General features: G+C 71.4%; 40 protein-coding genes and 1 pseudogene (1 of these 41 cut by a window edge). 17 read left to right on the top strand and 24 right to left on the bottom strand.

What is annotated here, in order from left to right:
* Positions 1 to 89 precede the first annotated feature (89 nt).
* The 14 genes from ACIBK6_RS36225 to ACIBK6_RS36160 all read right to left on the bottom strand — a co-directional run bounded on the left by ACIBK6_RS36225 (position 90) and on the right by ACIBK6_RS36160 (position 13,567).
* The gene (locus ACIBK6_RS36225) at positions 90 to 1,190 is read right to left on the bottom strand and encodes a lytic murein transglycosylase (protein ID WP_399056742.1); all 1,101 of its coding nucleotides are present in this window, start codon (positions 1,188 to 1,190) and stop codon (positions 90 to 92) included.
* Positions 1,191 to 1,294: 104 nt separating this feature from the next.
* Positions 1,295 to 2,032, bottom strand: a complete 738-nt coding sequence (locus tag ACIBK6_RS36220) for a hypothetical protein (RefSeq protein WP_399056726.1) — start codon at positions 2,030 to 2,032, stop codon at positions 1,295 to 1,297.
* A gap of 72 nt (positions 2,033 to 2,104) precedes the next feature.
* On the bottom strand, positions 2,105 to 2,632 hold the full coding sequence (locus ACIBK6_RS36215; protein WP_399056724.1) for a nuclear transport factor 2 family protein: 528 nt from the start codon (positions 2,630 to 2,632) through the stop codon (positions 2,105 to 2,107).
* A gap of 60 nt (positions 2,633 to 2,692) precedes the next feature.
* Positions 2,693 to 3,508, bottom strand: a complete 816-nt coding sequence (locus ACIBK6_RS36210) for a hypothetical protein (protein ID WP_399056723.1) — start codon at positions 3,506 to 3,508, stop codon at positions 2,693 to 2,695.
* Positions 3,509 to 3,533: 25 nt separating this feature from the next.
* Entirely contained in the window at positions 3,534 to 3,998 is a 465-nt protein-coding gene (locus ACIBK6_RS36205) for a hypothetical protein (protein ID WP_399056740.1), read from the bottom strand.
* A gap of 38 nt (positions 3,999 to 4,036) precedes the next feature.
* On the bottom strand, positions 4,037 to 5,317 hold the full coding sequence (locus ACIBK6_RS36200) for an MCE family protein (protein ID WP_399056721.1): 1,281 nt from the start codon (positions 5,315 to 5,317) through the stop codon (positions 4,037 to 4,039).
* Positions 5,317 to 6,477 carry an MCE family protein gene (locus ACIBK6_RS36195; RefSeq protein WP_399056719.1) on the bottom strand — a complete coding sequence of 387 codons (1,161 nt, stop codon included), beginning with the start codon at positions 6,475 to 6,477 and terminating at the stop codon, positions 5,317 to 5,319. The genes ACIBK6_RS36200 and ACIBK6_RS36195 overlap by 1 nt, the downstream gene beginning before the upstream one ends.
* The gene (locus tag ACIBK6_RS36190; RefSeq protein ID WP_399056717.1) at positions 6,474 to 7,598 is read right to left on the bottom strand and encodes an MCE family protein; all 1,125 of its coding nucleotides are present in this window, start codon (positions 7,596 to 7,598) and stop codon (positions 6,474 to 6,476) included. Before ACIBK6_RS36190 ends, ACIBK6_RS36195 begins: the two co-directional genes overlap by 4 nt.
* On the bottom strand, positions 7,595 to 8,668 hold the full coding sequence (locus ACIBK6_RS36185) for an MCE family protein (RefSeq protein WP_399056715.1): 1,074 nt from the start codon (positions 8,666 to 8,668) through the stop codon (positions 7,595 to 7,597). The genes ACIBK6_RS36190 and ACIBK6_RS36185 overlap by 4 nt, the downstream gene beginning before the upstream one ends.
* On the bottom strand, positions 8,665 to 9,696 hold the full coding sequence (locus ACIBK6_RS36180) for an MCE family protein (RefSeq protein ID WP_399056713.1): 1,032 nt from the start codon (positions 9,694 to 9,696) through the stop codon (positions 8,665 to 8,667). The genes ACIBK6_RS36185 and ACIBK6_RS36180 overlap by 4 nt, the downstream gene beginning before the upstream one ends.
* On the bottom strand, positions 9,693 to 10,946 hold the full coding sequence (locus ACIBK6_RS36175) for an MCE family protein (RefSeq protein ID WP_399056712.1): 1,254 nt from the start codon (positions 10,944 to 10,946) through the stop codon (positions 9,693 to 9,695). Before ACIBK6_RS36175 ends, ACIBK6_RS36180 begins: the two co-directional genes overlap by 4 nt.
* Positions 10,943 to 11,746 carry an MlaE family ABC transporter permease gene (locus tag ACIBK6_RS36170; protein WP_399056710.1) on the bottom strand — a complete coding sequence of 268 codons (804 nt, stop codon included), beginning with the start codon at positions 11,744 to 11,746 and terminating at the stop codon, positions 10,943 to 10,945. Before ACIBK6_RS36170 ends, ACIBK6_RS36175 begins: the two co-directional genes overlap by 4 nt.
* A 4-nt stretch (positions 11,747 to 11,750) precedes the next feature.
* Positions 11,751 to 12,509 carry an MlaE family ABC transporter permease gene (locus ACIBK6_RS36165; RefSeq protein WP_399056738.1) on the bottom strand — a complete coding sequence of 253 codons (759 nt, stop codon included), beginning with the start codon at positions 12,507 to 12,509 and terminating at the stop codon, positions 11,751 to 11,753.
* Between the two features lie 74 nt (positions 12,510 to 12,583).
* Positions 12,584 to 13,567: an ABC transporter ATP-binding protein gene (locus tag ACIBK6_RS36160; protein WP_399056708.1), complete on the bottom strand. Its 984-nt coding sequence runs from the start codon at positions 13,565 to 13,567 to the stop codon at positions 12,584 to 12,586.
* An 813-nt stretch (positions 13,568 to 14,380) separates the two neighbouring features.
* Here ACIBK6_RS36160 and ACIBK6_RS36155 point away from each other — a divergent pair.
* From ACIBK6_RS36155 to ACIBK6_RS36110, 10 genes are all read left to right on the top strand, one after another.
* Positions 14,381 to 15,013: a hypothetical protein gene (locus ACIBK6_RS36155; RefSeq protein WP_399056706.1), complete on the top strand. Its 633-nt coding sequence runs from the start codon at positions 14,381 to 14,383 to the stop codon at positions 15,011 to 15,013.
* 169 nt (positions 15,014 to 15,182) lie between these two features.
* On the top strand, positions 15,183 to 16,673 hold the full coding sequence (locus ACIBK6_RS36150; RefSeq protein ID WP_399056704.1) for a DUF6801 domain-containing protein: 1,491 nt from the start codon (positions 15,183 to 15,185) through the stop codon (positions 16,671 to 16,673).
* Positions 16,674 to 16,801: 128 nt separating this feature from the next.
* Positions 16,802 to 17,749, top strand: coding sequence for a hypothetical protein (locus ACIBK6_RS36145; RefSeq protein WP_399056702.1), 948 nt, complete (start codon positions 16,802 to 16,804; stop codon positions 17,747 to 17,749).
* Between the two features lie 225 nt (positions 17,750 to 17,974).
* Positions 17,975 to 18,301 (top strand): nuclear transport factor 2 family protein, encoded by a 327-nt coding sequence (locus tag ACIBK6_RS36140; protein WP_399056700.1) that lies wholly within the window; start codon positions 17,975 to 17,977, stop codon positions 18,299 to 18,301.
* A 351-nt stretch (positions 18,302 to 18,652) separates the two neighbouring features.
* Positions 18,653 to 19,861, top strand: coding sequence for a helix-turn-helix domain-containing protein (locus ACIBK6_RS36135; protein ID WP_399056698.1), 1,209 nt, complete (start codon positions 18,653 to 18,655; stop codon positions 19,859 to 19,861).
* Positions 19,862 to 19,989: 128 nt separating this feature from the next.
* The gene (locus ACIBK6_RS36130) at positions 19,990 to 23,973 is read left to right on the top strand and encodes a Pls/PosA family non-ribosomal peptide synthetase (RefSeq protein ID WP_399056696.1); all 3,984 of its coding nucleotides are present in this window, start codon (positions 19,990 to 19,992) and stop codon (positions 23,971 to 23,973) included.
* The gene (locus ACIBK6_RS36125; protein ID WP_399056694.1) at positions 23,970 to 25,391 is read left to right on the top strand and encodes a M1 family metallopeptidase; all 1,422 of its coding nucleotides are present in this window, start codon (positions 23,970 to 23,972) and stop codon (positions 25,389 to 25,391) included. The genes ACIBK6_RS36130 and ACIBK6_RS36125 overlap by 4 nt, the downstream gene beginning before the upstream one ends.
* Before the next feature lie 166 nt (positions 25,392 to 25,557).
* On the top strand, positions 25,558 to 26,556 hold the full coding sequence (locus ACIBK6_RS36120; RefSeq protein ID WP_399056736.1) for an urea transporter: 999 nt from the start codon (positions 25,558 to 25,560) through the stop codon (positions 26,554 to 26,556).
* Positions 26,557 to 26,652: 96 nt separating this feature from the next.
* Positions 26,653 to 28,725, top strand: coding sequence for an MDR family MFS transporter (locus ACIBK6_RS36115; RefSeq protein WP_399056692.1), 2,073 nt, complete (start codon positions 26,653 to 26,655; stop codon positions 28,723 to 28,725).
* A gap of 83 nt (positions 28,726 to 28,808) precedes the next feature.
* Entirely contained in the window at positions 28,809 to 29,273 is a 465-nt protein-coding gene (locus ACIBK6_RS36110) for a TetR family transcriptional regulator (protein WP_399056690.1), read from the top strand.
* Here ACIBK6_RS36110 and ACIBK6_RS36105 read toward each other — a convergent pair.
* Positions 29,263 to 29,682, bottom strand: a complete 420-nt coding sequence (locus ACIBK6_RS36105; protein WP_399056687.1) for a YchJ family protein — start codon at positions 29,680 to 29,682, stop codon at positions 29,263 to 29,265. The two genes, ACIBK6_RS36110 and ACIBK6_RS36105, sit on opposite strands and share 11 nt — an antisense overlap.
* Positions 29,683 to 29,884: 202 nt before the next feature.
* On the opposite strand from ACIBK6_RS36105, the gene ACIBK6_RS36100 reads away from it, so the two are divergent.
* The 3 genes from ACIBK6_RS36100 to ACIBK6_RS36090 all read left to right on the top strand — a co-directional run bounded on the left by ACIBK6_RS36100 (position 29,885) and on the right by ACIBK6_RS36090 (position 33,516).
* Positions 29,885 to 30,544, top strand: a complete 660-nt coding sequence (locus tag ACIBK6_RS36100) for a hypothetical protein (RefSeq protein ID WP_399056685.1) — start codon at positions 29,885 to 29,887, stop codon at positions 30,542 to 30,544.
* Between the two features lie 160 nt (positions 30,545 to 30,704).
* Positions 30,705 to 32,417: an FAD-dependent oxidoreductase gene (locus ACIBK6_RS36095; protein ID WP_399056683.1), complete on the top strand. Its 1,713-nt coding sequence runs from the start codon at positions 30,705 to 30,707 to the stop codon at positions 32,415 to 32,417.
* A 292-nt stretch (positions 32,418 to 32,709) separates the two neighbouring features.
* Positions 32,710 to 33,516, top strand: a complete 807-nt coding sequence (locus ACIBK6_RS36090) for a VOC family protein (RefSeq protein ID WP_399056680.1) — start codon at positions 32,710 to 32,712, stop codon at positions 33,514 to 33,516.
* A gap of 185 nt (positions 33,517 to 33,701) precedes the next feature.
* Here ACIBK6_RS36090 and ACIBK6_RS36085 read toward each other — a convergent pair.
* From ACIBK6_RS36085 to ACIBK6_RS36075, 3 genes and pseudogenes are all read right to left on the bottom strand, one after another.
* Positions 33,702 to 33,962, bottom strand: a pseudogene (locus ACIBK6_RS36085) (SAM-dependent methyltransferase); the annotation flags it as partial.
* 87 nt (positions 33,963 to 34,049) lie between these two features.
* Complete coding sequence (locus tag ACIBK6_RS36080; RefSeq protein ID WP_399056678.1) at positions 34,050 to 34,316, bottom strand: DUF397 domain-containing protein; 267 nt, start codon at positions 34,314 to 34,316, stop codon at positions 34,050 to 34,052.
* A complete protein-coding gene (locus ACIBK6_RS36075) occupies positions 34,317 to 35,177 on the bottom strand; it encodes a helix-turn-helix domain-containing protein (RefSeq protein ID WP_399056676.1) in 861 nt (286 codons plus the stop codon).
* A 206-nt stretch (positions 35,178 to 35,383) separates the two neighbouring features.
* Between ACIBK6_RS36075 and ACIBK6_RS36070 the strand changes: the two genes are divergently transcribed.
* Together ACIBK6_RS36070 and ACIBK6_RS36065 are read left to right on the top strand one after the other, a co-directional pair.
* A complete protein-coding gene (locus tag ACIBK6_RS36070) occupies positions 35,384 to 35,848 on the top strand; it encodes an ATP-binding protein (RefSeq protein WP_399056675.1) in 465 nt (154 codons plus the stop codon).
* 146 nt (positions 35,849 to 35,994) lie between these two features.
* On the top strand, positions 35,995 to 36,321 hold the full coding sequence (locus ACIBK6_RS36065) for a hypothetical protein (RefSeq protein WP_399056734.1): 327 nt from the start codon (positions 35,995 to 35,997) through the stop codon (positions 36,319 to 36,321).
* 101 nt (positions 36,322 to 36,422) lie between these two features.
* On the opposite strand, the gene ACIBK6_RS36060 is transcribed toward ACIBK6_RS36065, so the two are convergent.
* The 5 genes from ACIBK6_RS36060 to ACIBK6_RS36040 form a co-directional block, all read right to left on the bottom strand.
* Positions 36,423 to 37,337: a LysR family transcriptional regulator gene (locus ACIBK6_RS36060; protein WP_399056672.1), complete on the bottom strand. Its 915-nt coding sequence runs from the start codon at positions 37,335 to 37,337 to the stop codon at positions 36,423 to 36,425.
* A 46-nt stretch (positions 37,338 to 37,383) separates the two neighbouring features.
* A complete protein-coding gene (locus ACIBK6_RS36055) occupies positions 37,384 to 38,565 on the bottom strand; it encodes a glycine C-acetyltransferase (protein WP_399056670.1) in 1,182 nt (393 codons plus the stop codon).
* A 58-nt stretch (positions 38,566 to 38,623) separates the two neighbouring features.
* A complete protein-coding gene (gene tdh, locus ACIBK6_RS36050; protein WP_399056668.1) occupies positions 38,624 to 39,652 on the bottom strand; it encodes an L-threonine 3-dehydrogenase in 1,029 nt (342 codons plus the stop codon).
* Between the two features lie 503 nt (positions 39,653 to 40,155).
* Positions 40,156 to 40,323, bottom strand: a complete 168-nt coding sequence (locus ACIBK6_RS36045; RefSeq protein WP_399056666.1) for a hypothetical protein — start codon at positions 40,321 to 40,323, stop codon at positions 40,156 to 40,158.
* 1 nt (position 40,324) lies between these two features.
* Entirely contained in the window at positions 40,325 to 40,531 is a 207-nt protein-coding gene (locus ACIBK6_RS36040) for a hypothetical protein (protein WP_399056664.1), read from the bottom strand.
* 549 nt (positions 40,532 to 41,080) lie between these two features.
* Here ACIBK6_RS36040 and ACIBK6_RS36035 point away from each other — a divergent pair.
* Both ACIBK6_RS36035 and ACIBK6_RS36030 read left to right on the top strand, forming a co-directional pair.
* Positions 41,081 to 42,523 carry a hypothetical protein gene (locus tag ACIBK6_RS36035; RefSeq protein WP_399056663.1) on the top strand — a complete coding sequence of 481 codons (1,443 nt, stop codon included), beginning with the start codon at positions 41,081 to 41,083 and terminating at the stop codon, positions 42,521 to 42,523.
* Positions 42,524 to 42,899: 376 nt separating this feature from the next.
* Complete coding sequence (locus ACIBK6_RS36030; protein ID WP_399056661.1) at positions 42,900 to 43,220, top strand: hypothetical protein; 321 nt, start codon at positions 42,900 to 42,902, stop codon at positions 43,218 to 43,220.
* Positions 43,221 to 43,379: 159 nt separating this feature from the next.
* Here the strand turns inward: ACIBK6_RS36030 and ACIBK6_RS36025 are convergent, their stop codons facing one another.
* Positions 43,380 to 43,854: the 3' end of a tetratricopeptide repeat protein gene (locus ACIBK6_RS36025; protein WP_399056658.1), read on the bottom strand. 1,649 nt of this gene lie beyond the right edge of the window; 475 of the gene's 2,124 nt are visible here — the last part of the coding sequence; its start codon lies beyond the right edge, outside the window; it ends in the stop codon at positions 43,380 to 43,382.

Raw genomic sequence — 43,854 nt, 5'->3', positions numbered from 1 at the left:
CCTGAGGTGCTGGACCGGCATCTGCACCACCTGCCAACAACCCCTGCCCAGCAGGACCCCAAGATCGAGACAGACCTAACGGAGTCCTACTAGGGGTTGGGTGACGGGCAGTCGGGTGCGGTCGGCGAGCCGGTGGGGGCGGGTGTCGTCGGCGCCGAAGGCGATTCGCTGGGGCAGCCCGGCAGACCGGGGCTGCCCGACGGCGAAGGCCCGGGGCTCCCCGAGGGGCTCGGGCTCGCGGACGGCGAAGGGGACGGACTCGGCCCGCCGGACGGGGAAGGCGAGTGCGCAGGGGGCGAGGCCGACGGGCTGCCGACGGGCGGTGGAGGCACCGGGGCGGAGGGGTGGCCGCCCGGCTGCGGGCCGATGACGATGCCGCCGCCCTGCCTGCCGCCCTTGTCCTGGTCGATCTGCCGGGCGCTGCCCGCCCCTGGCGTGGCCGGCAGCACCCCCTTCCCGTCCGGTACGGCATGGGTCCCCCGGCGGTAGAACTCCAGCCACGACAGGACCGTCCGCAAAAAGTCGGCGGAGTCGTTGTAGCTGAGCACCGCACGGTTCAACTCCGCCGGAACCGCCATGTCGCGGGAGTCCGCGCACAGATACACCCCTGCGGCGAGCGCCGCGTCGAAGACGTTGTTGGGGTCCTTCACACCGTCACCATTGCCGTCCTGTCCCCAGGTTGCCCAGGTGGAGGGTATGAACTGCATCGGCCCGACGGCACGGTCGTAGCGTGCGTCACCGTCGAGTACGCCGTGGTCGGTGTCGGGGATGTTCGCGAAGCCCACGCCGTTGAGCACCGGCCCGAGGATCGGGGTCAGGGTCGTGCCGTGCGCGTCGACGCGGCCGCCGCCCGCGTGCCCCGCCTCCACCTTGCCGATGGCAGCGAGGAGTTGCCAAGGAAGGTGGCAGCCGGGTTCGGTACGACGGAGCCGCGCCTCCGCCTGCTGGTACGCAGCGAGCACGGTGGCCGGGACGCCCTCCTGCGTCCACACCGGGTCGATCGCCCCCGCAGCGGGTGGAGCACTCGGGGACGGTGTGGAGACCAGTGGCGGGAGGTCGGTGTGGTACGCGCCGTCGGACGGGGGCTGTTCGGGCGTGGGGACGGGCCCGCCCGCCGTGGGCTCGTCCTGATGCGGCGGCGCCGCGGCAGGCAGGAGACCCGGCGCCTGCGAGGCGGTGAGGGCGGCCATCGCGGCGGCCGCGACCGCCGTAGCGGTCAGCCCGCGCCGCAACCGCTTCCCGCCCGGCAGCGCGCGCAATAAGTGCCCTTCCCCGCCGAGCCGCCCCGGGGCCTTCACGAGCCCTGCCCGAAGGTGTCGATGCCGGAGATCTGCCAGGTGCTGCCCTTGCGCAGCACATCCACGGCGAACATGGCGGCGGCGTACGACGTTTCGGGCTTCTTGCCCGCCGTGCGGGTGCTGCTCTGGTCGGCATAGACGAGGACCCGGGCACGGGAGGCGTCGATCATCTCCACACCGCTCTCCGTCACGGTCGTTGTCAGGACGAGCTTCTGGTCCTTGGCCTGCGAACGCACGGTGGCGAGCATGTCGCGGTGCTGCTGAACCGCCTTGCCGGTGAGGAGAGTTGAGGCCGCCCTGTCGGCCTGGGCGGTGTCCACATAGTTGTACGAGAACAGCGCGGCGACGGCCTTGGCGGTCTGCCCCTTGATCTCGCTGGTCCGGGCGAGATCGGTGAGGGCGGTGTTCCGCACGGCCGGATCGGACCGCAGTCCGTCGGCCCGGGTAGCGGCGAGCGCGGCGAAGGAGCCCAACAGGACGATGAGCACGCAGAGGACGACGGGGAGCCGGACGGTGGGCAGCCGGTCGAGGAAGGGCCGGACGGCGGACCGCCGTCGGCCGGGGCGGGGCGGCGAAGGCGCCCGCGCGGACTTCTTCGGGTCGGAACTTCCCTGAACCTTGGGCGAGTTGACATGTTTTCTCGTACGCTCCGGCGGCTGTTCGGTGGCGATGCGGGCGGCGGCGGTGCTCGCCAGTCGGCGCTGACGGTTGACCAGGTGGCGGGTCGTGGACATGTACGGGGCTCCTGTCCTGGCGGAAGCCTGACGGAAGAGGGCGGAAGAGGGCGGAAGGAGGAGGTGCGGGGCTCAGTTGGCCGCGTTGCTGCCGACCGGCGCCTGGCCGAGGGCGCTCAGCTTCCAGCCACCGGACGTACGGGTGAGTTCGCCGAGCATCCGGCTGTCCTTGGCGGCGGGCTGCTGCTTCGGGGCCTGCACGGTGATCCGCAGCGCCACCATCACCCTGGCCCGGCCCGCCCGGTCGTCCAGCTCGGTGACCGCGCCGTCCAGCACCTTGGCGGTGGTGACGGTCTGCGCCTGCTGCACCTGCTTCTCGAACTCGCCTCTCCCGTCGGCCAGTTGCTGGTGGAGGTCACCGGTGGTGGAGGCCTGCCACAGGTCGAGGCCGTGCGCCAGGTCCTTGTGGTCGAGGGTGGAGAGGTTCTGCACGGCCTGCTCGCCCGCCGCGAGAACCTTGTCGCGGGAGGCGGCGTAGGTGACGGCGTCGTCGTGCGCCGCGCCGTACCAGGACCAGCCCGCCCACACCGCGAAGGCACCCGCGATCAAGGTGAGCGACATCGCCACGACGAGCAGGGGCTGGGTCGTCATACGTGCCATGTTCTGTGTCATCCCTCTCGCAGGATCCGGCGACAGCGGACAGTTCGGTCGTGACGGGGTCTAGCGGGCTTGGACGTCCGTGATCTGCCAGTGCCCGTCGGCGAGTTGGGCGGTGACGGACAGCTGGGCGGCGGCGGTGGTGGCGGGCTTGCCGGCCCGCTGGGCGCGCTGGTCGAGGAAGACCAGCAGCTCCGCCCGGTCGCGGGTGAGCCGGGTGACTCCCGCCCGTACGACATGAGTGGTCAGGGTGAGCTTCTGATCGGCGACGCGCTGCCTCAACTCCCCGAACAGCGCGGCGTATTGCCCGGCCGCCTTCCCGCCGAGCAGCTCGCGCCCGGCGTCCTCGGTGGAGCGGGTGTCCTGCGGGGTGTACGAGAAGACCTTGCCGAGCGTGTTGCTGACATCGCCGATGACCCGGGTGGTGGCGACGGTGTCGGTGAGCGCGTGGTTCGCCGCGGCCGGGGGGTCGCCCAACTGCCGGGCCTGGAACAGGAGTCCACCTCCGGCGAGGAGGAGAGCGAGGACGCCGATGAGGCCGAGCGCACGGCGGACACGGTGCGGACGCGGCTCGGCCTCGGCGGGCGCGGGGGCATCGGCCTGGGGCTCGGGATCGGCCCCGGCCCCCTCGGAAGGCGCGAGGGCATCGGCGTGGCACTCGGGGGCGGGGCCCGGTTCGGAGTCAGGCGTGGGGCCGCGGTCGGGCACGGGGCCGGAAGTGGCTTCGGGAGCGGGTGCCATGGCCGTTTCGGCGAGGGGCTGATCGGCGCCGGCCCCCTCGGAGGCCGCGCGGCCGTTGTCCGGGGACCCGGGGGCGGGGTCGTCGCCGTGCCGTTCGTCGTGCTGCCCCTGCGCGGGTTGCGGCTTCGTTGTGCGCACGCTGTGTCTCCCTACCGGTCCGGGGTCAGGGCGCGGCGACCGGGACCGCGCTGAGTGCCTTGAGCTTCCAGCCGGCGCCGGTGCGTTCCAGGGCCGCTTCGAAGCGCTTGCGGTCGGTGGTGGCCGCGCCGTTGGCCGGGGTGAGCCGGACCTGGACGGTCGCGATGAGCTTCGCCGTGCCGGAGCGGTCGTCGAGTTCGGTGACGGCGGCATCCGTGACGGTGCCGCGCGCCGACCCGGCCGGTTTGCCCGCACCGGCCCGGCTCAGTTCGTCATGGAGGGGCCCGGTGGAGGCGTCCAGCCAGGTGCGCAGCGCCGTGTCGGGGTGGGCCGCGTCCAGGGTGGAGAGCGCGGCGATCTGCGCCCGGCCCGTCTTCAGCGCCGTGTCGCGCGATGTGGCGTACGCGACCGAGGAGTCGCCCCGGGCCTGCGCGTAGGTCAACCCCGCGTAGGCGCAGAAGGCGACGGAGGCCGCCAGCGCCGCGGCCATGAGCACCCGGCGCGATCCGGGCTTGTCTGGGTGCCGGGTCACTGCCGCGCCTGCCTTCCGTCGGTGCCGGAGGGCAGGCCGAGGAGTGCGGCCAGGTCCGACGGGCCGTCGGCGGGCAGCGCGGGCAGGGCCAGGGCTCCGGGGAGCGGGGCCGGCGCGGTCGCGGGCGCCGGTGGCAGGGAGCCCGGCCTCGCGGGGGCCGGGAGCTGGCCGCCGCCAGGGGCGTGCGCCGAGCCGCGGACGTCGATGCCGCTGCTCGCGGGCGCGGCGCATCGCGCCTTGGTGTTGAGGTTCGGCGTGTCCAGGGTTTCGAGTCCGTTGCGGTACGTCGTGCCGCCGTATCCGTCGGTGCAGGGAAGGGGGGCGAAGAAGGTGACCGCCATGCCCAGGTTGGCGCCCTCGCCGTCGATGGCGGTGGCTCCGACGGCGGCCAACTGCGGTAGTTTCACCAGGAGTTCCTCGATTCCGCGCTGCCGGGTGACGGCCACGTCCGCCGTCGTCAGGAGGTTGGCGAGCACCACACCGAGCTGCGGATCCAGATCCCGGAGCAGCCCGCTGATCTGCCCGGCGGCATCGGGCGCCGCGGCGATCAGCCGGCGCAGGTCGGTGTCCGAACCCTTCAGCGTGGCCGCGAGCCGCTGCGCCCCCGACGCGAAGGTCTGGATGGCCTGCCCCTCCTCGGCCTGGGTGCGCAGCACGGTTTCGCCGTCCGCGAGCAGCGTGGACGTGGCGGGCAGCGCCTTGTCGGCCGCCTTCACGAAGTCGGTGCCGTTGTCGAGGAGCACTTGCAGGTCGTTGCCGCGCCCTTCGAAGGCCTTGCCGAACTCGGCGACGACGGTGCGCAGCGACTCCAACGGCACGGACGCGGCAAGGTCGTTGACGCTGGTGAGTACGGTGGTGACCGGTGCCGGGGTCCGGGTGTCGGACTGGGCGATCTCCCCGCCGTCGCCGAGGTAGGGCGCCCCGGCCGAGGTCGGCCGCAGGTCGATGTACTGCTCGCCGACCGCGGACAGATTGGCCACCACCGCCTGCAGGGTGGCCGGGATGGGCGGCGCCGAGTTGTCGATGCGCAGTTCGGCGACGACCCCGTCGTCGGTGAGCCCGATGGGCCCGACCCGGCCCACCGAGACGCCCCGGTAGGTGACGTTGGAGTGGGTGAACAGGCCGCCGGTCTCGGCGAGATGGACCTTCACCGTGTAGTAGTCGCGGATGCCGACGTAGTGGCCGACCTCCGCGTACCGGAAGCCGGTGTAGCCGAGCACCAGCACCCCGATCACGAGGAACGCGAGGTTCTTGAGCCTGGTCGCGAGCGTCAGCATCAGCCCGCACCCCCCGTGCCGCCGACGGCCGGCAGGCCGAGCGGCGCCTTGGGTGAAGGCTGCGCGGTGATCGGCGGGATGATCCGGGTGCCGGGCACGGCCGCCACGTCGAGGTAGACGTTGAGGTAGTCGCCCTTGATTCCGCGCAGCACCTCGTCCGTGAACGGGTAGGTCAGCAGCACCTGGAGCGAGTCGGGGAGGTCCTTGCCGGAGTCCGCGAGGGCCTTGAGGGTCGGTGCGATCGCCTTCAGATCGGCCACCATGTCGTCCTTGCTCTTGTTGATCGTCGAGACGGCGACCGTGGAGAGGGTGTCGAGCGACTTCAGCATCGTGAGGAGTGAACCCCGTTGGTCCTCAAGGACTTTGAGGCCCGGGGACAGCCCGGTGAGTACCGTGCCGACCTGTTCCTTGCGGCTGGCGAGGGTCGCGGAGAGCCGGTTCACGCCGTCGAGTGCGTCGGTGATGTCGCCGCGGTGCCCGTCGAGATCGGTGACCAGGGTGGTGACGCGGTGCAGCATCGAGCGGACCTCGGGCTCACGGCCGCCGATCGCCTTGTTGAGCTCGGTGGTGATCGTCTTGAGCTGGTTGACGCCGCCCCCGTTGAGCAGCATGGAGAGCGCTCCGAGCACCTCCTCGACCTCGGGGTTGCGGTTGGTGCGCGCGAGGGGGATGGCGGCGCCGGGCCCGAGGCTGCCCTGCGCGGTCTCCTTGGTCTCCTTCGCCGGCGCGGAGAGCTGGACGAACTTCTCGCCGAGCAGGCTGGACTGTTCCAGCTGTGCGTAGGCGTTGGCGGGGAGCTTCACGTCTCCCCTGATCCGCATGGTGACCTTGGCGGACCAGCCGTCCGGCGCGAGCGACACCTTGGTGACCCTGCCGACGGCGACATCGTTGACCTTCACCGCGGCCTGCGGCACCAGGCTGAGCACGTCGGCGAAGTCGGCGGTGATGTCGTACGGGTGGCTGCCCAGGTCGGCGCCACCGGGCAGCGGGAGTTGGTCGATCCCGGAGAACGACGGCACCGAGCAGCTGCCGAGGCTGAGGGCGAGGGCGACGAGTGCCGCGACGCCCGCGCCCGCCCCCGCGGCGGCCCGGCCGCTGGCTCTCCGGCCTGTCAACGCCTCCCGGACGGCCCGTATCCGGCGCGTGGCAACGGCCCTCATCCCCGGCCCCCGCTCTTGGCAGCAAGGTCGGCGGCGGTGCCGTACACCGTGCCGACGGCGGGCAGCGGCAGCGCGGGGAGCGCTCTTCGGCGGGCTTCCGGTACCGGCACGAGCGCCGCGCTGCCCGCTGTCGCGGGGTCGCGCGGGAAGACGATGTCGCCGCCCATGCTGATCTCGTTGATGTCGCCCCGGCCGTCGAGGGTGCGGTGCGCCGGGTCGTAGGCGTTGAGAGCGTTTCCGGCGGCCAGCGGCGCGGTGTCCAGGGCTTCCGCGAGCGAGGCCCGCTGGTCGACCAGGGTCTGGGTGAGCGGGGCGAGCTTGTCGACCTCCGCCTTGAGGCTGCCGCGGTTGTCCTGGATGAACGTCTTCACATGGCCCAGCGCCGTGCCGAGCTCTTTGAGGGCGCCCGCCAGGTTGTCCTTGTTGTCGGCGAAGAACGAGGTGACGTCGGCGAGTTGGTTCTGGGCGTCGCGCACCGCGCCGTCCTTGTTCTTCAGCATGGTGGTGAACGTCTGCAGATAGGACAGCGTGGCGAAGAGGTGCTCGCTGCTGCCGTCCAGCGTTTTGGCCGCCTTGCCGAACTGCTCGATGGAGTCCCCGATCGCGGCACCGTTGCCGTCGAGGTTCTTGGCGCCCGTGTCGAGCAGGCCCGAGAGCGCGCCCGTGGAGTTCGCGCCGCTGGGACCGAGGGACTTGCTGAGCTCGGTGATGGACGCGTACAGCTGGTCGACCTCCACGGGTGTGGCGTTGCGGGAGGCGGGCAGCTCCGCCCGGTCGGCGATCTCCGGTCCGCCGGTGTAGGCGGGGGCGAGCTGGACGTACCGGTCGGCGACGACGCTGGGCGAGACGATGGCGGCTCTGGCGTCCTTGGGCACCCGTACGCCCCGGTCCAGCGTCACCACGACCTTGACCTGCTTGCCCTGCGGGGTCACCGAGTCGACCTCGCCCACCTTCACCCCGAGGATCCGCAGATCCGATCCGGCGTAGACACCGACGGCGTGGTCGAAGTAGGCGGTGATGCGCTTCCCGCCGGGGTCGGTGAACACGCGCAGTCCGCCGAGCACGGCGGCGGCGATCACCGCGAGGGCCGCGACGATCGTGAGAGCGCGTCGCCGGGTCATGAGTAGCCTCCGTTCTTCGGCGGCATGCAGCCGGTTCCCGGAAGGGAGCCCGTGGGGAGGTAGTTCCTCGGGACGAGCCCGCAGAGGTAGGTGTCGAACCAGCGGCCGTTGCCGAGGGTGTTGCCGACGAGCCGGTAGTAGGGACCGGCGAGGGCCAGCGTCCGGTCGAGCCCCTGCTGGTTCTTGACGAGGACGTCGGTGACGCGCCCCAACGCGGCGAGTGTGGGCCCGAGTTGCGCCGCATTGTCCTTGACGAGTCCGGTGAGCTGGGTGCCCAGGCCCCGGGTTCCGGTGAGCAGCGCCTGGATGGCGTCGCGGCGCTGCTTGAGTTCGCCGAGCAGCAGCCCGCCGTCGTCGATCAGAGTCTCGAAGCTGCTCTTCTTGCTGGCGAGCGTCTTCGTCAACTGCTCGCTGCCCTTGAGGAGTTGGGCGAGCTGGGTGTCGCGCTGGGAGACAGTCTTCGACAGCGCCGAAAGACCGGACACCGCGGTGCGCACATCTGGCGGCGAGTCCTTGAAGGTCTGGGAGATGGTCTCGAAGCTCTTGGCGAGCTGGGCGGTGTCGATGGCGCCGATCGTGTTGCTGAGCCCTTCGAAGGCTTGGGTGACGTCGTACGGGGACGTGGTGCGGGCCAGCGGGATGCGGCTGGCGGGGTTCTGCTTTCCGGTGCCGAGCGGGTCGATCGCCACGTATTTCTCGCCGAGCAGGGTCTTGATGGCGATGGCCGCGGTCGAGGCGTCGCCGATCCAGGCGTCCTTCACCTTGAAGGTGACCTTCACCTTGGCTCCGTCCAGGGAGACGTCGCCGACCTCGCCGACCTTGACCCCGGCGATCCGCACCTCGTCCCCGCCGCGCAGCCCGGCGGACTCGGAGAAGTCGGCGCTGTAGGTCGTACCACCGCCGATGAACGGCAGCGAGTTCGCGTTGAACGCCGCGTAGCCGATGAGAGCGAGGAGCAGCAGGCCCACCAGGCTGACCGCGACGGGGTTGCGCTCCTTCATCGGCTTGACCGGCCTGAGGCACAGCCGGGGCAGGCGGGGCCGGGGCCACCGCGGTGCGGGGAGTCTCATCCCTGGCACCTCGATTCGCTGACCGGGATTCCGGTGGGCGGCGCGCTGCCGTCCTCGGTCTTCACCCCGGACACCTTGGCTTCGCAGAGGTAGAGGTTGAGCCAGGATCCGTAACTGGCGATCCGGGTGACGGCGCGCATCTTGTCGGGCGTCCTGCGCAGGAAGTTCTCGATCTGGGGAGCGCTCTCGGCGAGGTTCGAGGAGAGTCGGCCGAGCTGCTTGATGTCCTCCTTGAGCGGCGCCCGGCCGTCCTGGAGCAGCCCGGCGGTGACCGTCGTCAGATCGCCCATCGCGGCGATGGCATCGCCCAGCGGCTTGCGGTCGCCCGCGAACCCGGAGACCAGTTGCCGGAGCGTCACCACCAGGTCGTTGAATCCGGCTTCGCGGTCGTTGACGGTGGTCAGGACGGTGTTCAGATGGGTGATGACCTCGCCGATCACCTTGTCCTTGGCGGCGACGGTCGTGGTGAGCGAACCGATGTGCTGGAGCAGGCTGTCGACGGTGCCGCCCTCGCCCTGGAGGACCTGGACGATGGAGCCGGCGAGCTGGTTGACGTCCTTGGGCGAGAGCCCCTCGAACAGGGGCTGGAAGCCGTTGAAGAGCTGGGTGAGGTCGAGGGCGGGGGTGGTGCGCTCGACCGGGATGGTCGAGCCGGGCGCAAGGGCCGCACCCACCGCACCGGTGCCCCGGCCCAGTTCGATGTACCGCTGGCCCACCATGTTCAGGTACTTGATGGCGGCGGTGGCCGTGCCGGGCAGGATCCGGCTGCGCTGCACGGAGAAGGTGACCTGCGCGAGCCGCCGGTCGACGACCTCCACGCCGTCCACCTGGCCGACCTTGACCCCGGCGATGCGGACGCTGTCGCCCTCGATCAGACCGGTCGTGTCGGTGAAGCGCGCCCGGTACGTCGTGGTGTCGCCGACGCCGGTGTTGGCGATGGACAGCGCGAGGACGGTGGTGGCGAACGCCGTCACCAGGACGAAGACCAGTGATTTGACGAGCGGACCCGCGATGCTGCGGCGCTTCACTTGATGGTCACCTCCGTCCCTCGCAGAGCGGGGCCGACGAGCAGGCTGCTCCAGTCCGGCAGGGACTGCGGGGCCTCCTTCATGCCGGGTGCGAGCAACTCGTTCACCAGCCGGTTCTCCTGCGGGGAGTTGGGCAGCCCGAGACCGGGGTCGCCGGCCGCCGCGGTCCTCGTAAGAGCGCTCTCAGCGGGGAGCGGGACGCCGAGGTACGGCACCGGGTAGCAGTGCGGTCCGCCACCGGCCGTGTACGAGGGGGTGTCGCGCCCGGGGACGTACTTGCCGAGCGAGGGCACCGCCTTCACGGTGACGTGGAGTCCCGGCTCGCCCGTGCCCTTGCCCAGGGCCTTGTCCATCGCGGGGACGAAACCGGAGAGCGTGCGCAGCGTGCAGGGGAAGGAGGCGGAGTATTCGGCGAGGAGTTGCAGGGTGGGGCGGCTGACCTCGCTGAGCCGGATGATGTTGTCCTTGTTCTGCTGGAGGAACGCCGTGAGGTCCTGGGCGGTCGTGGTCGTCCGGCCGTAGACGCCGGAGAGCTGGGTCTCCTTGTCGACCAGGGTGCCGGTGGTGGTCGTGGCGTCCGTGAGCGCTCTCAGGATGTCGGGCGCGGCGTCGCTGTAGGTCCGGGTGACCTGGACGAGCTGCTTCAGGTCGGCGTTGAGGGCGGGCAGGTCCGGGTTGAACTTCTTCAGGTGGGCGTCCAGCGTGACGAGGGTGTCGCCGAGCCGGGAGCCACGGCCGCGCAAGGCTTGGGCGACCGCGGACAGCGTCACCGACAGCTGATCCGGTTTCACCGCGGTGAGCATCGGCAGGACGTGGTCGAGGACCTGCTCCAGTTCGATGGCGTCGCGGGAGCGGTTCTGCGGAATGACGGCACCGGCCGAGAGGGCGCTGGTGGACGGGTTCGGCGGCGGTACGAGCGCCACGAACCGTTCGCCGAAGAGGGTGGTCGGAAGCATCTGCGCGGTCACGTCGGCCGGGACCCGGCTGAGCCTGCCCGGCTGGAGGGCCAGGGTCAGCTTCGCCCCCTCGCCGTCGGCGCTGATGCCGCGGACCTCGCCGATGACGACGCCGCGCAGCTTCACCTCGGCGCCCGGGTGCATCTCGTTGCCGACGCTGCCCGTCTCGACGGTCACCGTGTCCGAGCGGGTGAAGTCCTTGTCGTACACGGCGATCGAGAGCCAGATGAGCAGCGCGGGGACCAGCAGGAAGACGACTCCGGCGAGGCGGCGGCGTACGGTCCGCGCGTTCATCCGGCCACCTTCACGGTCGTGGTGGCGCCCCAGATCGCGAGCGAGAGGAAGAAGTCGGTGACGGCGATCAGCACGATCGCGTTGCGGACCGAGCGGCCCACCGCGACGCCGACGCCGGCCGGTCCGCCCGTCGCGCGGAAGCCGTAGTAGCAGTGGGCCAGGATCACCATCACGCTGAAGATGAGCACTTTGAGTACGGAGAGCAGCACGTCCGTCGGGGAGAGGAAGAGGTTGAAGTAGTGGTCGAAGGTGCCGCGTGACTGGCCCTTGAAGACGACCGTGGTCATCCGGGACGCGAAGTAGGAGCTGAGCAGGCCGATCGCGTACAGCGGGATGATCGCGACGACTCCGGCGATGATCCGGGTGGTGACCAGGTAGGGCAGGCTGCGTACGCCCATGCCTTCGAGGGCGTCGACCTCCTCGTTGATGCGCATGGCGCCGAGCTGGGCGGTGAATCCCGCGCCCACGGTCGCGGACAGGGCGAGCCCGGCGACCAGCGGGGCGATCTCACGGGTGTTGAAGTAGGCGGAGACGAAGCCGGTGAAGGCGGCGGTGCCGATCTGGTTGAGCGCCGCGTATCCCTGGAGGCCCACGACGGTGCCGGTGAACAGGGTCATGGCGATCATCACGCCGATGGTGCCGCCGATGACACCGAGGCCGCCGCTGCCGAAGGCCACCTCGGCGAGCAGCCGCTGGACCTCCTTGAGATAGCGCCGCAGGGTGCGCGGGATCCACAGCAACGCCTTGACGTAGAAGGAGAGTTGGTCGCCGCAGCGGTCGAGGAGGCTGAGGAGGGCCATCGGCTCAGCCGCCCTTCGGGGGGACGATCTGGAGATAGATCCCGGTGAGCACCATGTTCACGAAGAAGAGCAGCAGGAAGGTGATGACGACGGACTGGTTGACGGCGTCGCCGACGCCCTTGGGGCCGCCGCGCGGGTTGAGCCCGCGGTACGCGGCGACGATCCCGGCGATGAACCCGAAGATCAGCGCCTTGAACTCGCTGATGTAGAGGTCGGGGAGCTGTGCGAGGGCGGAGAAGCTGGAGAGGTAGGCGCCCGGGGTGCCGCCCTGCATGATGACGTTGAAGAAGTAGCCGCCGAGGGTGCCGACGACGGAGACCATGCCGTTGAGCAGTACGGCGACGAACATGGTGGCCAACACCCTTGGTACGACCAGGCGTTGGACCGGCGAGACGCCCATGACCTCCATGGCGTCGAGTTCCTCGCGGATCGTGCGGGAGCCGAGGTCGGCGCAGATCGCGGAGCCGCCCGCCCCGGCGATGAGCAGGGCCACGATCAGCGGGCTGGCCTGCTGGATGACGGCGAGGACGCTGGCGCCGCCGGTGAAGGACTGGGCGCCGAGCTGCTGGGTGAGGGACCCGACCTGGAGGGCGATGACGGCGCCGAACGGGATGGAGACGAGGGCCGCGGGCAGGATCGTGACGCTGGCGATGAACCAGAACTGCTCGATGAATTCCCGGAGTTGGAAGGGGCGCCGGAAGACGGCCCGGATGACGGCGGCGGCCAGCGAGAACAGCCGCCCGGTCTGGCGGAGGGCGCCCAGGCCGGGCAGCGGCCGACGCGGCGGCGCCGTCGGCGGAGGCGGTGGGGTGGGCGGGGTTCTCTCGGCTTCCGTCGTCACGGCGTCGCCCCCTGGGCGGGCGCCGTACCGCTCTCGATGGCCTTGCGGGCGGCCGGCGGCAGCTGGTCGAGCATGCCGAGAACCCGCCGCTTGCGGCGCAGTACGGCACTGCGGGCGGGCAGCCCCGGCGAGGGCTCCAGTTGCGGCACGAGGGGACGGGGTGAACTCACCGGATTCGGGCCGCTGTTGGCCTGCTCCATCGCGAGGGTCGCGGCGTCCTTCTCCTCGGACATGCCGATGGGGCCTTCCCGGCGGCCGCTGAGGAACTGGGCGACGACCGGCTCCTCGCTGGTGAGCAGCACCTCCCGGGGCCCGAAGGTGACGAGGTTGCGGCGGAAGAGCATCCCCATGTTGTCGGGGACGGTCGCGGCGATGTCGAGGTTGTGGGTGACGATCAGCATCGTCGCGTCGATCTGCGCGTTCAGGTCGATGAGGAGCTGCGAGATGAAGGCGGTGCGGACCGGGTCGAGCCCGGAGTCCGGCTCGTCGCAGAGGATGATCTGGGGGTCGAGCACCAGGGCGCGGGCGAGTCCGGCGCGCTTGCGCATCCCGCCGGAGATCTCCCCGGGCAGCTTCTCCTCCGCGCCCAGGAGGCCGACCATGTCCACCCGCTCCATGACGATGCGGCGGATCTCCGACTCCTTCTTGCGGGTGTGCTCGCGCAGCGGGAAGGCGATGTTGTCGAAAAGGGACATCGAGCCGAAGAGCGCGCCGTCCTGGAACATGAGGCCGAAGAGTTTGCGGGTCTCGTAGATGTCGCGCTCGGGGCTGCTCACCATGTCGACGCCGTTGATGAGGACCCGGCCGCGCTCCGGCTTGAGCAGCCCGATGATCGACTTGAGGAATACCGTCTTTCCGGTGCCGGAGGGACCCAGCATGACGCTGATCTCACCCGCGGGCAGGGTGAGTGTGATGTCCTGCCAGATGTTCTGCTTGCCGAAGGACTTGGTCAGACCCTCGACCACGACTTCAATTCCCATCCCACCTCCAGCAGGCACGAAGTGACGCGGGTGCACCGAGAGGCGCACGGTAAGTTGACCAAGGCCGCCGAAACAAGAACCCGGACGGCCACATCGGCGAAATCCCGTTTCCTTGTCATCCATTGACAAATTCCGAAGCCGGCCTCGCGGACGACTGAGCAGCAAGTGAGCAGTACGGCGGTGGTGCGGGCGGTCGCGGGGGGGGGGGGGGGGGGGGGGGGGGGGGGGGGGGGGGGCCCGCGCGGGGGGGGGGGGCGCCCCCCCCCGGCCGCTCCGGGGCGGAGCCCTGGCCCGGAAGGAGGGCAGGCCGGAGGCTTCGCCCGGGCGGATCCCGGCCGTCGGGGGCGCCGCCGGGAGCGTTGGACCAGCAGCGGATGCGAATCCGGACGAGCTGCCCGGGCCGACCGCACACCGGACGTTACGGCCGGGTAACCTTGCTCTGCAATACCAGTTCCAGAAGTTTCCACGAGCCCGGGTCCGGCCACCGGCAACTTGTCATCGAAGCAGTGCTTTCCCTCCGGAACTTGTCATCCGTTGAGGGGTTTCACCTGTAACCGCCCGCCGGGCCAATGCTTATGGGCCGGGAACCGGGAGCTTGAGCAGGAATGGCTGGGTTCGCGCCGCGGCATTGCGCACCAATCGACAAGAAAATCCAGCCGATTACTCATCCACGGCACAAGTAACCGCCCTGCTCGGCACAATCTTGAACGGCAGCATTGTGCGCCCATGTTTCTCGCAAGTAACGTCCGCATCGTCACGGATCGTACGTGGCCGAATCCGTACCCGTAGCTGGTGAAATCGGAGGAATTTACTGTGCGAAACGCTCTTGGAAAGCTCGCGCTGGTATGCGGCGCCGCGACGGCCGCTTTCGCCCTCGCGACCGCGCCCGCCATGGCTGCGTCGCCCACGAACTGGGTCGTCGGCCCCAACTCGCCCGAGAGTTTCACCGCCACGTCGACCAATGTGGTGCTCTCCATCAACGGCATCGACATGACCTGTACCTACGCGGACGCCGGGGGCACGCTCCAGAGCGCCACCGGCAACCCGGCGGCGGTCGGCAGCATCGACCCCGCCCACTTCGGCAGAACCGGTGAGTCGTGCACCAGCTTCCTCGGCGCGGTGGACACCGTCGCGAACACCCCGTGGACGCTGAACGCGACCGATTACGACGCGGGCAGCGGCGTCACGCAGAGCTACATATCCGGCATCAACGCCCGGGTTTCCGTGGCCACTTGCGCCTTCACCGTGACTGGCACCGCGCACGGCACGTACACCAACTCGACCGGCGATCTGGCCATCTCGGCCACTCCGACCGAGCTGACCGTCTCCGACCCGACGGCGGGCTGCTCGGGCGTGGTGAGCGCCGGTGACCACCCGTCGTTCAACGGCGACTACTTCGCGGTGGTCAGCGGCACCAGCACAGCCCCCACCATCACCGGCTCGTAATGCCGCGTGACGCCTCGCGCACACCCCGGGGCCGCCCGGTCCGGTCACGGCCGGCCGGGCGGATCCGCCGGATGCCGCGCGGGCGCCGACGGCCGTCCCGAGGAGCCGAGCGAGTGGAGCTGAACGCTACGTGAGAGCAACGCAGGGCTCGGCCGGGCAGCGGCCGAGGGTGAGTGCACGCACGGCCCTGGCGGCGGCCACCGTGGTCCTGGCGGGGGTCGTACCCGGCGCGGGACCGGCCCTCGGCGACCAGCCGATCAGTACCGAACTCGCCTACAGCTGCGCGTTTCCGGCCGGGCCGCAACCGGTGAAGGTACGGGTCGGCGCCAGGTTCCCGGACCGGGCCGCGGCGGGCGTGCCCATCCAGGCCGCCGAGGTCAGCACGGCGCTCACCCTGCCCGATGCCGCCGTCGCCGCACTCACCGCGCTCCGCGCGACCACGACGGGCGCTACCACCCGGCTGACGACGGAGGTGGCGCAGAACGGCGCCGCCGCCCGGGCCGTCTGGCAGGGCACCGCGCCCGCCGTGCCGCTCGCCTCCCCCGGCGGCGCCGTCCTCACCGCGAGCGGCGAGGTCCCCACCGTCACCGCGAACAGTCCGGGCGACCTCACCGTGACGGCGACCGGGCTCACGATCGACTTCACCCCGCGCACCGCGGAGGGCGCCGCCACCGTTCCGGCCACCGTCTCGGTGTCCTGCACGCCTGTCCCGGGCGGCTCCGGTCTGCTCGCCAAGGTGCCCGTCACCGGGGCGAGTTCCTCGCCGACGCCGTCCCCCAGCGCCTCGGCCACGGACCCCGCGAGCAGCGGGCCGGGCCGGCCGTCGGCCACCCCTCCCCAGGTCGCACCCCCCAAGCCGCAGGGCGCTCCGACGGCCGCCGCCGCGCCCGAGTGCCGGGGCGACACCACCCAGCCGCTCGCGCTCGCGGCGTACGCCACCGGGTACTCGAACGTCACCAAGCTGAGCGGCGCCTCGCTGATCCCCGTCTACTGCGCCAAGATCGTCCAAGGGCCCAGCAAGCTCAAGCGGATCGAGGTCAGGCCCGGCGTCTTCGAGCTCCATCTGCTCCAGCTGTCGCTCGGGCAGCTCGAATACCAGGGCAGCCGCGAGACCCCGCCGGCCCCCGCGACGTTCCTGACCTTCGGGTTCATGCCGACCACCGCCACGATGACGTTGGAGCAGAGCGGTCCCATGTCCATCGACTCGGACCTCAACAACACGGCGGGGCACGGCGAGACGTACATCCGGATCCCGCTGGTGCTGCACCTGAGCGACGTCTTGGTCAACGGCACACCGCTCGACGTCGGCCCCAACTGCCGTACCACGAAACCGGTGTACTCCGACGATCCGGACCCGGCGCAGAACACCAAGGACCACATGGTCCTGCTCGGGCAACTCAAGAAGGGCAAGGACACGGTCTGGCGCGGCTACTCGCTCTCCCGGGGCGGGCCGCTCACCGGCTCCGTGACCGTTCCGCCGTTCACCGGCTGCGGGGTGGGCGAGGACCTCAGCCCGCTGTTCACGGCGTCCGTGTCCGGGCCCGGCAACGCGGTCAAGCAGAACCAGGGGGCGCCGTGCGCCTCCGGCATCCCGGACGACCCCGCGAAGCTCTGCACCCCCGACAAGCAGCCGACGACCGTACCGCCGCCGCTGCGCTGAATTCCAGCCAACTCCCTTGCTTTCCATGGCCGTTGAACCACCCAACTCCCTTGCCATCCCCGGCCGTTGAACCGGCCGCCCATACGCCAAGACGTCGCGAGCCCAGACGTCGAGAGGGGACCGACCTCATGAGACCCGTATCCACCCGCCTGCGGGCGGGACTGCTGGCCGCCGGCACCGCCCTGACCCTGCTTGGGACGGTGGGCCCGGCCGCCGCGGACTCCGCCCCGGCGACCCGACTGGGCGGCGCCTGGGGCCCGTTCACCCGCTGCCCGGTCGACGATCCGGCGATGCTGGCCGCCGACGGGCGCATCGACATCGTGCAGTGCATCGCCTCCCACTCGGCCGGCGGCTCCATCAAGCTCGGCACCACGGAGGTCGTCACCGGTGCCAGCGATCTCCAGCTCGGGGTGGTGCAGCACGCCTCCGGCGCGCCCACCCTGATCGCCCCGGCGGACGGCGCGCTCATCGCCGACTCGGCCGACATCCCGGGCGGGCTGCTCGGCCTGATGTGCCCCAGCGACATCCCCATCATCGGCGACCTCTGCCGGCAGGTCACCGACAGCACCCTCAACCGGGTCACCGCGACCGTCGAATCGGCCGGCACACCCAGCGACTTCAAGCTCACGGCAGGTGCCACCACCGGTCAGCCGATCGTCGCGATTCCGGTCCGCATCCACCTCCAGAACCCCTTCCTCGGCGGCTCCTGCTACCTCGGTTCCACCAGCAACCCCATCGTGCTGCGCCCGCGGAACCTGACGGCTCCGGCCCTCGGCATCCAGCGCTTCGGCGCCAACGGCACGGCCGACCCGGCCGGCGTCATGAACCGGCTCAGCCTCACCGGCGCGAACCAGGGCGATGCCACCTTCGCGGTGCCCGGCGCGAGCGGCTGCGGGCTCGCCGGGATGCTCGACTGGGCGGTCAACCTCAAGACCGGGCTGCCCTCGGCGGGCGGCCACAACAGCGTCGTACTGAACAGCGCGTCGACCTACCTCGCCGGTCTGCACGCCCCCGGCACGGTCGTCCCCAACAACGGCAAGCTGCTCTCCCAGTACTGGCACTCGGCGGTCCAGTAACCATGGTGCCGCCCGGCCGGCTGCCCACCCGGCCCACCGCCGTCGGTTGATGCGGGCAATACCGGGTGGAGCAGCTTCCCGTTGGCTTTCCTGAGCTGCTCCACGGGCGGCGGGGGACGAACCGGGGCGGGCAGCCGGGGGGTCCATGCCTTCGCGGGCCCGGTCGATGGTCGGTACGGCAGTCGGGGAATGACAGGGAAGTTCAGCCAGGGCATGATCGCACGCGTGACCGATCCTCGCGAAGCGGTCGAGCAGCAGCTCGCCGCCTACAACAGCCATGACATCGACGCCTTCGCCGCCACCTATGCCGAGGAGGTTGTGGTCCGTCGGCGTAATGGCAGCCGACTGCAGGGCCGTCAGGCTCTGCGTGACTCGTACGCGCCCCTGTTCGCCGAAGGCCGTTGCCGGGCGGAGATCCTGGGGCGGCTCAGCGAAGGCGACTGGGTGGTCGACCACGAACTCGCCCACGGTCTGGCCGACGAGCCGATCCGCGTCCTGGTGGCCTACCGGGTGCGCGAAGGCCTCATCGACCGCGTCGACTTCCTCACCTGAGCAGCCCAGTCCCGAACTGGCGACCGCCGCGCCGCGCCCGCTCCGCCTGTTGCACATCGCCCAGGCGGTCGCCAGTTGCTCCTACGTCACGGAGAACTCCCGCCGGATCAGCTTGCTCGTGATCGAACTGCACACCGCCCTCACGGTATTGGCCACGGCCCGGCCCAGCCGGGCCGCCGCGCAAACGGCCGACAATCGATGCCCCGGGAACCCCGTCGCTCCCCAAGTGCTGTACCTCACAAGGAAGTTGTTCTAGGTTCAGCAGTCCGCGAAGGTACGCACCTGTCGGTCGGTGAGAGCGCTTCCCCACCGGCCTCCCTCCACCGGGCGCCGTAGTGCAAGGGAAGTGACATGCCCGCAGCCGCGCAATCTCCGGACACCCAGGAGCCGCTGGGACCGCTCCCGCAGGAGTTCGCCGCGATCATGCGGCCCGAACTGCCGGGACTGCTCAAGGAGATCGACGCGGAGGTCACCCGCGCCTACCCCGAGTACGCCCGGCTGCTCGAAGGGCCCTACGGCGAGGCGATCCGGGTCGGCGTGGAGCAGAACCTCACCGTCTTCGTCGACCAGGTGGCGTCCCCCAGCGCACCCTCCACCCTCCGCGACGAGATGTGCCGCCGGTTCGGGCGGTTCGAGGCGTACGAGGGCCGGACCCTGGACACCCTCCAGGGTGCGTACCGCCTGGGCGCGCGGGTGGCGCTGCGCCGGGCCAAGAAGATCGGCCGCCGCTACAACCTCTCCCCCGCCCTGATGCTCAGCTTCGCCGACGCCCTCTTCACGTACGTCGAAGAGCTGGAAGCGCTCTCCCGCGAGGGCTACCTGGAGGTCACCTCCTTCTCCGGGGAGCGCTCCGACGCGCTGCGAAGACGGCTGCTGCATCTGGTCCTCGCCGGGTCGCCGGTGCCGCGCGCGGCGATCGCGGAGCTCGCCGACCGCGCCGCCTGGACGCTTCCCGAGCGGGTCACCCTGGTGGCGCTCCGCTCCGCGACGGGGCTCACCCGTGCGGCGCTGGACAACGATGTCCTGGCCGATCCCGGCGAGCCGCTCCCCTACCTCCTGGTGCCGGGCCCGGTCGACGAACTGCGAAGACGGATGCTGGACGCGGCCCTGCACGGCCGCCCGGCCGCGGTCGGCCTGGAGGTGCCCATCGGCGATGCGTCCGATTCCTTACGCTGGGCCCGCCAGGTACTCGAACTGGCCGAATCCGGCGTCATCGAGAGCGATTGCGCCACCCTGAACTGCGCGGACCACCTCGTCACGCTGTGGCTGCACTCCGATCCCGCGCTCCTCGACCACCTCGCCCGCCGTGAACTCGCACCTCTGGACGCCCTGACGCCCGGCCGCCGCGACCGGCTCATCGAGACCCTGCGGACCTGGCTCGCCACCCGCGGCACCGCCGCCCACATGGGCGAACTCCTCGATGTGCATCCGCAGACCGTCCGCTACCGGATGCGGACCCTGGAGTCCGTCTTCGGCGACCGGCTCACCGACCCCGAACACCGGTTCGCCACCGAACTAGTACTACGCGCGAGGGACCTCGGGCACCGCGAACGGCCCTGAATCTTGCTCCCATCGGCGCCATAATCATCCGAATCGCTTCGAAAACAACGGATAAATATCGTCAAGTCCCGAGGCCGGAGCGAACCCGCCGCCGGATATGCCCGTCTGGAGGGGCGGACGTCCGAAGGATGTCCGTACCACCCGCACTACGCCAGAGGCATACCGAATTGTCTTCGCATCTGCCGGCTGTCTACCGCGGCGCCAGCGCCCCGCGCCCCCGCACCCTGCTCGACGTACTGGACGCGACGGCGGCCGCCCACCCGGGCGCGCTCGCACTCGACGCGGGCGGCGAGAGACTCACCTATCAGGACCTGTGCGACCGGATCACCGAACGCGCCGGGCGGCTCACCCGCCACGGCATCGGCCCCGGTGACCGGGTCGGTGTCCGGATCCCGTCGGGGACCTGTGACCTGTATCTCGCCATTCTGGCGGTGCTGCTCTGCGGCGCGGCGTATGTGCCGGTCGACGCCGACGACCCCGATGAGCGCGCGGCGACCGTCTTCCGCGAGGCCGGGGTGTGCGCCGTCCTCGAAGCCGACGAGCGGATACTGCCGGGGCCGGTGGCGCCCATCGGGGCCCGCTGGCGCCCCGCGCTGCCCAGTGACGACGCCTGGATCATCTTCACGTCCGGTTCGACGGGGCTGCCCAAGGGCGTCGCGGTCACCCACCACTCGGCCGCCGCCTTCGTCGACGCCGAGGCCCAACTCTTCCTGAACGAAAGCCCGTTGGGCCCCGGCGACCGGGTGCTCGCCGGCCTCTCGGTCGCCTTCGACGCGTCGTGCGAGGAGATGTGGCTGGCCTGGCGGCACGGCGGCTGCCTGGTGCCCGCGCCCCGCTCGCTGGTGCGGGCGGGCCATGAACTGGGCCCCTGGCTGATCGAACACGGGATCACGGTGGTCTCCACGGTGCCTACCCTCGCCGCGCTCTGGCCGGACGAGGCCCTGGAACAAGTCCGGCTCCTGATCGTCGGCGGCGAGGCCTGCCCCGGCGCCCTGGTGGACCGCTTCGCGGTCAAGGGCCGCGAGATGTGGAACACCTACGGCCCGACCGAGACCACGGTGGTGGCGACCGCCGCCCGGATGCAGCCCGGTGAGCCGGTACGCATCGGACTGCCCCTGGACGGCTGGGAGTTGGCGGTCCTCGACCCGTCCGGGCAGCCGGTGCCCTACGGCGCCGAGGGCGAACTGGTCATCGCCGGGGCGGGCACGGCCCGCTACCTCGATGCCGCCAAGGACGCCGAGCGCTTCCGGCCGCTCGCACTCCTGGACACGCAACGCGCCTACCGGACCGGCGATCTCGTACGCGCCGACGCGACCGGCCTCGTCCACCTCGGGCGGGCCGACGACCAGGTCAAGGTGGGCGGCCGACGCATCGAACTCGGTGAGATCGACGCCATGCTGAGAGCGCTTCCCGGCGTGCGGGCCGCGGCGGGCGCGGTGCGCGGCACACCGGCGGGCGGCCAGATCCTGGTCGGCTACGTGGTGCCCGAGCAGGACGGCTTCCGTGCCGATCAGGCGCGCGGCTTCCTCGCCGAGCGGCTGCCCGCCGCGCTCGTGCCGCTGCTCGTGGAGGTCCCCGAGCTGCCGACGCGCACCTCGGGCAAGGTCGACCGGGACGCGCTGCCCTGGCCGCTGTCCTCCCAGCGGGGGCCCGCCGCCGGCCCGGGCCAGGACGACGGCTCCACCGCGGCCCGCCTCACCGGGGCCTGGGAGCGGATGCTGGGCGTGCGCCCCGAACCGGACAGCGACTTCTTCGCGCTGGGCGGCTCCAGCCTCAGCGCCGCACGGCTCGCCTCCGAACTGCGCCGGCACTATCCCGGCGTCTCCGTCGCCGACCTCTACCGCCGCCCCGTGCTGCGCGACATGGCCCGGCACCTCGAATCCCTCGCAGGCCCCGCCGCCGAGGCCCGGCCCGTGCAGCCGGTGCCGCGCAGCGCGGGTTTCGTCCAACTCCTGGTCCAGACAGCCCTGTTCGGGATCGCCGGACTGCGCGGTCTGGTCGGTCTGGCCACCGCCGACAACGTGCTCGGGCTGCTCGCTCCGCAGGCCTGGGCGCCGCACACCTCGTGGTGGTTCGTGATCATCGGCACCGTGGTCCTGATGAGCGCGCCGGCCCGCTTCGCGATCGGCGCGGGCGCGGCCCGGCTGCTGACCCGGGGCGTGACGGCGGGTGCGTATCCGCGCGGCGGCCGGGTCCATCTGCGGCTGTGGACGGCCGAACGGATCGTCGCCGCCTTCGGTGTCCCCTCGCTCCTCGGCACCCCCTGGGCCCGGCTGTACGCGCGCTCGCTCGGCTGCCGGGTCGAGCAGGGCGTGGCCCTGCACGCCATGCCGCCGGTAACCGGTCTCGCAACGATCGGGCGGGGTGCGAGCGTCGAGCCGGAGGCCGACATCAGCGGCTGGTGGCTGGACGGCGCGACCCTGCACATCGGCGCGGTCCGCATCGGCGCGGGCGCCCGGGTCGGCCACCGCAGCACCCTGATGCCCGGCGCGGTCCTCGGCGCGGACGCCGAACTGGAGCCCGGCGCCTGCCTGGACGGCCAGATCCCGCCCGGCCGGCGCTGGCTCGGCTCACCGGCCCGCCCGGCCGAATCGCACGAGCGCATCGCGGGCAACGGCTGGCCCGCACCCCGCCGGCGCCGCTCGCGCCGCTGGGCCGCCGCGTACGCGCTCTCGCTCGGCGGCCTGCCCCTGCTCTCGCTGATCTCCACCGCGCCCGCACTGGTCGGCGTCTACTTCCTCGTCCGGTCCTGCGACACGCTCTCCCAGGTCACCATGCGCCTGCTCCTCGCCGCGCCGCCCATCGCGGTGGCCACGACGCTGTTCTCGATGCTGGTGCTCGCCGGCCTGGTCCGGATCCTCGGCCGGGGCCTGAAGCCCGGCTTCCATCGGGTGTGCGGGGGCGCCGCCTGGCGCGCCTGGCTGGTGACCCGGCTCCTGACCGGGGCGCGCTCCAGCCTCTTCCCGCTGTACGCGAGCCTCGCGACCCCGGTGTGGCTGCGGCTGCTCGGGGCCAGGGTGGGGCGGCGCGCCGAGATCTCGACGGTGCTGCCGCTGCCCTCGCTCCTGACGGTCGAGGACGGGGCGTTCCTCGCCGACGACACCCTGGTGGCACCGTTCGAAATCCGCGGCGGCTGGCTGCGGCTGGGGACGGCGACCGTCGGGCGGAAGGCCTTCGTCGGCAACTCGGGGATCGTCGGCCCGGACCGCCGGGTACCGGACGGCGCGCTGATCGGTGTGCTGTGCGACGCTCCCGCGCAGAGCGAGCCGGGCAGTTCGTGGCTGGGCCGGCCGGCGCTGCCGCTGCCCCGGGTGCCGGCCGCGGCCGACCCGGGCCGCACCTTCGAGCCGCCCCGCCGCCTGGTGCTCGCCCGCGCCGCGGTCGAGCTGTGCCGGGTGCTGCCGCTGATGTGCGGGGTGCTGCTCGCCGAGGCCGTGCTGATCGGCGAGCAGAGCGCGCTCAACCGGGGCGGGCTTGTGCTGGCCGCGCTGGCCGGGACCCTGCTGCTCCTGGTCGCCGCCGTGGTGGCGGGGCTGACGGCGACCGCCGCGAAGTGGATCCTGGTCGGCCGGTTCAAGCCCGGCGAGCATCCGCTGTGGTCGTCCTTCGTGTGGCGCAACGAGCTGTACGACACCTTCGTGGAGTCCCTCGCGGTGCCGTGGATGGCGGGCTCCTTCACCGGGACGCCGGTCCTCAACTGGTGGCTGCGCAGCCTCGGGGCGCGCATCGGGCGGGGGGTGTGGCTGGAGACGTACTGGCTGCCGGAGACCGATCTGATCACTCTGGGGGACGGAGCGAGCGTGAACCGCGGGTGTGTGCTGCAGACCCATCTCTTCCACGACCGGATCATGCGGCTGGACACGGTGCGGCTCGCCGAGGGCGCGTCGCTCGGCCCGCACAGCATCGCGCTGCCCGGCACCGACGTCGGCGCCCGCGCCTCCGTGGGTGCCGCCTCGCTGGTGATGCGCGGCGAGAGCGTGCCGCGCGACACCCGGTGGGCGGGCAACCCGATCGCGGGCGAGCAGCCAGGTCTCGACCGGGCTCAACTGCCCAACAGCCAGGGCGTAGTGACGGTTCGTCAGGGTTCCGCGCGGGAAGGGAGTGCCGCATGACCCGGTGCAGTCGGCGGTCCCTGGTCCGGGCCGCCGCCCTCTCCGCAATCGGCAGCACCCTGGTCGTCGCGGACGACGAGGCGACCGGCCGCCGGGGCCGCTATTTCCCGCAGCACGGTTCGTACGGGCACGACACCCTCGCGTACGATCTGCGGATCGCCTACGACTCGGCCAGCGGCCGGCTCGCCGGTACGGCGCTCATCCAGGCCGTCGCCCTGCGGCCGCTGGAGCGGGTCGAGCTCGATCTGGCCCGGCTCAACGCGTACGCCGCGCACGTCGACGGCAGGACCGCCCGGATCCGCCAGCGGCAGGGCAAGCTGTATGTGACGCCCAGTCAACCCGTGGCTGCGGGCGAGGTGTTCACCGCCAAGGTGCAGTACGGCGGGCGGCCCGGTCCGATCCGTTCGCCGTTCGGGAGCATCGGCTGGGACCGTACCGGTGACAGCCACGACGGGACCCTGGTGGCCTCCCAGCCGCTGGGGGCGCCGTCCTGGTTCCCGTGCAACGACCGGCCCGACGACAAGGCCGCGTACACCTTCCGGGTCACCGTGCCGCGCGACCGGCAGGCGCTCGCGAACGGGACGCTCACCGAGTGCCGCAGCGAGGGCGCCACCGATGTGTGGACCTATCACCACCCCGGGCCCATGGCCACCTATCTGGCCGCGCTCTACACCGGCCGCTTCCAGCACGACAGCGTGCTCTCGCCGGGGCCGCCCGGCGGGCCGGCGATCCCGGTGCACAACGCCTACCCGTCCCGGCTCGCCGAGGCGGCGCGGCACGATCTGGGCCGCCAGCCCGACATGCTGAGGCACTTCTCGGAACTGTTCGGCCCCTACCCGTTCGAGGCGTACGGGGCAGTGGTGGTGGACGCGGAACTCGCCGCGCCGGTCGAGAACCAGACCCGGTCGGTGTTCGGCCGCAACCACATCGACGGGCAGCGCGGCTGGGAGACGCTGGTCGCCCACGAGCTGGCGCACCAGTGGTTCGGAAACAGCGTGGGCATCCGCGAGTGGCGGCACATCTGGCTCAACGAGGGCTTCGCGACGTATGCCGAGTGGCTGTGGTCGGAACACATCGGCGAGGAGAGCGCCGATGAGATCGCCCGCCGCGAGTGGCGCGCGCTGGCGCGGCGGGGCCAGAATCTGCGGCTCGCCGAGCCGGGGCCGCGCCGCATCTTCGACGAACGGCTCTACACCCGGGGCGCCTGCACCCTGCACGCGCTGCGCGCCACGGTGGGTGACGACCGGTTCTTCGGGGTGCTGCGCGGCTGGCACGCGGCGCGGCGCGGCCGGATCGGCGACACCGCCACGTTCATCGCCCACGCCGAGGCCACGGCTGGGCAGCCGGTGCACGCGCTCCTCCACTCCTGGCTCTACGACAAGAAGCTCCCGGAACTGCCCGCCGAGGTGGCGACCTGAGGCGGGTGCCGTATACGAATTCCTTTCCGGCCACCCGCGCTTCGGTCGCTTTTGTCCCAGCCGCGACCGATATGAACACCTTGCTCGGTCCCATATGCCACCCCTTACAGTGCAGTTGGCTGTTACCGGCTGATTTCACGGGTGGTATGGGGAGGGTCACGTGCGAATGCCGCGCACCGGGCGGGGGTGGCTGTTCGCGGTGCACGTACTGCGCGGCCAGGCGCAGGTGGACTTCATGCCGAGCGCGGCGACCGGCGCGATCTTCACGCTCGCGCTGTTCGCCGCCGGGTGGCAGTACGGCCTGTACGGGCTCATCGGCACCGCGATCGGCACCGGCACCGCGCAGCTGCTCGGCGTGGACCGCGGCCGGGTGTCGGCCGGGCTCGAAGGCTTCAACGCCTGTCTCGTCGCGGTCGGCTTCGCCGTGTTCCTGGGCCCCGCGCATCCGGCCACGATGGTCCTCGCGGCGGGCGGATGTGCGGTCGTCACGGTCCTCACCGCGGCCGCCACGACGCTGCTGCGCGGCTGGGGGCTGCCCACCCTGACCCTGCCGTTCTGCCTGATGGCGAGCGCGATGACGATCGCCGCGCCCGCCTTTCAGCGGGTCTGGCACGGCGGGCCCGGACCGGCCGCGGCGAGCCCGGCCCGAGCGGAGTCCGTCGCCCTCGCCCTCACCGACGTCCTGCGGGCGTTCTTCGCGAACTTCGCGCAGATCTTCCTCATGCCGCAGTGGTACGTCGGGCTGATCTTCCTCGTCGGCATCTTCGCGGCGAGCCGGACGGCGGGGGCGATGGCCTGCGTCGGCAGCGCCGTCGGCATCCTGACCGCCTGGGCGCTCGGCGCCCCCGCCGCCCGGATCGCGGACGGCACCATGGGCTACAACGCGGTGCTGGTCGCGATGGCGCTGTGCGGGGTGCTGCTCGCGGCCGACCGCTGGAGCCTCGGCTTCGCGGTGACGGGAGCTGCGGCGGCCACGGTGCTCGGGCCCGCGTTGAACGCGCTCTTCGCGCCGGCCGGCGGGCATGCCTTCACCTGGCCGTTCGTTCTCACCACCCTGGTCTTCCTCGCCTCCGTACCGGCGCTGCCCCGGCTCCACCGGTCCGGCGCGCCGACCGTCCGGGTCCCGGCCGAACGGGCTGGTCCGACGGTGCCGCACAGCGTCTGAGAGAGCGCTTTCCCGGCCCCTCGGCGGGGTCTGCTCGCCTCATCCGCACGGGCGCCACGGCATGCGTGCCACCTGCGGCGGTGTGAGGCTGCGAGGGTGACCACCGCCAGCGGGACAGCACCCGCTTCCGCGCCGCCCGTGCTCGATGTCCGGCAGCGGAACATCGTCTTCGGAACGATCATGCTCGGCATGCTGCTGGCCGCGCTCGACCAGACGATCGTGGGCACCGCACTCCCCACGATCGTCTCGGACCTCGGCGGCGCGGCCCACATGTCGTGGGTGGTCACGTCCTACCTGCTTGCCGAGACCGTCGCGACGGCGCTGGTCGGCAAGTTCGGCGACCTCTTCGGCCGCAAGGTCGTCTTCCAGGTCTCCGCGATCCTGTTCATCACCGGCTCCTTCCTGTGCGGCCTCGCCACCAACATGTCGCTGCTCATCGCCTGGCGGGCGCTCCAGGGCATCGGCGCGGGCGGCCTGATGGTGACCGCGATGGCGCTGATCGCCGATGTGATCCCGCTGCGGGAACGCGGCAAGTACCAGGGTGCGATCGGCGCCGTGTTCGGCGTCTCGACCGTCATCGGGCCGCTGCTCGGCGGAGTGTTCACCGACCATCTGAGCTGGCGCTGGGCGTTCTACGTGAACGTCCCCATCGCCATCCTCGTGGTGATCGCGGCGGCCCGGAACATCCCCTCGGTCCGGTCCGTGGCCAAGCCCGTCATCGACTACCTCGGCATCGGCCTGGTCGCGGGCGGGGCCAGCGCCCTGATCCTGGCGACGAGCTGGGGCGGCAACGAGTTCGCCTGGACTTCGGCGACGATCATCGCCCTGTTCGCGGGCGGTCTGCTCGCGCTCGCCCTGTTCTGCTGGGTGGAGACCCGGGCCGTCGAACCGATGCTGCCGATGCGGCTGTTCCGCAATCCCGTCTTCACGGTCTGCTCGGTCCTGAGCTTCGTCGTCGGCTTCGCGATGCTCGGCGCGATGACCTTCCTGCCGACGTATCTCCAGTACGTCGACGGCGATTCGGCCACGATCTCCGGCGTCCGCACCCTGCCCATGGTCATCGGCCTGCTCATCGCGTCGATCTTCAGCGGCAATGTGGTGAGCAAGACCGGCCAGTACCGCATCTTCCCCATCGTCGGCGCGCTCGTGATGGGGGTCGGCCTCTACCTCCTGTCGCTGATGGGCCCGGGTGTCGGCGCCTGGCTGGAATCGCTCTACATGCTCGTGCTCGGTCTCGGCATCGGGCTGTGCATGCAGGTCCTCACCATCGCCGTGCAGAACACCGTCGACTACGCGGACCTGGGCACGGCGACCTCCGGCGTCACCTTCTTCCGTACGCTCGGCAGCTCGTTCGGCACCGCCGTCTTCGGCACCATCTACGCCAACACCCTGAAACCGAACCTCCAGGACGGTGTGGCCGCCGCCGCGAAACTCGGCGGCACGGCCCCGGCGCAGCTCGCGAAGGCCGCGCAGTCGCCCTCGGAGCTGCACCGGCTGCCCCATGCGGCGGCCGCCCCGATCGTGCGGGCGTACGCCGACAGCCTTCACACCGTCTTTCTGTGGACGGTGCCGGTCGCCGTGGTGGGCTTCCTGGTCGCGCTCTTCCTCAAGCAGGTCGAGCTGCGCGACACCGCCCGGTCCACCTCCACCGACATGGGCGAGGGTTTCGCGCAGCCAACCACGGGCGACTCCGCCACGGTGCTCGAACTCGCCGTCGGCAAGATCGTGCGCGGTACGGACATGAACACCGCACGCCGCATCGTGGCGGACTCGGACACCCGGCTCGATGTGGCGGGCGCCTGGGCGGTCATGCAGGTCGAGCAGTACACGCGCATGGTCGGGCACGCCAGCCTGGGCCTGATCGCCGCCCGCCGCCATGTGCCGCCGGAGGTGCTGGTGCCGGTGTTCCAGCGGATGGTCGAAGAGGGGTTCCTGAGCCGCGAGGGCAGCTACTTCTCGCACACCCCGGCCGGTGAGCGCGAGGTCGAGGCCATCACCCACTCCTGGTCGACCTGGCTCAACGAGCAACTGGAGCGGGACCGCGGCCGGCCGCGCAGCGCGGAACTGCGCGCCGCCGCGGACGCCATCGCCAAGCGCCTGATGGCGGAGGACCTGGCGAACGGACTGCCCGCCTCCCACCCGAAGGTGGCGGCGGCCGCCCGCTCCTGAGCTCGGCCGCGCCGGCCCCGCGGTGCCTGATACGGTCGGGAACCGGCAGGTCGGGGACTGGAGAAGGAAGGGGTGGCGGCACGATGGCTGCTCGTCGGAGTGCCGATCCGGACCGGCTCACCTTCACCGAGCAGGCCGGCCGCCGGCAGCTGATCGAGGCCACCATCGACTCGATCGCCACCCGCGGCTACCCGGCCACCTCGCTGGCCGCCATCGCCGAACAGGCCGGGGTCTCCAAGGCCGCCGTCCTCTACCACTACGCCTCCAAGGACCAGCTGTCGGCGGAGCGGATCGTGGTGCGTTCGCGGGTGGCGCCCGCCGCGTCCGGTCTGGGGCTGCGCGTGACGTACACGTGGAGTGCCGACGAGGAGCGGCTGCGGCCCGATCTGGTCCCCGGCGACCGGGGCTGGCTCAACCTGGACCACGGGATGCACGAGATCGGCTCTGGATCAGGCGGACCCGGGGTGTTGATGGACCGTCAATTTCACGCCGGGGAGCGCGAGTTCGGCTTCGTCTTCAGCTCGACCGGCCAATCGGTCAGTCGGTGAGGACCGCGTCCAGGTAGACCCAGGCGCCGTCGACGCGCGAGAACCGGCTCTGCTCGTACAGGGAGCCGGCCTCGCCGCCGCTGCTGTAGTGCGCGCGGAAGGTGACCGTGCCAGTGGTGTGGAAGGCGCTGCCGTCGGTGGTGTCCAGGATCTCCAGGCGGATCCAGCGCATGCCGAGTTCGAAGTCGATGCTCTCCGGACGGGTGTCCGGGTGCCAGGTGCGCAGCAGGTACGGCCCGTCCTGGACCGCGAAGGCGCTGAACCGCGAGCGCATCAGCGCCTCGGCGGTCGGGGCGGCGGCCGTGCCCGCGTGGTAGCGGCCGCAGCACTCGGCGTAGGCGGCGGGCAGCCCGCAGGGGCAGGCCTTCGGGGCGGCGGAGCGTGCGGGGCTCTTGGTGCGACGGGACATGGCGCTATCTGATCACAGGCGGCCACCTCTGTCCGACTCCGCGGCCTGCCGCGAAGCCGCTCGCGCCGACGGCGAAAACCGGCCGCCACCCACTATCGGCCATACGTGGAGTTACCGCAGTTAACCCCGCGCCGACGACTCTACGGTGATCCCGATGCGCCTGCGGCGCAGCAACATGAGCCACCGGGCAGGGAGTTGAGGCATGAAGCACAGGTTGCGCATTCTGGTCGCGGTCGGCGTCGTGACGCTGGGGGCGGCGGGCGCGGGGAACGCGCAGGCAGATCCGGCGACGCACGACTGCCCGACGGCGGAGATCTTCGCCACCGACAACACCGCGATCATCACCGATCCGGCGGACCCGCGACTCAAGACCCGCCTGAAGCGCTTCGACCACGAAGTACGCCAGATCATCCATGCCAACGGCGCGCGGCCCGGCGCCTCGAAGCTGCTCGACGGCGTGTTCTGGTCAGGCGACCTGAAGCAGGCCACCTATGAGCGCTCCCGCGAGTTCGACGTCAACAAGGTCGGCCCGGACGGGCTGCACCACATCGCCGGTGTCATCGCCAAGCAGTACCACCAGGAGTCGGTGCTGACCTTCCGCTGTCTGGCGCGCACCTCCCCGGAGGCCGACGCGGTCGAGATCCAGGCCCCGGGCGTCTCCTCGACCAGGCTGCACGACGCGCTGCTGGCCAACCCCGACGCCCGCGACGAGCTCGGCGGCGGCTCGGTCACCCTGGACGGGCGGCTCGTCCTGATCGCCCCGATCGCCGATCTGCCGCTGGCCCAGAAGCTCACGAAGGCCCTGGGCGTCGACTGGAACACGGCCCAAGTGCGGTACGGGAACGAGGAGTTCGTCTCGTAATCGCCAGTACTTGTGGGTCGAATGCGTCTTCCGCGTTGACGGAGGCGGCCGTATGCTCCTGCGCCGGACGTGATCGTTACCACCGGTAATAGGGAGCACTGTGGAGCGCACGGGCAGCACGAGACGGACTTTTGTCGCGGGTACGGCAGTGGTGGGCGCGGTGGCCGCCCTGGGAATCGAGGCGGGCACCGCCGCGGCCGCCCCGAGAGCGGCGGCGGCCGGGCAGAGCGTCGCCGTGCTCGGCGGCGGGGTCGCCGGGCTGACCGCCGCCCACGAGCTGGCCGAGCGCGGGTTCCGGGTCACGCTCTTCGAGCGCCGGGCGCTCGGCGGCAAGGCCCGCTCCATGGACGTACCGGACAGCGCGAAGGGCGGTCGCCGCCCGCTGCCCGCCGAGCACGGCTTCCGCTTCATCCCCGGCATCTACCACAACCTGCCGGACACGATGCGCCGGATCCCGTTCCCCGGCAATCCGCACGGCGTCTGGGACAACCTGGTCGCGCCGAAGGAAATGATGTTCGCGCGGACCGGGCAGGAGGACCTGCGGCTGCCCATGCCGGGCGCCGGGACTCCCCAGCCGCTCACCATCGACGACATCCGCCGCGCCGTGACCGGGGTGCTCGGCACCTTCCAACGGCTGCCGGCCGGCGAGGTCGCGTACTTCGTGGACCGGCTCGCGGTCTTCCTCACCAGCTGCCAGGAGCGGCGCGACAGCCAGTGGGAGCACACCCCCTGGTGGACGTTCACCCGGGCCGCCCAGATGAGCTACGACTACCAGCGCATCCTCGCCGTCGGGGTCACCCGCAACATCGTGGCGACCAAGGCGGAGGAGGCCAGCACCCGCACGGTGGGCAGCCTGCTGGAAGCCTTCGTGTTCAACGCGCTCGGCCGGGGCGCCGACGGCCCGCTGGACCGCATCCTCAACGCACCCACCAACGAGGCGTGGATCGATCCCTGGGTCGCTCAACTACGCACGCTCGGCGTCGAGTTCAGGGTCGGCTGGACGGTACGTGAAGTCACCTACGACGGCGTCAAGGTGACGGGCGTTCAGGTGGAGGACGAGACGGGCACACCTCGCACCGTCACCGCGGACCACTACATATCGGCGCTTCCGGTGGAGCACGCGCGGCCCACCTGGAGTGCGGCGATGCGCGCGGCCGACCCGCAGCTGGCGCGCTGCGACCAGCTGCGCACCGACTGGATGACGGGCATTCAGTTCTATCTGACCGAGCGGCCCGACACCGTGCACGGCCACCTCGACTGCATCGACTCGCAGTGGTCGCTCACCGCCATCGCGCAAGCCGAGCACTGGCCGCAGCGCACCTTCGCCGCCGACTACGGCGACGGGTCGGTGGCCGACTGCCTCTCGGTCGACATCTCCGAATGGGACAAACCCGGGATCCTGTACGGCAAGACGGCCAAGCAGTGCACCCGCGAGGAGGTCGCGCGCGAGGTGTGGGCGCAGCTGAAGGCCGCGCTCAACGACACCGGCAAGACCGTCCTGAGCGACTCCAAGCTGCACTCCTGGTTCCTGGACCCGGGCGTCTCCGACATAGGAACGCCGAATCCGAAGAACGAGGACGAACTCCTCATCCATCCCACGGGCACCTTCCACAACCGCCCGTCGGCCGGCACCACGATCCCCAACTTCTATCTGGCCGGCGACTACGTGGCCGTCCCCATCGACCTGGCCACCATGGAGGGCGCCAACACCTCGGGCCGCCTCGCCGTCAACGCCCTGTTGGACCGGGCGGGTTCGACGGCCCCGCACTGCACGGTCACCTCGCTGTACAGCGCGCCGGAGCTCGGCTTCCTGAAGGACACCGACCGGCTGCGCTACCGCCTCGGTCTGCCGAACGTCTTCGACGTGGGGTAGCCGGTCGACGCGGAGGGGGCCTGTGCCGGCGGTGAAGTCCGCCGCCGGCACGGAGCCGGTACTGCGCGGGTCCTGGTTTTGAGAGCCTGCGTCCAAACCCGGTCTGATCCGGACGGGGTTTTGGACACAGGATCTGAAGGTGCTTGCGCCCGCCGTGTGACCCGTCATCGTGCACCTGTCGCGGACCGGTGCTTGACTGGTTGCGACCCCATAAACAGCGGATGGATCACGGACTGGTCTTCTCCGCGCACGCCACTCCGCGACCCGCCCAGTCAGTCCATGGAGGCTGATCATGCCCGATGTCACAGGTCCGTACGCGCCCGGCACCCCTTGCTGGGTCGATTTGATGGTTCCCGATCAGCAGGCGGCCCTCGACTTCTACCGTGATCTGTTCGGCTGGCAGGGCGAGGTCGGGCCGCCCGAAACCGGCGGCTACGCGCTCTGCTCCTTGAACGGCAAGCCGGTCGCCGGGATCATGGCCGCGATGAACCCGGACGGCAGCACGCCCGACCCCATGCCGCCGACCGTGTGGACCACCTACCTTGCCGCCGCCGACGTCGACGCCACCGAGAAGGCGATCACGAGCAGCGACGGCCAGACGATGGTGCCGAGCATGGACGTGATGACGCTCGGCCGGATGGCCGTGGTGAGCGACCCCACGGGCGCCGTCTTCGGCCTCTGGCAGGCCAAGGACTTCCCTGGTGCGGGCGTCGTCAACGAGCCCGGCGCGTTCATCTGGAACGAGCTCAACACCAGCGACACCGACGCCGCCTCGTCCTTCTACTCCAAGACGCTGGGCATCACCGCCGCCCCCATGGAGGGTGCGGACGGCTACTTCGCGCTCAACGTGAACGGCCGCACCGTCGGCGGCATGCAGGCCCTCGCCAACATCGACGGCCTGCCGCCGGAGGCGCCCTCGCACTGGCTGACGTACTTCGCGGTCGACGACACCGACAGTACGGTCGATGCGCTGGTCCGGGCGGGCGGCAACGTCCTCAAGGCGCCGTTCGACATGATGGCGGGCCGGATGGCCGTCCTGCAGGACCCGCAGGGCGGAGTCTTCGCGGTCATCAAGGCGACGGGGCCTGAGCCCACCTGACCCGCCCCCGCACAGAGCTGGACCACGGCACGGCCACCCTCGCCGCGGTCCAGCTCCTGCTGCGGTGCGGCTGCCGGAGCATCGCCGGCCCCCTTCGCGCCGGGGCATCCGGGCTGCGCCCCACGGCTCAGGCCGTGCGGGCCACGCCCGAGTAGACGGGAACCGTCTCGTCGCCCTCGGCCGCGCGAGAGCGCGACGGGACGGCCGAAGTCCAGGGTGTTCCGGGCGAGTTCCAGGATGCGGTCGACTTCGCGGAGGTCGGCCTGGATGTACTCGGTGACGCCCTCGGGCGCGGAGCGCAGCAGGGCCTCCGCGTGCCGCAGCACGATCGGGTCGTTGTCCGCGTACACGACCCGGGCGTCGGGCGCGGTGCGCTGGGCGACCTGGTGGAGGTTGGGCTCGGTGGGGATGCCGGTGCCGATGTCCAGGAACTGGCGTACGCCCTGCACGGCGGTGCTGTCTTGCCCGGTCATGTGCACTCCATGGGGGATGAAGGTCAGTGAACAGGCGGGAGAGTCAGGGCAGTTGGGGGATCACGTCAGCAGGAAGTCGGCCTTGCCGGACTTGGCGCCCTGGATGAAGGCGGCGATCTCACCGGGGGTGTAGATCAGCGCGGGGCCCTCCGGATCGGCGGACTGGCGCACCGCGACCCGGCCGTCGGCCAGCTTCATGGCCTCGAAGCAGTTGCCGCCGTTCCCGCCGCTCCACGGCTTGTGCCAGCCCTCGGCGCCGAGTTCGGCGGCGGGCATGCCGTTGTAGATGTGCCCGTCCGCCGGCCCGCCGTCGTATATGTGATCCATTCACAGCTCCTCGCGGAGATCCCGGAGGATCTCCTTCGTGCGTTGTGCAGTCGCGGCCTGCGCCGCCATGCGGTCCATGACCTCCAGGTGGGTGGCCACCTCGGGGCGCGCGTCGAGGTAGACGGCGCCGGTCAGGTATTCGCTGTAGACCATGTCCGGCAGTTCGGGCACGGCGAAGCGGAAGAGGACGAACGGGCCGTACGTTCCCGGATGGTGCCCGGAGGAGAACTCGGCCAGTTGCACGGTGACGTTGGGGAGCTTCGACGCCTCCAGGAGGCGGTCGATCTGGTCCCGCATCACCTGCGGCGAGCCGACCGGGCGGCGCAGCACCGTCTCGTCCATGACGGCCCACAGGCGCGGGGCGTCGTCCCGGGTGAGCAGCGACTGGCGCGCCATGCGCAGCGCCACGTGCCGGTCCATGTCTGCCACGCTGGTGGCGCCGAGCGCGCCGCTGCGCATGACGGCGCGGGCGTACTCCTCGGTCTGCAGCAGCCCGGGCACGAAGTGCGGCTCGTACGACCTGATCAGCGAGGCCGCGCCCTCCAGGCTGACGTACATGCTGAACCAGTCGGGCAGGATGTCGTGGAAGCGCTGCCACCAGCCCGGCTTGTTGGCCTCCTCGGCAAGGGCGATGAAACCTTCCGCCTCGTCGTCGCCGATGCCGTACGCCCTCAACAGCAGTACTACGTAAGGGATTTTGAGGGAAACCTCGGCCATCTCCATGCGCCGAATGGTGGCCGGGGCCACCCGGAGCACCTTGGCGGCCTCCTCGCGCCTGAGGCCGGCCCGCTCACGCAGGTCCTGGAGGCGTCTGCCCAGCACGACCTGGCCCACGGTCGGGGCGGACCGGGGTTCACTCACTTCAGACCTCCCCACGCGCTGATGCGAGCAGTGTGCCATGTCGTTGCAGATAGGAGAACGGCACTCTGCAATTTTCAGAGTGCCCCTTGCCAAGTGTCCGCCGCGGGTACATGGTAGGCGGGTGAACCAGTTCACACGCGGTCGTGATGCGCAGCCTCGGGGGAGGCTCCGCGGGGCGCCGCCTCCCCACTGTGAGGATTCCGGTCGTGGCTCCTGGTAACGCGCTCACCCCCCAGCTCACTGGCGCATTCTCCGGGACCGCTGTCCGGCGGCACGCCTTCGACGTGCCGGCCCGTACCGATTCGGTCGCGGTCGCCCGGCGGCGCAGCACCGACCTGCTGACCGGCTGGGGACACCACGAGGAGCTCCACGAGACCGCCGCGCTGGTGATCTCGGAGCTCGTCACCAACGCCGTCCTGCACACCGCCGGCGACTACATACTGTGCGAACTCACCGATCTGCAGAGCCTGTTGCGCATCGCGGTCCGGGACCTGGGGTGCGGATCCGCGGGGCCGAGGCTGTGCCACTCGGGCGACGAGGAGGAGCGCGGACGCGGGCTGCTCCTGGTGGACGCGGTGAGCAGCGCCTGGGGCGCACACGAGGCCCCGTACGGTCCCGGCCGGATCGTCTGGGCCGAGCTCGCGCACGGCGGGCCGGGCCGGCCGTGCTGAGAGAGAGACTTCCCTGGGGACCCCGGTCCGGGCGGCAGGGCCCGCGACCGGATAGGTCCGGATCCGCCGGGCCCCGTGGCCCCGTGCGCAGTGGGGGTGCGCACGGCGAGCCCGGGCCCGGCGGCTCCGCCGCGGTCACCGGCGGCATGCTGCTGCCGCCGGTGCTGCCCGCCACGCTGGGCCGGGACGCGGTGGGGGTACCAGCCCTGCACGGCTTCCGGCTGCTGTCCCGGCTGCCCCGGTCCGGCTGCGTCTTCGCCTCCGCCGACTGGTGGTGGTGGATCGTTCCGGCCGGCTCCGACCAGGAGCTGCCCTGGCCGCGACCGGTGCGGTACGCGCCCGGCGCGCTGGTCCCCGATGCGGACCGGCCCCGCCTGATCAACTTCCCCGAGGGCTCGACGCCCTACACTCCGCCGATCCCGCTCTACCTGGTGGTCTGCCAGCTCACGGGGACGGCTCCGGCCTGGGCCTGACGGCGGCACGCGCGGGTCCCCCGCCGCCCGGTGGGCACGGTGCTCCGCCCCGGGCCCCGCTTCTGAATGGCCGGAGGGGCTGATTTTTTCGCACGGGAACGCTAGTCGACGGGCAGGCCGCTCGCCGCCTCGGCCAGAGCCTCCAGGACCGGGCGGAACAGCGGATGCCGCTCGGCTCCCCGGCGTACCGCCGCGAACACCCGTCGGGTCGCCGCCGGGCCCGCCACCGGACGCACCACCGTGCCCTTCTGCGCCATGCCGCGCAGCGCGGAACGCGGTACGAGCGCGACCCCGGCGCCCGCGCCCGCCAGCGCGACCACCGCCCGGAAGTCGTCCGATGAGTGCACCAACTTGGGCTGGAATCCCGCGAGTTCACAGGCCAGCAGCATCACGTCGTGGCAGGGATTGCCCGGGTAGGGCCCGATCCAGTCGTCGTCGGCGAGCGCCGAGAGCGGCACGTCCGGGGACTGGGCGAGGGGGTGGGCCGCGTGCAGTACGGCGTCGAAGGGCTCGGCGTACAGCGGGACGCGGGACAGTCTGCTGTCGTCCTCGCGGGGCGCGCCCCGGTATTCGACGGCGAGCGCCAGATCCGCCTCGCCGTCCAGGACCAGGGGCAGCGCCTCGTCGCCCTCGGCGTCGCGGACCCGTACCCGGATCGCCGGGTGCGTCTCGCGCAGCCGCGCGATCGCGGGGGCCAGCACCTCCGCGATGCCCGTGGCGAAGGCGGCCACCGTGACCTCTCCGGCCGCGCCGCCCGCATAATCGGCCAGCTCCGCCTCGGCCCGCTCCAGCTGGGCCAGGACCGCGTTGGCGTGCTCCAGGAGGATCTCGCCTGCGGCCGTGAGCCGCACCCCCTTGCCGCTGCGGGTGAGCAGCGTGTGCCCGGTCTCCTGTTCCAGGGCGGCGAGCTGCTGGGAGACGGCGGAGGGGGTCAGATACAGCGCTGCTGCCGCGGCGGTCACCGTGCGGTGGTCCGCCGCGGCACGCAGGATGCGCAGCCGGCGGGGGTCGATCACCCTGCCATTGTCACCCGTGCGTCAGCCGTCCATCGCCGCCCGGGCGTCAGCCCTTCATCGCCGCCCTGGCCTCGATGAATGCGGCCACCGTCTTCTCGATGTCCTCGGTGGAGTGCGCGGCCGAGAGCTGGACGCGGATGCGGGCCTTGCCCATCGGGACCACGGGGTACGAGAAGCCGATCACGTACACGCCGCGCTCCAGGAGCAGCTCGGCCATGCGGCCCGCCTCGGCCGCGTCGCCGATCATGACGGGGGCGATGGGGTGCTCGCCGGGCAGGATCTCGAAGCCCGCCCCGGTCATCTTCGTACGGAAGAGAGCGGTGTTCGCGGCGAGCTTCTCGCGCAGGTCACCGGCCGATTCCAGGAGGTCGAGGACCTTGAGCGAGGCGGCGGCGATGACCGGGGCGAGCGAGTTCGAGAACAGGTACGGGCGGGAGCGCTGGCGCAGCAGGGCGACGATCTCGGCGCGGGCCGCGACATAGCCGCCGGAGGCGCCGCCGAGGGCCTTGCCGAGGGTGCCGGTGATGATGTCGACGCGGTCGCTGACGCCGTGCAGGGCGGGGGTGCCCGCGCCGCCGGGGCCGGTGAAGCCGACGGCGTGCGAGTCGTCGACCATGACCATGGCGTCGTAGCGGTCGGCGAGGTCGCAGATCTCGTTCAGCGGCGCGATGTAGCCGTCCATGGAGAACACGCCGTCGGTGACGATCAGGCGGCGGCGCGCGCCGGACGACTCCTTGAGCTTGGCCTCCAGGTCGGCCATGTCGCGGTTGGCGTAGCGGAAGCGGGCGGCCTTGGACAGGCGGATGCCGTCGATGATCGAGGCGTGGTTAAGGGCGTCGGAGATGACCGCGTCCTCGGCGTCGAGCAGGGTCTCGAAGACACCGCCGTTGGCGTCGAAGCAGGAGGAGTAGAGGATCGTGTCCTCCTGGCCGAGGAACGCCGACAGGCGGGCCTCCAGCTCCTTGTGGACGTCCTGGGTGCCGCAGATGAAGCGGACCGAGGCCATGCCGTAGCCCCAGCGGTCCAGGGCGTCCTTGGCGGCGGCGACCACCTCGGGGTGGTCGGCGAGACCGAGGTAGTTGTTCGCGCAGAAGTTGAGTACGTCGCCGGAGGGCACGGAGACGGAGGCGCTCTGCGGGGTGGAGATCACGCGCTCGGGCTTGAAGAGGCCGGCTTCCCGGATCTCGTCAAGGGTCTTCTGAAGGTCGTCGCGGACGTTCGCGTACATGCGGGGTGCTCCTAAAGCGGGCGGGAGGTCAGACGGGGCCGGTGGGCCTGCGGGGTGGTCAGGCCGTCCAGTCGAGGATGATCTTGCCGCTGCGGGCGGTCGCGGCCTCGTCGAATGCCGCGTCGAAGTCCTGGTAGCCGTACGAACCGGTGATCACGGGGCTGAGGTCGAGACCGCCCTCCAGGAGGACGGTCATCGAGTACCACGTCTCGAACATCTCGCGGCCGTAGATCCCCTTGACGGTGATCATCGAGGTGACGATCTTCGCCCAGTCCACCGCGAACTCCTTCGACGGCAGGCCGAGCATCGCGATGCGGCCGCCGTGGGTCATGTTCGCGACCATGTCGCGCATGGCCTCGGGCCGCCCCGACATCTCCAGGCCGATGTCGAAGCCCTCCTTGAGACCGAGCAGGCGCTGGGCGTGGGCGATGTCGTGCTCGGCGACGTTGAGCGCGAGCGTGGCGCCGGCCTTGCGGGCGATCTCCAGGCGGGACTCGCTGACATCGGTGATGACGACGTTGCGGGCACCGGCGTGCTTGGCGACGGCCGCCGCCATGATGCCGATCGGCCCCGCGCCGGTGATCAGCACGTCCTCGCCGACCAGCGGGAAGGACAGCGCGGTGTGCACGGCGTTGCCGAACGGGTCGAAGATCGCGGCGACATCGAGGTCGACCTTGGTGCGGTGCACCCACACGTTGGAGGCGGGCAGCGCCACGTACTCGGCGAAGGCACCATTGCGCCCGACGCCGAGCCCGATCGTGGAGCGGCACAGGTGACGGCGTCCGGCCAGGCAGTTGCGGCACTTGCCGCAGACCAGGTGGCCCTCACCGCTGACGAGGTCGCCCACCGCGATGTCCTGGACGTCCGTGCCGATCGCGGCGACCTCGCCGACGAACTCGTGGCCCAGGATCAGCGGGGTCCTGACGGCGCCCTGCGCCCAGCCGTCCCAGGAGCGGATGTGCAGGTCGGTGCCGCAGATGCCGGTGCGCAGGACCTTGATCAGCACATCGCCGGACCCGGTCTCCGGCTCGGGTACGTCCATGAGCCACAGTCCGGGTTCGGCGTGCTGCTTGACAAGTGCCTTCATGGGCGCGGCTCCCGGCGTACGGAGAGGGGCGAACGGCCACGGATCGCGACCGGACGTGCTGGCTGAAAGATCAGCACAAGTGAGGATTCTGACTGATTTTGCTGATCTGGCTGGTTTAGCTGATCACCAATCTGCCGAGCCAGGGCCGCCGAGTCCATCGAGGATTTCTTAAGCGGGCCAACAGCCGAGCTTCACGCGCGCCCCTCGCACCCCTCGCGCCACACCGGCGCGTCTCATGGATCATCCCTGCGTAGCCGGTATGTCGGCCATCCGCAGGTGCCCGCCGCGACGATGGAGGCCGGGCGTGAGGCGCATGCCGGGGAGACGGAGAAACAGCCGGATGGAGCAGTCGCTGCTGGGCCTGCGCCTCCAGACGGCGTACCGCGTACCGGATCCGGTCCTGGGCATCGGCGTACTTTCCGTCCAGGCAGTCCAGCCAGCCGTCCATCCCGGCGACGAGCCCGCGGAAGAGGTCGGGCGTCGCCCGTCGAACTCGGCCTCCATCAACCGTAGTTGGTCACGGCCCGGGCCGCTGCGGCCGGTACGTCCGCAGTGCTGGGCGAGGAGCATCCGGGCGGTTCCGATGCCGTCGCCCGGAAACCGCCGGGATCCTCGACGGCCTCCCTGAGCAGCCGTTCCGCCGCGTCGCGCTCGGTCGGCGTACCGGTCATCTCAAGCCGGACGGCCGCCGAGGAGTTTCGCGAGGTCGATCTCGCCGGGCCGGGCGGCCAGGCGGTAGCCGCCCGGCACGGACTCCACCGCATCGCGCCCGGGCACCCGCCGCACTCGCCCCACCAGGGCCTGCACCGCCGCGACCTCGTCGGCGGGTGGTGCGTCCCCTTCGGCCCGCACCTGGGCGGCCAGCGCCGACTGCGGCACGCTCGCCCGGCGCCCGCCGCCGGCGCGGCGAGGAGCGCTCTCAGCTCGCCCATTCTCCCCGCTCGCAGGTCCGGCTCGGGCGAGGAGCCGGGCCCGCCCGGGACCGGTGCCCGCGCGGAGGCGGCCCGGCCCCTTGGCTATGGTGTCCGCACCACAACGAGGGGATGGCGGGCGTGGAGCTGGGGGGTGGCGGAGCGATGGGGTCCGGCGTCCGGCGCATACGGGTGCCGGTCGGTGACGACGCCGCCCGCTGGGCGACCCGCGGCCACTGCCGACGCGTGCTGTTCGTGGTGCACAACGTGACCTCCGCGACCCGGCTGCTCGATGTACTGCCCCTCTTCCACGGCGACTTCCGGATACAGCTCCTGGCCACCTGCACGGGTTCATCGGTGTTCGAGGGCGGAGTGGTGACCCTGCTCGCGGAGACCGGGGTGCCGGTGCTCCCCTGGGATCAGGCCGTCGAAACGAAGGTCGACCTGGCGATCACGGCCAGTCTGGGCGGCCAACTCCACCGTATATCAGGCAAGTTGGCCCTGCTCTCACACGGCGTTGGCTACAATAAGAGGCTGCCCACAGCCGGACAGCCGGACAGCCGGACAGCCGGACAGCCGGACAGCCGGACAGCCGGACAGCCGGACAGCCGGACAGCCGGACAGCCGGACAGCCGGGAGCGCTCTCACCTCGGCCCCCGTCTTCGGGCTCTCCCCCGAGTGGCTGCTGCACAACGGCACGCCCGTCGCGGACGCCATGGTTCTCTCGCACCCCGAGCAGCTGGACCGGCTGCGTGTCGCCTGCCCTGAGGCCGTTCCCACCGCGACGCTCGCGGGCGACCCCTGCTTCGACCGGATGCTGGCGGCCCGCCCGTACCGAGAGCGCTTCCAACGGGCGCTCGGCATGCGCCGGGGCGAGCGTCTGGTGCTGCTGAACTCGACCTGGAACCCCGAGTCGCTCTTCGGCGACGGCGGCGCGGACGACGTGCTTCCGGCACTGCTGCCCCGGCTCACCGCCGAGCTGCCGGCCGATGAGTACCGGGTCGCCGCCGTGCTGCACCCCAACATCTGGCACGGGCACGGCCCCGGGCAGATCCGGGCCTGGCTCGACCGGGCGCTGCGCGGCGGGCTCACGCTCGTCGACCCGCTGCACGACTGGCGGCAGGCGCTGCTCGCGGCGGACGCGGTCATCGGCGACCACGGCTCGGTCAGCTACTACGCGGCCGCCCTCGGAACCCCCGTACTGCTCGGCGCGACTCCGCTGGACGGGCTCGACCCGAGCTCGCCCGTGGCCGAATTCGTACGGCACGCACCGCGGTTCGATCCGCATGCACCGCTCGCCGCGCAACTGGACGACCTGATCGCGAACCACCAGCCGCTCGCCGGACCGGCCCGTCTCACGACGTCCGCGCCCGGCCGGTCCGCGACGCTGCTGCGCGGCCTCTTCTACGGGCTGATCGGCATCCCCGAGCCACCGGAACCCGCCCTCCTCCAACGGCTTGCGCTGCCCGCATATGAGCGCGCTTCCGTCACCGCGCCGCTGCGAGTGCTCACCCGGGTGCACGCGGACTCGGACGAGGTCTCGGTGGCCCGGTACGCCGACCCGTGGTACGAGCCGGACGGGGACGGGCACGCCCACATCGCCGTTCACGAGGACACCCGCGACCCCGGTCAACTGGCCCTCGCCGACGTCCTGTTGCAGGAGGGCACACCGGACGACCCGCGGTTCGGTTCGCCCGGGCGGTGGACGGCCGAGGTACTCGCACGGCATCCGCACTGCTCGCTCGCCGCTTACATGACGCGTCCGGGCGAGTGCGCCGTACGCACGCGCGGCGGGGTGCTCCTGCGGCTCACCGGCGATCCCGACGGGGCCGATCCGGCCGCAGCGGCCTCCGCCCTGCACGCCTGGCTGGCAGCGGGCCGAACCGTCGACCAGGCGGCCCGACAAGGGCTGACCATCCGCACGGGACGCACCGCGCACCGGGTAGCGGTCACCGGCTGACCGGCTCCGGTACCAATTCCCCGGCCGACGCCCGAGTCACTCGAAGGCCGATTGCATCTCCAGGGACGCAACCTGGCCCTGACCATTGCGGCCAGGCGGATCGGACCACACAGCTCGCCGGGCCGCGCTGCCGCGGGCGGCCGTCCCTACTTCGGTCGTGCGGGATGTCCCAAGCCGCAGGTCAGGGGCTTGGGACGGTGGCGGGACGATGCGCGGGAGGTCTGGTTGATGCTCGGCGGGCACCCCGCTGCATACGGTTGTGCGGAGCGCTGGCCGACCACCAGCGGTCCACCCCCTCGTGCCTGGCCGCCTGCTGAGGAGCGGCGTGCGTACGGCCGGGCGGGAACACCTCGCACGACACCAAACGGGAGTTGTCATGTCACGTCTGCGTTTCGCAGGAACCGCATCCGCCGCGCTGGCCATGGTGGCGGGAGCGATGCTCTTCGCCGCGCCGTCGGCCAGTGCTGCGACCAACTGCCACACCTGGACCGCCAACAACGGAAACGGCATCGGCTGGTGCGACAGCGGCAACGGCCGCTGGAAGGTCCACGGCAGCTGTGCCAACGTCGGTGGCGTTCACACGGGCATGGAGGGCTCGGAGGGCGGCCGTTCCATGGGTCAGGAGTGGGCCTCGGTCCTGAACTGCTCGGCGGGCGGCGGCGGTGCCCTCGACATGTGGATCGAGACCTACGGCTGACACGTCTGGATCATCTGATGTGCAGGCCTTCGGGCCTCATGGGGGGCGCAGTCAATGGCTGCGCCCCCGCAGTAGAAAGCGCCCGGACCTGGTCCCCGTACGGTGTGGCATCCGTCCGCACACGGGGCACGGCGACCCCGGCGGGCCGACGCCCGCCGACTACTGCGTCTCCTCCACGCAGCGCTCCCGGAGCGCTCTCAAGTGGATGAGGTGGTACTGCGCCTGCTCGTTCCGCAGGGCCTCCGTCGCCTCGTCGATCAGCGGCAGCGCCTTCGCGGGGCGTCCGCTCGCGTCGAAGGTCTCGGCGAGGTCGGTGAGCGTGCGGGCCGTGTTGTAGGCCTCGCGGGTGGCCCGGAAGAAGCCGAGAGCGCTCTCCAGGCGGGCCTCGGCCTCCTCCCACCGCCCCAGGCCCCGCAGCGCGCGGCCCCGGTGGCGCTCCAACAGGGCGCGGGCGCGCGGCAGATCGCGGCTGCCCTCGCCGTCGGCGGTGATGCCGTCGAGGATCCGGTCCGCCGCCTCGAAGCAGTCGTACGCCTCCTGGAAGCGCCACTCGCGCAGCCGCAGCAGGCCCAGTGACTCGACGGCGGTGGCGTGGCCCCGGAGGTGACCGGCGGCCTGCTCGGCTCGGGCGGCC

The sequence above is a fragment of the Streptomyces sp. NPDC050485 genome (genome assembly GCF_044458185.1).
Lineage (GTDB): Bacteria > Actinomycetota > Actinomycetes > Streptomycetales > Streptomycetaceae > Streptomyces.
The sequence above is the reverse complement of the archived record's forward strand: the minus strand, read 5'-3'. Positions and strand labels throughout refer to the sequence as shown.

Coding starts and splice junctions, on each gene's coding strand:
- ACIBK6_RS36030 (WP_399056661.1), top strand. CDS start 42,900: ATGTCACGTCTGCGTTTCGCAGGAACCGCATCCGCCGCGCTGGCCATG.
- ACIBK6_RS36100 (WP_399056685.1), top strand. CDS start 29,885: ATGAAGCACAGGTTGCGCATTCTGGTCGCGGTCGGCGTCGTGACGCTG.
- tdh (WP_399056668.1), bottom strand. CDS start 39,652: ATGAAGGCACTTGTCAAGCAGCACGCCGAACCCGGACTGTGGCTCATG.
- ACIBK6_RS36205 (WP_399056740.1), bottom strand. CDS start 3,998: ATGGCCGCGGCGCTGGCGGCCTCCGTCGCCTTCTGCGCCTACGCGGGG.
- ACIBK6_RS36185 (WP_399056715.1), bottom strand. CDS start 8,668: ATGAGACTCCCCGCACCGCGGTGGCCCCGGCCCCGCCTGCCCCGGCTG.
- ACIBK6_RS36195 (WP_399056719.1), bottom strand. CDS start 6,477: ATGAGGGCCGTTGCCACGCGCCGGATACGGGCCGTCCGGGAGGCGTTG.
- ACIBK6_RS36120 (WP_399056736.1), top strand. CDS start 25,558: ATGCCGCGCACCGGGCGGGGGTGGCTGTTCGCGGTGCACGTACTGCGC.
- ACIBK6_RS36190 (WP_399056717.1), bottom strand. CDS start 7,598: ATGACCCGGCGACGCGCTCTCACGATCGTCGCGGCCCTCGCGGTGATC.
- ACIBK6_RS36145 (WP_399056702.1), top strand. CDS start 16,802: ATGAGACCCGTATCCACCCGCCTGCGGGCGGGACTGCTGGCCGCCGGC.
- ACIBK6_RS36090 (WP_399056680.1), top strand. CDS start 32,710: ATGCCCGATGTCACAGGTCCGTACGCGCCCGGCACCCCTTGCTGGGTC.
- ACIBK6_RS36200 (WP_399056721.1), bottom strand. CDS start 5,317: ATGCTGACGCTCGCGACCAGGCTCAAGAACCTCGCGTTCCTCGTGATC.
- ACIBK6_RS36110 (WP_399056690.1), top strand. CDS start 28,809: ATGGCTGCTCGTCGGAGTGCCGATCCGGACCGGCTCACCTTCACCGAG.
- ACIBK6_RS36220 (WP_399056726.1), bottom strand. CDS start 2,032: ATGTCCACGACCCGCCACCTGGTCAACCGTCAGCGCCGACTGGCGAGC.
- ACIBK6_RS36130 (WP_399056696.1), top strand. CDS start 19,990: ATGTCCGTACCACCCGCACTACGCCAGAGGCATACCGAATTGTCTTCG.
- ACIBK6_RS36065 (WP_399056734.1), top strand. CDS start 35,995: ATGCTGCTGCCGCCGGTGCTGCCCGCCACGCTGGGCCGGGACGCGGTG.
- ACIBK6_RS36215 (WP_399056724.1), bottom strand. CDS start 2,632: ATGGCACGTATGACGACCCAGCCCCTGCTCGTCGTGGCGATGTCGCTC.
- ACIBK6_RS36175 (WP_399056712.1), bottom strand. CDS start 10,946: ATGAACGCGCGGACCGTACGCCGCCGCCTCGCCGGAGTCGTCTTCCTG.
- ACIBK6_RS36135 (WP_399056698.1), top strand. CDS start 18,653: ATGCCCGCAGCCGCGCAATCTCCGGACACCCAGGAGCCGCTGGGACCG.
- ACIBK6_RS36125 (WP_399056694.1), top strand. CDS start 23,970: ATGACCCGGTGCAGTCGGCGGTCCCTGGTCCGGGCCGCCGCCCTCTCC.
- ACIBK6_RS36105 (WP_399056687.1), bottom strand. CDS start 29,682: ATGTCCCGTCGCACCAAGAGCCCCGCACGCTCCGCCGCCCCGAAGGCC.
- ACIBK6_RS36045 (WP_399056666.1), bottom strand. CDS start 40,323: ATGACCGGTACGCCGACCGAGCGCGACGCGGCGGAACGGCTGCTCAGG.
- ACIBK6_RS36055 (WP_399056670.1), bottom strand. CDS start 38,565: ATGTACGCGAACGTCCGCGACGACCTTCAGAAGACCCTTGACGAGATC.
- ACIBK6_RS36080 (WP_399056678.1), bottom strand. CDS start 34,316: ATGGATCACATATACGACGGCGGGCCGGCGGACGGGCACATCTACAAC.
- ACIBK6_RS36225 (WP_399056742.1), bottom strand. CDS start 1,190: ATGGCCGCCCTCACCGCCTCGCAGGCGCCGGGTCTCCTGCCTGCCGCG.
- ACIBK6_RS36160 (WP_399056708.1), bottom strand. CDS start 13,567: ATGGGAATTGAAGTCGTGGTCGAGGGTCTGACCAAGTCCTTCGGCAAG.
- ACIBK6_RS36170 (WP_399056710.1), bottom strand. CDS start 11,746: ATGGCCCTCCTCAGCCTCCTCGACCGCTGCGGCGACCAACTCTCCTTC.